Origin of the sequence: Luteimonas rhizosphaerae (assembly GCF_002849595.1) — a bacterium.
Taxonomy (GTDB): domain Bacteria; phylum Pseudomonadota; class Gammaproteobacteria; order Xanthomonadales; family Xanthomonadaceae; genus Luteimonas; species Luteimonas cellulosilyticus.
On the sequence record NZ_NRQR01000025.1, the window covers coordinates 164,886 to 220,691 of the forward strand.

54 protein-coding genes, 1 tRNA gene and 1 pseudogene (2 of these 56 running past the window's edge) are annotated in these 55,806 nt (G+C 69.0%); 29 read left to right on the top strand and 27 right to left on the bottom strand.

Annotated elements, in window-relative coordinates:
- Positions 1-1,240, top strand: partial view of a replicative DNA helicase gene (locus CJ022_RS13145; protein ID WP_101927083.1) — the 3' portion only. Its footprint begins 122 nt before the window's first position; only the last 1,240 of its 1,362 coding nucleotides appear in the window; its start codon lies off the left edge, out of view; the stop codon is at positions 1,238-1,240.
- Positions 1,241-1,296: 56 nt separating this feature from the next.
- Positions 1,297-2,385 carry an alanine racemase gene (gene alr / locus CJ022_RS13150; RefSeq protein ID WP_101927084.1) on the top strand — a complete coding sequence of 363 codons (1,089 nt, stop codon included), beginning with the start codon at positions 1,297-1,299 and terminating at the stop codon, positions 2,383-2,385.
- Between the two features lie 18 nt (positions 2,386-2,403).
- Here the strand turns inward: alr and CJ022_RS13155 are convergent, their stop codons facing one another.
- The 3 genes from CJ022_RS13155 to CJ022_RS13165 form a co-directional block, all read right to left on the bottom strand.
- Positions 2,404-2,859: a YbaY family lipoprotein gene (locus CJ022_RS13155; RefSeq protein ID WP_101927085.1), complete on the bottom strand. Its 456-nt coding sequence runs from the start codon at positions 2,857-2,859 to the stop codon at positions 2,404-2,406.
- 61 nt (positions 2,860-2,920) lie between these two features.
- The gene (locus CJ022_RS13160; protein ID WP_101927086.1) at positions 2,921-3,787 is read right to left on the bottom strand and encodes an endonuclease/exonuclease/phosphatase family protein; all 867 of its coding nucleotides are present in this window, start codon (positions 3,785-3,787) and stop codon (positions 2,921-2,923) included.
- Positions 3,784-5,565, bottom strand: a complete 1,782-nt coding sequence (locus tag CJ022_RS13165; RefSeq protein ID WP_425490819.1) for a M14 family metallopeptidase — start codon at positions 5,563-5,565, stop codon at positions 3,784-3,786. The genes CJ022_RS13160 and CJ022_RS13165 overlap by 4 nt, the downstream gene beginning before the upstream one ends.
- Positions 5,566-5,755: 190 nt before the next feature.
- Here CJ022_RS13165 and CJ022_RS13170 point away from each other — a divergent pair, with 190 nt between their 5' ends.
- The 3 genes from CJ022_RS13170 to CJ022_RS17275 all read left to right on the top strand — a co-directional run bounded on the left by CJ022_RS13170 (position 5,756) and on the right by CJ022_RS17275 (position 9,112).
- The gene (locus CJ022_RS13170; RefSeq protein ID WP_101927088.1) at positions 5,756-7,375 is read left to right on the top strand and encodes a POT-type proton-dependent oligopeptide transporter; all 1,620 of its coding nucleotides are present in this window, start codon (positions 5,756-5,758) and stop codon (positions 7,373-7,375) included.
- A 29-nt stretch (positions 7,376-7,404) separates the two neighbouring features.
- Positions 7,405-8,019 (top strand): rhomboid family intramembrane serine protease, encoded by a 615-nt coding sequence (locus CJ022_RS13175; RefSeq protein ID WP_233198765.1) that lies wholly within the window; start codon positions 7,405-7,407, stop codon positions 8,017-8,019.
- A gap of 91 nt (positions 8,020-8,110) precedes the next feature.
- Positions 8,111-9,112: a hypothetical protein gene (locus CJ022_RS17275; protein ID WP_199171547.1), complete on the top strand. Its 1,002-nt coding sequence runs from the start codon at positions 8,111-8,113 to the stop codon at positions 9,110-9,112.
- Positions 9,113-9,163: 51 nt separating this feature from the next.
- Here CJ022_RS17275 and CJ022_RS17125 read toward each other — a convergent pair whose 3' ends face one another.
- A complete protein-coding gene (locus tag CJ022_RS17125; RefSeq protein WP_158238423.1) occupies positions 9,164-9,331 on the bottom strand; it encodes a hypothetical protein in 168 nt (55 codons plus the stop codon).
- 232 nt (positions 9,332-9,563) lie between these two features.
- Here CJ022_RS17125 and CJ022_RS13185 point away from each other — a divergent pair, with 232 nt between their 5' ends.
- From CJ022_RS13185 to CJ022_RS13195, 3 genes are all read left to right on the top strand, one after another.
- Complete coding sequence (locus CJ022_RS13185; protein WP_101927089.1) at positions 9,564-9,833, top strand: GNAT family N-acetyltransferase; 270 nt, start codon at positions 9,564-9,566, stop codon at positions 9,831-9,833.
- 273 nt (positions 9,834-10,106) lie between these two features.
- Positions 10,107-10,316 carry a cold-shock protein gene (locus CJ022_RS13190; protein ID WP_101927090.1) on the top strand — a complete coding sequence of 70 codons (210 nt, stop codon included), beginning with the start codon at positions 10,107-10,109 and terminating at the stop codon, positions 10,314-10,316.
- A 397-nt stretch (positions 10,317-10,713) separates the two neighbouring features.
- Complete coding sequence (locus CJ022_RS13195) at positions 10,714-11,535, top strand: DUF3298 and DUF4163 domain-containing protein (RefSeq protein WP_101927091.1); 822 nt, start codon at positions 10,714-10,716, stop codon at positions 11,533-11,535.
- Between the two features lie 15 nt (positions 11,536-11,550).
- On the opposite strand, the gene CJ022_RS13200 is transcribed toward CJ022_RS13195, so the two are convergent.
- Entirely contained in the window at positions 11,551-12,417 is an 867-nt protein-coding gene (locus tag CJ022_RS13200) for an NAD-dependent protein deacetylase (RefSeq protein WP_101927092.1), read from the bottom strand.
- Between the two features lie 76 nt (positions 12,418-12,493).
- The gene (locus tag CJ022_RS13205; protein ID WP_101927093.1) at positions 12,494-14,758 is read right to left on the bottom strand and encodes a M3 family metallopeptidase; all 2,265 of its coding nucleotides are present in this window, start codon (positions 14,756-14,758) and stop codon (positions 12,494-12,496) included.
- 133 nt (positions 14,759-14,891) lie between these two features.
- On the opposite strand from CJ022_RS13205, the gene CJ022_RS13210 reads away from it, so the two are divergent.
- Positions 14,892-15,377 (top strand): glutathione peroxidase, encoded by a 486-nt coding sequence (locus CJ022_RS13210; protein WP_101927094.1) that lies wholly within the window; start codon positions 14,892-14,894, stop codon positions 15,375-15,377.
- Positions 15,378-15,408: 31 nt separating this feature from the next.
- Here CJ022_RS13210 and CJ022_RS13215 read toward each other — a convergent pair whose 3' ends face one another.
- The 5 genes and pseudogenes from CJ022_RS13215 to CJ022_RS13235 form a co-directional block, all read right to left on the bottom strand.
- A complete protein-coding gene (locus tag CJ022_RS13215) occupies positions 15,409-15,831 on the bottom strand; it encodes a universal stress protein (RefSeq protein ID WP_158238424.1) in 423 nt (140 codons plus the stop codon).
- Between the two features lie 45 nt (positions 15,832-15,876).
- Positions 15,877-16,671, bottom strand: coding sequence for a ferredoxin--NADP reductase (locus CJ022_RS13220; RefSeq protein WP_101927096.1), 795 nt, complete (start codon positions 16,669-16,671; stop codon positions 15,877-15,879).
- Positions 16,672-16,834: 163 nt separating this feature from the next.
- Positions 16,835-18,435, bottom strand: a pseudogene (locus CJ022_RS13225) (ABC1 kinase family protein).
- Positions 18,436-18,676: 241 nt separating this feature from the next.
- Positions 18,677-20,485 (bottom strand): ABC transporter ATP-binding protein, encoded by a 1,809-nt coding sequence (locus CJ022_RS13230; protein WP_101927097.1) that lies wholly within the window; start codon positions 20,483-20,485, stop codon positions 18,677-18,679.
- Positions 20,486-20,649: 164 nt separating this feature from the next.
- Positions 20,650-22,734, bottom strand: a complete 2,085-nt coding sequence (locus CJ022_RS13235) for an EAL domain-containing protein (RefSeq protein WP_101927098.1) — start codon at positions 22,732-22,734, stop codon at positions 20,650-20,652.
- Positions 22,735-22,869: 135 nt separating this feature from the next.
- On the opposite strand from CJ022_RS13235, the gene CJ022_RS17570 reads away from it, so the two are divergent.
- Both CJ022_RS17570 and CJ022_RS13245 read left to right on the top strand, forming a co-directional pair.
- The gene (locus CJ022_RS17570; protein WP_101927147.1) at positions 22,870-24,390 is read left to right on the top strand and encodes a fumarate hydratase; all 1,521 of its coding nucleotides are present in this window, start codon (positions 22,870-22,872) and stop codon (positions 24,388-24,390) included.
- 55 nt (positions 24,391-24,445) lie between these two features.
- Entirely contained in the window at positions 24,446-25,081 is a 636-nt protein-coding gene (locus CJ022_RS13245) for a glutathione S-transferase family protein (protein WP_101927099.1), read from the top strand.
- A 34-nt stretch (positions 25,082-25,115) separates the two neighbouring features.
- On the opposite strand, the gene CJ022_RS13250 is transcribed toward CJ022_RS13245, so the two are convergent.
- Genes CJ022_RS13250 through CJ022_RS13260 form a run of 3 tightly spaced genes read right to left on the bottom strand, consistent with a single transcriptional unit; the run spans position 25,116 to position 28,020 of the window.
- Positions 25,116-26,264, bottom strand: a complete 1,149-nt coding sequence (locus CJ022_RS13250; protein WP_101927100.1) for a phospholipase A — start codon at positions 26,262-26,264, stop codon at positions 25,116-25,118.
- Positions 26,261-27,523 carry a mechanosensitive ion channel family protein gene (locus CJ022_RS13255; protein ID WP_143703987.1) on the bottom strand — a complete coding sequence of 421 codons (1,263 nt, stop codon included), beginning with the start codon at positions 27,521-27,523 and terminating at the stop codon, positions 26,261-26,263. The genes CJ022_RS13250 and CJ022_RS13255 overlap by 4 nt, the downstream gene beginning before the upstream one ends.
- Complete coding sequence (locus CJ022_RS13260; protein ID WP_101927102.1) at positions 27,520-28,020, bottom strand: DUF456 domain-containing protein; 501 nt, start codon at positions 28,018-28,020, stop codon at positions 27,520-27,522. The genes CJ022_RS13255 and CJ022_RS13260 overlap by 4 nt, the downstream gene beginning before the upstream one ends.
- Before the next feature lie 258 nt (positions 28,021-28,278).
- Between CJ022_RS13260 and CJ022_RS13265 the strand changes: the two genes are divergently transcribed.
- The gene (locus CJ022_RS13265) at positions 28,279-28,488 is read left to right on the top strand and encodes a cold-shock protein (protein WP_101927103.1); all 210 of its coding nucleotides are present in this window, start codon (positions 28,279-28,281) and stop codon (positions 28,486-28,488) included.
- A gap of 94 nt (positions 28,489-28,582) precedes the next feature.
- Here the strand turns inward: CJ022_RS13265 and CJ022_RS13270 are convergent, their stop codons facing one another.
- Positions 28,583-29,065 carry a glycine zipper 2TM domain-containing protein gene (locus tag CJ022_RS13270; RefSeq protein WP_101927104.1) on the bottom strand — a complete coding sequence of 161 codons (483 nt, stop codon included), beginning with the start codon at positions 29,063-29,065 and terminating at the stop codon, positions 28,583-28,585.
- A gap of 172 nt (positions 29,066-29,237) precedes the next feature.
- Positions 29,238-29,702 (bottom strand): hypothetical protein, encoded by a 465-nt coding sequence (locus CJ022_RS13275; protein ID WP_101927105.1) that lies wholly within the window; start codon positions 29,700-29,702, stop codon positions 29,238-29,240.
- A gap of 83 nt (positions 29,703-29,785) precedes the next feature.
- Between CJ022_RS13275 and CJ022_RS13280 the strand changes: the two genes are divergently transcribed.
- On the top strand, positions 29,786-30,649 hold the full coding sequence (locus CJ022_RS13280) for a tRNA threonylcarbamoyladenosine dehydratase (RefSeq protein WP_101927106.1): 864 nt from the start codon (positions 29,786-29,788) through the stop codon (positions 30,647-30,649).
- Here the strand turns inward: CJ022_RS13280 and CJ022_RS13285 are convergent.
- Complete coding sequence (locus tag CJ022_RS13285; RefSeq protein WP_101927107.1) at positions 30,646-31,416, bottom strand: TatD family hydrolase; 771 nt, start codon at positions 31,414-31,416, stop codon at positions 30,646-30,648. The genes CJ022_RS13280 and CJ022_RS13285 overlap by 4 nt on opposite strands.
- Before the next feature lie 14 nt (positions 31,417-31,430).
- A complete protein-coding gene (locus CJ022_RS13290; protein ID WP_101927108.1) occupies positions 31,431-31,670 on the bottom strand; it encodes a DUF6116 family protein in 240 nt (79 codons plus the stop codon).
- Positions 31,671-31,837: 167 nt separating this feature from the next.
- On the opposite strand from CJ022_RS13290, the gene CJ022_RS13295 reads away from it, so the two are divergent.
- From CJ022_RS13295 to CJ022_RS13315, 5 genes are all read left to right on the top strand, one after another.
- A complete protein-coding gene (locus tag CJ022_RS13295; protein WP_101927109.1) occupies positions 31,838-32,623 on the top strand; it encodes a glycine zipper 2TM domain-containing protein in 786 nt (261 codons plus the stop codon).
- Positions 32,624-32,905: 282 nt separating this feature from the next.
- Positions 32,906-34,069 carry an acyl-CoA dehydrogenase family protein gene (locus CJ022_RS13300; protein ID WP_101927110.1) on the top strand — a complete coding sequence of 388 codons (1,164 nt, stop codon included), beginning with the start codon at positions 32,906-32,908 and terminating at the stop codon, positions 34,067-34,069.
- 52 nt (positions 34,070-34,121) lie between these two features.
- Positions 34,122-34,688, top strand: a complete 567-nt coding sequence (locus CJ022_RS13305; protein WP_101927111.1) for a GNAT family N-acetyltransferase — start codon at positions 34,122-34,124, stop codon at positions 34,686-34,688.
- A gap of 145 nt (positions 34,689-34,833) precedes the next feature.
- Entirely contained in the window at positions 34,834-35,481 is a 648-nt protein-coding gene (locus CJ022_RS13310; protein ID WP_199171551.1) for a glutathione S-transferase family protein, read from the top strand.
- 25 nt (positions 35,482-35,506) lie between these two features.
- On the top strand, positions 35,507-37,780 hold the full coding sequence (locus CJ022_RS13315) for a thiamine pyrophosphate-dependent enzyme (RefSeq protein WP_101927113.1): 2,274 nt from the start codon (positions 35,507-35,509) through the stop codon (positions 37,778-37,780).
- Between the two features lie 66 nt (positions 37,781-37,846).
- On the opposite strand, the gene CJ022_RS13320 is transcribed toward CJ022_RS13315, so the two are convergent.
- A complete protein-coding gene (locus tag CJ022_RS13320; protein WP_158238425.1) occupies positions 37,847-38,347 on the bottom strand; it encodes an OmpA family protein in 501 nt (166 codons plus the stop codon).
- A 156-nt stretch (positions 38,348-38,503) separates the two neighbouring features.
- Positions 38,504-39,367: a CAF17-like 4Fe-4S cluster assembly/insertion protein YgfZ gene (ygfZ, locus tag CJ022_RS13325; protein WP_101927115.1), complete on the bottom strand. Its 864-nt coding sequence runs from the start codon at positions 39,365-39,367 to the stop codon at positions 38,504-38,506.
- On the opposite strand from ygfZ, the gene CJ022_RS13330 reads away from it, so the two are divergent.
- The 9 genes from CJ022_RS13330 (at position 39,366) to lolD (ending at position 45,829) form a co-directional block, all read left to right on the top strand.
- Complete coding sequence (locus CJ022_RS13330; RefSeq protein ID WP_233198790.1) at positions 39,366-39,560, top strand: DUF1674 domain-containing protein; 195 nt, start codon at positions 39,366-39,368, stop codon at positions 39,558-39,560. The two genes, ygfZ and CJ022_RS13330, sit on opposite strands and share 2 nt — an antisense overlap.
- 81 nt (positions 39,561-39,641) lie before the next feature.
- Positions 39,642-40,037, top strand: a complete 396-nt coding sequence (gene sdhC / locus CJ022_RS13335; RefSeq protein ID WP_101927117.1) for a succinate dehydrogenase, cytochrome b556 subunit — start codon at positions 39,642-39,644, stop codon at positions 40,035-40,037.
- On the top strand, positions 40,034-40,453 hold the full coding sequence (gene sdhD, locus CJ022_RS13340) for a succinate dehydrogenase, hydrophobic membrane anchor protein (protein ID WP_101927118.1): 420 nt from the start codon (positions 40,034-40,036) through the stop codon (positions 40,451-40,453). Before sdhC ends, sdhD begins: the two co-directional genes overlap by 4 nt.
- Before the next feature lie 7 nt (positions 40,454-40,460).
- A complete protein-coding gene (sdhA, locus tag CJ022_RS13345) occupies positions 40,461-42,251 on the top strand; it encodes a succinate dehydrogenase flavoprotein subunit (protein WP_101927119.1) in 1,791 nt (596 codons plus the stop codon).
- Positions 42,252-42,266: 15 nt separating this feature from the next.
- Positions 42,267-43,052, top strand: coding sequence for a succinate dehydrogenase iron-sulfur subunit (locus tag CJ022_RS13350; protein ID WP_101927120.1), 786 nt, complete (start codon positions 42,267-42,269; stop codon positions 43,050-43,052).
- 15 nt (positions 43,053-43,067) lie between these two features.
- Entirely contained in the window at positions 43,068-43,319 is a 252-nt protein-coding gene (locus CJ022_RS13355; protein ID WP_101927121.1) for an FAD assembly factor SdhE, read from the top strand.
- A 34-nt stretch (positions 43,320-43,353) separates the two neighbouring features.
- A complete protein-coding gene (locus CJ022_RS13360; protein WP_233198766.1) occupies positions 43,354-43,722 on the top strand; it encodes a hypothetical protein in 369 nt (122 codons plus the stop codon).
- A gap of 141 nt (positions 43,723-43,863) precedes the next feature.
- Positions 43,864-45,105 (top strand): lipoprotein-releasing ABC transporter permease subunit, encoded by a 1,242-nt coding sequence (locus CJ022_RS13365; protein ID WP_101927123.1) that lies wholly within the window; start codon positions 43,864-43,866, stop codon positions 45,103-45,105.
- A 4-nt stretch (positions 45,106-45,109) separates the two neighbouring features.
- Positions 45,110-45,829 carry a lipoprotein-releasing ABC transporter ATP-binding protein LolD gene (lolD, locus tag CJ022_RS13370; RefSeq protein ID WP_233198768.1) on the top strand — a complete coding sequence of 240 codons (720 nt, stop codon included), beginning with the start codon at positions 45,110-45,112 and terminating at the stop codon, positions 45,827-45,829.
- A gap of 83 nt (positions 45,830-45,912) precedes the next feature.
- Here lolD and CJ022_RS13375 read toward each other — a convergent pair whose 3' ends face one another.
- The 7 genes from CJ022_RS13375 to parC all read right to left on the bottom strand — a co-directional run bounded on the left by CJ022_RS13375 (position 45,913) and on the right by parC (position 54,279).
- Positions 45,913-46,779: a DMT family transporter gene (locus CJ022_RS13375; RefSeq protein WP_101927148.1), complete on the bottom strand. Its 867-nt coding sequence runs from the start codon at positions 46,777-46,779 to the stop codon at positions 45,913-45,915.
- A 59-nt stretch (positions 46,780-46,838) separates the two neighbouring features.
- On the bottom strand, positions 46,839-47,873 hold the full coding sequence (gene murB, locus CJ022_RS13380; protein WP_101927125.1) for a UDP-N-acetylmuramate dehydrogenase: 1,035 nt from the start codon (positions 47,871-47,873) through the stop codon (positions 46,839-46,841).
- A 10-nt stretch (positions 47,874-47,883) separates the two neighbouring features.
- Entirely contained in the window at positions 47,884-49,188 is a 1,305-nt protein-coding gene (locus CJ022_RS13385; RefSeq protein WP_101927126.1) for a quinone-dependent dihydroorotate dehydrogenase, read from the bottom strand.
- 228 nt (positions 49,189-49,416) lie between these two features.
- Positions 49,417-50,952, bottom strand: a complete 1,536-nt coding sequence (gene amaB / locus CJ022_RS13390) for an L-piperidine-6-carboxylate dehydrogenase (protein WP_101927127.1) — start codon at positions 50,950-50,952, stop codon at positions 49,417-49,419.
- A 100-nt stretch (positions 50,953-51,052) separates the two neighbouring features.
- Positions 51,053-51,129, bottom strand: a tRNA-Arg gene (locus CJ022_RS13395).
- Positions 51,130-51,223: 94 nt separating this feature from the next.
- Positions 51,224-51,895, bottom strand: a complete 672-nt coding sequence (locus CJ022_RS13400; RefSeq protein ID WP_101927128.1) for a thiopurine S-methyltransferase — start codon at positions 51,893-51,895, stop codon at positions 51,224-51,226.
- Between the two features lie 140 nt (positions 51,896-52,035).
- Complete coding sequence (parC, locus tag CJ022_RS13405) at positions 52,036-54,279, bottom strand: DNA topoisomerase IV subunit A (protein WP_101927129.1); 2,244 nt, start codon at positions 54,277-54,279, stop codon at positions 52,036-52,038.
- Between the two features lie 189 nt (positions 54,280-54,468).
- On the opposite strand from parC, the gene CJ022_RS13410 reads away from it, so the two are divergent.
- Positions 54,469-55,239: a Crp/Fnr family transcriptional regulator gene (locus tag CJ022_RS13410; protein WP_101927130.1), complete on the top strand. Its 771-nt coding sequence runs from the start codon at positions 54,469-54,471 to the stop codon at positions 55,237-55,239.
- Between the two features lie 378 nt (positions 55,240-55,617).
- A protein-coding gene (locus tag CJ022_RS13415) for a cytochrome ubiquinol oxidase subunit I (protein ID WP_101927131.1) crosses the window boundary here: on the top strand, positions 55,618-55,806 show its 5' end (the start). It continues 1,437 nt past the right edge of the window; 189 of the gene's 1,626 nt are visible here — the first part of the coding sequence; its start codon is at positions 55,618-55,620; its stop codon lies off the right edge, out of view.

Genomic DNA, 55,806 nt, shown 5'->3' on the forward strand with positions numbered 1-55,806 from the left:
CGATTCCTACGACCGCATCGCCGACATGCTGGTGCCGGACGACTTCTACCGCCGAGACCACCAGAAGATCTACGCCGCGATCCAGGAACTGGCCGAGAAGAACAAGCCCTTCGACGCGGTGACCCTCGGCGAATGGTTCGAATCCAACAACCTGTCGGAACTGGTCGCCGGCGGCGCCTATCTCGGCGAGCTGGCCAGCACCACGCCGTCGGCCGCCAACATCCGTGCCTATGCGGAGATCGTCCGCGACAAGGCGATCCTGCGGCAGCTGATCGAGGTCGGCACCGAGAACGTCAACGACGGCTTCCAGCCCGATGGCCGCGACAGCAGCGAGATCCTCGCCAAGGCCGAGCAGCAGGTCTTCAAGATCGCCGAAGCCGGCTCGGCGGGCCGCACCGACTTCACCGCGATCAACAAGGCGATGGCCGACGCCTTCGACGTGCTGCAGACGCGCTACAACAACGGCGGCGGCGTGACCGGCCTGCCGACCGGCTACACCGAGTTCGACGAGATGACCGCCGGCCTGCAGCCGACCGACCTGCTGATCCTCGCCGCGCGTCCGGCCATGGGCAAGACGACCTTCGCGCTCAACATCGCCGAATACGCCGCGATCAAGACCAAGAAGGCGGTCGGCGTGTTCTCGATGGAAATGTCGGCCAGCCAGCTCGCGCTGCGCCTGATCTCGTCGAACGGCCGCATCAATGCGACCCGCCTGCGCACCGGCCAGCTCGAGGACGAGGACTGGAGCCGGGTCAGCGGCGCGATCCGCATGCTGAAGGAAACCAAGATCTTCATCGACGACACGCCCGGCCTGTCGCCGGACGTGCTGCGCGCCAAGTGCCGCCGCCTCAAGCGCGAGCACGACCTCGGCCTGATCGTCATCGACTACCTGCAGCTGATGGCGGTGCCGGGCAACAGCGAGAACCGCGCGACCGAGATCCTCAACGTGCCGGTGATGGCCCTGTCGCAGCTCAACCGCTCGCTGGAAACGCGCGCCGACAAGCGCCCGGTGATGGCCGACCTGCGCGAATCGGGCGCGATCGAGCAGGACGCCGACGTCATCGTCTTCATCTACCGCGACGACTACTACAACAAGGAAAACTCGCCCGACCAGGGCCTGGCCGAGATCATCATCGGCAAGCAGCGTAGCGGCCCGACGGGCTCGCTGAAGCTGAAGTTCTTCGGCGAGTACACCCGCTTCGACAACCTGTCGCACGATTCGATCGGCAGCTTCGAGTAAGGCGCGCGCCTGCGCTTGCAGGCAAAATGGCGGGCCCTCCTGCGCGTCCCGCCCGCATGTCCCGCCCGATCACCGCGACGATCCACACCGATGCGCTGCGCCACAACCTGCTGGCGATGCGCGCGCGTGCGCCCGGCCGGCGGCTGATGGCGATGGTCAAGGCAGACGGCTACGGCCACGGCCTGGAGACCGCGGCGCTGGCGCTGCGCGGTGCCGACGCGTTCGGCGTCGCGGCGATCGAGGACGCGGCGCGGATCCGCGCGGTCGGGCTCGAACAGCCGATCCTGGTGCTGTCGGGCTTCGACAATGCCGGCGACCTCGACCAGCTGCGCCGCCTGCGCGCCGAGGCGATCGTCCACCACGCCGCGCAGCTCGACATGCTCGAGCAGACCGACGGCGCGCCGATCCGGGTGTGGCTGAAGATCGACACCGGCATGCACCGGCTCGGCTTCGCGCCGGCTGCGGTGGCCGAGGCGCACACGCGGCTGCGCCAGGCGCGCGGCGTGACCGGCGACATCGTGCTGATGACGCATTTCGCCAGCTCAGACGAGTTCGACCCGGGGGCGCCCAACGCGCTGCAGACGCCGGCGCAGCTGCGCGCGTTCGCCGCGGCGACCGCGGGCCTGGCCGGGCCGCGGTCGCTGGCGAATTCGGCGGCGGTGCTCGGCTGGAGCGATGCGCACGGCGACTGGATCCGGCCCGGTGGTGCGCTGTACGGCATGTCGGTCGTGGCGGGCCGTACCGGCGCGGATTTCGGCCTGCGCGCGGCGATGACGTTCGAGACCCGGCTGCTGGCCGTGAACCGCGTGGCGCGGGGCGAACGCATCGGCTATTCCGCCACCTGGGAAGCGCCCGAAGACATGCCGGTCGGCATCGCCGCGGTGGGCTATGGCGACGGGTATCCGCGACTGGCGCCCGCCGGCACGCCGGTGCTGGTCAACGGACGGGCGGCGCGCGTTGTCGGGCGCGTGTCGATGGACCTGATGACGATCGACCTGCGCGGACAGCCCGATGCCCGCGCCGGCGATCCGGTGACGCTGTGGGGCGATGCGCTGCCCGTGGAGCAGGTCGCCGACGCCGCCGGCACGATTTCCTATGCGCTGACCTGCGGCATCACCCGGCGCGTGGCCTTCCGCACCGACTGAGCCGTGCTGCGCCCGCGCTCAGTCGCGCGGCTGCACGTGCACCAGGCGGAACTCGACGATGCCCGACTGGCCGGGCTGCACCGGCACGCGGGTGTCGGTGACGAAGCGCAGGCTGCCGTCGGGCATCGACACCGACGCGTGCAGGCCGTACATCCCGTTCTCGCGCAGCTTCGCGCGTTCGACCGGCAGGGTGAAATCGTAGGGCCCGGCGCCGACTTCGATCTCGCGCGACGCGATCACCGCGTCGGGCGTATCCGCCAGCTGGTCGTCGATCAGCTGCACGCGCAGCGTCGACCCCTCCGGCATCAGGATCTTCTCGAGGTACATCGCGCGTCCGCGCACCATCAACGTGCCGCTGTCGGCGGGCATCAGGGTGTCTCCAGTGGAGGGTGCCGCCGGGCCGGCGACGGGCGACTGGCAGGCGGCCAGCAGGGACGCGGCGCACAGCAGCAGCATCAGGCGGATCGCGGACATCGGAGGCTCCGGTTGCGGACGGGCGGGGCGACCATCCTACGCGCGGGACGGCGCGCGGCCCTCAATCCGGCGGCGTGCGGCGCGGCACCAGCTCGACATGGACGCCGAAATGATCCGACGGCCAGGTGCCGTCGGCGCCGGGCGTGTCCAGCACGAGGCGCGCATCGCGCACGTCGAACCGGCCCGGCTGCACGAACACCAGATCGATGCGCGAGCCGATCTCGAAGTAGTGCGGGTTGAGCGTGGTGACAGCTGTTGCGTCCGCGTCGGGGTGGACGACGCCGTAGGCATCGACATAGCGCCCTGCAAGTGGCGCCAGCTCGGGCGTCGTCACCGCCGCATTGAAATCGCCGAGCAGCACGACCGGCGCGGCGTCAGCGGTGCGGTCGATCACGGCGAGCACGTCCTGCACCTGGCGTGCGCGCGTGTCGCCACCGAACTGGCCGGCGTGCAGGTGGGTGAAGTAGACGTTCAAGGGCTGTCCGCGGATCTCGAGCCGGGCGTGTCCCATGCTGCGCGAGTCGGCGGCCGGCTCCAGGCGCGACTGCGACATCGACTGAGGAGCCTCCCGTGTCAGCAGCGCGTTGCCGTAGCGGTGCGCCTGGCCCTCCGGATCGAGCGAGACGAAGTGCACGTGGTAGCCGAGCGCCGCGCCGATGGTCTCGGCCTGGTTCGGCAGGGTTCCGGTCTGCAGCACTTCCTGCAGGGCGATGACGTCGGGGTCGAGCGCGCGCAGCCCGGCGAGGATCAACGGCAGGCGCTGCGGCCAGCGGTCGCGGTCGTGGTAGAGGTTGAGGGTGACGAACGACACGGGCGTCTCGGTCGTCGCTGCCGCCGTGTCGCGATGCGGCGCGCGTCCCGCGCACGCCGCGAGGACCAGGCCGAGCAGCAACGCGACCAGCGTGCGGGAAGCGGTCAGGCGCGTCATTCGGGCGCGGCCTCGACACGCAGCACGGGATAGAGGTTGTAGCGCGTGTCCCAGGCGCTGTGACGCCGGTAGAAGAAGTCGAGCCGGGCCGCGGGATCGGCCGCGAAGGCCGGGTCGTCGCGCAATCGCGTCTCGAACGCGCTGCGCACCGCGGGATCGCCGGCGAGCATCTCGCGCGCGACGGCTTCGGCCACGTAGTCCTCCATGTACTCCTTGCGCTCGAAGTGGACGTTGAACCGGCCCCAGGCCGCGAGCGAATCGGGCGCCTGCGGTTCCAGCAGGGCGGCGACGAGACGCGCCTTCGGCTGCGCGATCGGCACGTACAGCGCGCCGGCGGCGACGTCCTGCGTGTCCTCGTGCCAGGCGCCGTCGAGCGCCAGGCGCTGGTGGCCTTCCATCGAGCCTGCCCCCAGGCGGGTGCTGTCGGCGCGGAACGCGCGCACGTCCAGTGCCGCATGCGCGGTGGCGAGCGTGCGGACGTCGATGCCGTGCTGGCGCAGCTTCTCGCCGACCCAGGCCGCATGCGCGGCCGGCACCAGATAGCCGCCGCGTGGCAAATCGGTGGTCAGCGACGGCGTGATGGTGTCGCGCAGCGGCACCCGCCAGACCTGCGGTGTGGTTTCGTCGTAGCGCGTCATCGACGCGCCCGACACGTCCGACGGCGTGCGCGTGTAGGCATAGCCGCGGAAATCGATCATGCGCGCGTGATCCGTCGCCTGCCAGGCGAGCGGCACGGTGCTGCCGCCGAGCGCCGCGGCGCGCGTGTCGGCTGCGCGCGCGATGGCCAGCCAGTCGCGGCCGTGCGCGGCGATCTGTTCCAGCACCGACACCACGGTATTGCGGGTGATGCGCACGCGGACCGGATATTCCTTCCACGAGTGGGTTTCGACCAGCATCGCCAGGCGGTTGCGCAGCGGGATGTAACCGGTCGAGAACCGAGGCGGCGAGACCCCGTCCTCGAAACCCGACGCCGGGTTGTCGGATTCGAGGAAGGACGGATAGAACGGCAGCGGCAGCGAGCCCTGCGCGGCGAGATCCTCGATAACCGCGTCGCGGAAGCGGCGACCGACGCTGCGCAAGGCATCGTCGCCGGCGTGCAGGGGCTCGACCTGGATCGCGATGTCGTGCTCGAACTGGGCGCCATTGGTTGCGTGCAGGTCGATGTAGGCCAGCGGGTCCCAGGCCTCGACCAGGGCCAGCATCGCCTGCATCTCGGGCGCATCGGCCTTGGCGTAATCGCGGTTGAGATTGAGGTTCTGCGCGGTCGTGCGCCAGCCCATCTCGCGCGGCCCGCGCTGGTTGGGCCGGTTCCAGGCCGCGAAGCGCTCGTGGCCGTCGACGCTGAAGACCGGCACGAACACCCACACCAGATCGTCGAGCACGCCGGGCGCGGCGGTGCCGTCGAGCACCTCGCGCAGCGCGAGGAAGCCCGCGTCCTTGCCGTCGACTTCGCCGGCGTGGATGCCGCCCTGCACGAGGACGACCGGCAGGCCTCGGCGGCGCGCCTCGCCGGGGTCCATCGCGCCGGTACGGGTCACGATCAACGCCTGCATCGGCCGGCCTTCCGGACTGGTGCCGAAGCGGGTGCAGCGCACGGCATCGGGATGGCGCCGGGCGAAGGTGTCGCACAGCGCGACGACCTCGTCGTAGCGGCCGGTCTCGACGAAGCCACTGCGCTCGGCCACGGTCACGCGCGGATCGTCGTCGGCGCTGGCGGGCAGGGCGGCGGCCAGCGCGCAGGCGGCCAGCAGGGAGGCGAAGCGTCGGGATACGGTCACGGCGTGTCCGGGGGCGGGCAGGGCGGCCATGATGCCTGCCCGGCGGGACGCAACCCAAGCCACAGCGCGTGCGGTGGCGGCGAGCCGCCGGGTCGGCCGGCACTTGCCGCGTCCGACGCGCTGCGCTAGCCGTCGGCGCGCTCGCGCGATCGGGTACGCTTCGCCGCTTCGCACCCTGTCCGGACCGCCGATGACGACTGCGCCGACCCCCGTGGGCAAGATGCCCCGCCAGATCTCCTACATCATCGGCAACGAAGCCTGCGAGCGCTTCAGCTTCTACGGGATGCGCAACATCCTGGTGCCGTTCCTGATCAGCTCGGTATTGCTGGGCTACCTGCCGGCGGGGCCGGACCGCGACGGCGCCGCGAAGGACATCTTCCACACGTTCGTGATCGGCGTGTACTTCTTCCCGCTGCTCGGCGGCTGGCTGGCGGACCGCTACTTCGGCAAGTACCACACCATCCTGTGGTTCTCGCTGATCTATTGCGCCGGCCATGCGTGCCTGGCGGCGTTCGAGAACAACGCGACCGGCTTCTACACCGGCCTGTTCCTGATCGCACTGGGGTCCGGCGGCATCAAGCCGCTGGTGGTCTCGTTCTGCGGCGACCAGTTCGACCAGACCAACAAGAGCAAGGCGAAGGTGGTGTTCGACGCCTTCTACTGGATCATCAATTTCGGTTCGTTCTTCGCGTCGTTGCTGGCGCCGCTGTTCCTGCGCCACTACGGGCCGGCGGTCGCGTTCGGCATTCCCGGCATCCTGATGTTCATCGCGACCTTCGTGTTCTGGCTGGGCCGCAAGCAGTACGTCAACGTGCCGCCGTCGCGACACGATCCCCACGCGTTCTTCGAGGTCGTCAAGACCGCGCTGCGCACCGGCCGACAGGGCGAGGGCAGGCCCGGCCTGGTGATCGCGGTGCTGGGCGTCGTGGTCGCGACGCTGATGCTGGCGCTGTGGGCCCTGTCGGCGACGGTATCGCTGCCGTGGTGGCCGACCGATTTCGGTTTCGTCATCACCGCCTGTCTGGCGCTCGGCGTGATCATCGGCCTCGGCGGCTGGGGCGCGTCGGTGCAGCTCGAGCGCGCGCGCGGCGCGCATCCGGACCTCGCCGTCGACGGCGTGCGCGCGGTGCTGCGGATCCTCATCGTGTTCGCGCTGGTCACGCCGTTCTGGTCGCTGTTCGACCAGAAGGCGTCGACGTGGATCATCCAGGGCCGGGAGATGGTGATCCCGCATGGCGCGGCGTGGTGGCCCAGCTGGCTGATCCAGGACGCGGCGCAGATGCAGGCGCTGAATCCGCTGCTGGTGATGCTGCTGATTCCGTTCAACAACCTGGTGCTGTATCCGGCGCTGCGCCGGCTGGGCTTCGAGCCGACCGCGCTGCGGCGCATGGGCTGGGGCATCGCGACTTCCGGCGTGTCGTGGATCGTCGCCGGTGCGCTGCAACTGTGGATCGACGGCGGCGAGCAGGTCTCGATCGCCTGGCAGTCGTTGCCGTATCTGCTGCTGACCTTCGGCGAGGTGCTGGTGTCGGCGACCGCGCTCGAGTTCGCGTACAGCCAGGCGCCGCACGCGATGAAGGGCGTGATCATGGCGTTCTGGTATCTGACCAGCACCTTCGGCAGCCTCTGGGTGCTGTTGACCAACGCCGGCGTGCGCAACGACACGGTGACCGGCTGGATCGCCGTCAGCGGGCTCAGCGAGAACGCGTTCCTGATGTTCTTCTTCGCTGCATTCGCCTTCGTCGCCGCCGCCGCGTTCGCCGCCTACGCGCGGCGGTACCCGATGCAGGACAATTACCGCGTCGCCTGACCGGCCACGTTCCCGAGGATGCAAGCGCGATGAATTTCGGACCCATGACCCTGCTGCTGATCGCCGTGACCGTGCTGGTCTCGTGGCAGGCGTTCCAGAAGCCCAAGCTGCTCGGCCGGCTGATCCTGTGGCCGCCGGCGATCGACCGGCACCGCCAGTACGACCGCCTGCTGACGCACGGCTTCATCCATGCGGACTGGCAGCACCTGCTGTTCAACATGATCACGCTGTTCTTCTTCGGCGCCGGGATCGAGCGTGCGTTCGCGCCCTACATCGGGCCGGTCGGCTTCGTGCTGTTCTATCTGTCGGCGATCCTCGTCGCGATCCTGCCGACCTACCTGCGGCACCGGCACGATCCCAACTACCGCAGCCTCGGCGCGTCCGGCGCGGTCTCGGCCGTGCTGTTCGCGTCGATCCTGATCAATCCCTGGTCGCTGCTGCTGGTGTTCTTCATCCCGATGCCGGCGATCGTGTTCGGCGTGCTCTACATCGGCTACAGCATCTGGATGGACAAGCGCGGCGGCGACAATGTCAACCACAGCGCGCATCTGTGGGGCGCCGGCTACGGCATCCTCTTCACCGTGATGATGGAGCCGCGCGCACTCGGCGCCTTCCTCGAACGCCTGTCGTCGCCTTCGTTCTGAGGCGTGGCGGTCGAGCGTGCAGCGCCGATCACCGGGCGTGCATGGAATGCGTGATAAGCCTTGGGGCACATCCCACCGATGGAGTGCATCCATGGCCGTGACCCGCGCGAAAGCGACCTCCCTGCTCAACGCCACCGAAATGGGGCTCTACGACGCCAGCCGCGCCAACGCGCTGCGCGGACATTCCGAAGCGCAGCTGGCCCGACTGGTCATCCGTGCACGCACTGCACGCGATCGCGCCCGCGATCTCGAGAAGCGCCAGAAGCTGGCGCTGCGCAAGCAGACCGGCAGCAAGACCGGGCGTAGCGGACAGGCGAACGCACGCTCGGGCGAGAAGGCGGAACTGCTCGGCGACATCCTTCAGCGCCTCGACGCGCAGCACAAGGAAACGGCCAAGGCGGCGCGCACGGAGCGCCGGACAGCGGGCGCTGCGAACGCCTCGAAGGTGAGCGCGAAGAAGCCGGCGGCGAAGAAGGCCCCGGCCAAGAAGGCGACCACGAAAAAGGCCGCTCCGAAGAAGGCGACGAAGAAGACCACGACGACAACGTCAGCGACGCCTGGGTCGACTTCGAAGAAGGCCATCGCGAAGAATGTCCCGGCAAAGAAAGCCGCCGCCAAGAAGGCACCAGCGAAGAACGCCGTCTCGACGTCCGCCACGAAGCGGGGCGCGAGCAGCAAGACCGCGGCGACCAAGAGGCCCGCAAGAAAGGCGACGGCAAGCAAGACGGGCGACGGGACCAGCGCAACACGCCAGGCGACCAAGCCTGCGGCGCCGGTGTCCCGGGTAGCGACAACCGCGAGTGCCCGCAAGGCGGCCACCGGCAAGACGGGCGGCATTTCCCCCAAGAAGGCGCTGGCCAATACCCGCAAGCTGCTCGATCAGCACAATGCCGAAGCGCGCGCGCCCAAGCCGTGGCAACAGATCGATGAGGGCAGCACGAGCATGCCGGCACCTGGCTACCAGTCCACGCAGGCGGCGCAGAAGGCGCAGGAACTCCATGCGGCCGAAAGTCGCCTGGCCTCGATCCAGGGCAGCGTCAGTACGCGAGACCGCAAGAACCAGGGCAAACGCGATCACCGCAACGAGAGCTGAGGCGGGCGGTCGCCCCACCGTCGGAGCGCCGGCACGCGCCGGCGGTCCCACTCAGTGCGGGGCGTCGCCGGAACCCGCGTAGGCCTGCCGCAGGCGCTCGTGGATCAGATGATCGAGCTGGGCACATTCGGTGCTGTCGCTTTCGCCCAGACGCACGAGTTCGCACAGGCGTTCGAGCGCGTCCTGCGAATCGGTGGACCGCCTGTCTCCGTCACCCATGGCACGCTCCCGCGCTGGTTCTGCATCAGGTCGATGCACATGAACGCCGCAGGTTCCGTGCCAGAGCAGGGGCGCCGCCGCGCCGAGCGGGGTGCCGGAGCGCGTCCGCGATCTGCCGCATTCCGGCGCCTCGACGTGACGCGGTGCGTCAAGATTCCCGACCCGGTCGCGGCGTGGCAGCCGCCATCGCGTCCCGGTTTTCTCTCCCGATCCATTTGAAGGAATCCACCCGATGCCAGATCCCGAGATCCGCCACGACGCCTCCCATCACCTCTTCGAACTCGAGGACGACGGCCATCGTGGGCACCTGGAATACCGCGTCGGAGGCGGTGCACTGGACATCCTGCACACGATCGTCGAACCCGCGATCGGCGGCCGCGGCCTGGCCGGCCGGCTGGTCGAAGCCGCTCGTGCGCACGCGACTGCGGCAGGATTGCAGCTCACCTCGAGCTGCACCTACGCCTCCGATTACCTGGACCGGCACCCGGACGCTTCGCCCTGAGGAACTGCACACAACCACGGATCGTGCCAGCCTCGCGTATTCACAATTTTTTCCTGAATTACGGTATTGTTCGCGAACTGTTCAAGGCCGGGATCACGGTACATCGTGGCTCCGATGCGGTAGATCCAACCGCTGTACGGCCGGTTTCCGGTCGGGACGATCCGCTCCATCGCTTTCGCGTTACCCCTTGCTCGACAGTCGCGGCACCACGTCACCCAAAACAGACGGTGGCTGCCGTGTTCCCATGACCAAACTGCTTCAAGGAGTAACACCATGAGTGATCGTCAGAGCGGCACCGTCAAGTGGTTCAACGATGCCAAGGGCTTCGGCTTCATCACCCCGGAAAGCGGCCAGGACCTGTTTGTCCACTTCCGCTCGATCCAGGGCACCGGCTTCAAGTCGCTGCAGGAAGGCCAGAAGGTCACCTTCAAGGTCGTCCAGGGCCAGAAGGGCCTGCAGGCTGACGAAGTGCAGCCCGAGTAAGTCGCCGCACACGTTGCACGGAAGGCCCCGGACGGAAACGTCCGGGGCCTTTTCTATGGCGGGGTGCCGCGCTTGCTCGGGAAATAACAGGCGCGAGTTTGGCCCGGGCGGGGGGCGGGACTGCTGTCCATGCCGCTGCGCACGGGGCCCGAACGTAGACCTGTGGTCGGCACGCGCATGCCATCGATTCCTCGCCGCAATCCGCGTCCGAGCGTGCGGCCCTCCGCTCCGATCGGTCCAGCGGCGCTTGCCGGGTCCGTCCTAGACCGTTGGCTTCGAGCGAACCGGTTTCAACAGCTGCGACAGGCCTGCGCTCGTCACGGAAGCGGCACAGCCGCATCGTTATTTTTTCATTCGAATTCGCGTTGGACGCCGCACCGCGGCAAGGATCCCTGTCATGAAACGGATGTTGTTGTGCCTGCTGTCGCTCGCGCTCGTCGCGTGCCAGCGGGACGTCCCGCCGGCGCCCGCGCAGGCGCCGGTCGCCGATACGTCGCCCGACCCGTCGGACATCGCGCCGCTGCCGGACGCCGTGCCCGAGCTGAAGGACGTCGTGGAGATGGACGCGCGCTACATCATCGGCATCACCTATCCGCCGGAGTCGAACCGCTATCCGGGCCTCGCCGAGGCGCTGCACCGCTACGCCCAGTCGGCGCGCGACGAGTTGATGGAAGCGGTGTCGGGCGCCGAGCTGCAGCCCGGCGCGATGTACGACCTGTCGCTGAGTTTCAGCGTCGTCGCCGACACGCCCGAGGTGCTGGCGATCGCGGCGGACGGCAGCACCTACACCGGCGGCGCGCACGACAATCCGCTGATCGAACGCTTCTTCTGGCTGATCGACGACGAGACCCTGCTGCGGGCCGACGACCTGGTCGGCGACACCGGCGACTGGTCGGCGATTTCGGGCTACGTGCGCGAGCAACTGCACGCGGCGTTGTCGCAGCGGATCGACGCCGACGAGATGGCGCCCGAGGAGCGGAGCCGGCTGATGCGATCCGCCGGCAAGATGATCGACGAGGGCTCGGAGCCCGATGTCGAGAACTTCCAGCAGTTCGAACCGATGCTCGGCGCCGGGGGCAAGCTGGCCGGCCTGCGCTTCGTGTTCCCGCCCTACCAGGTGGGCCCGTATTCGGACGGCATCCAGACCGTCGAGGTCCCGGCGGCGGTGCTGCTGCCGCACATCGCCGAGCGCTATCGCGGCCTGTTCGTCGGCGGCTGAGCGCCCGGGAATGCCTCAGCGTTCCGGGGCAAGCGCGTCGCTCAGTGTGTCGCCGGTGTCCGCATCGAGCTTCAGCGTGGCGATCGCGTCCGCACGGGTGACGCCGCGCGTGAGGATGGCGAGCGGGAGGCCCGCCTCGGCTGCCATCCGGGCGAAGCGGTAGCCCGAATACACCATCAGCGACGAGCCGACGACGAGCACCGCATCGCTGGCCTGCAGCGCCTGCTGCGCCTGCAGGAAGCGCTCGCGCGGCACGTTCTCGCCGAAGAACACGACGTCGGGCTTCAACAGCCCGCCGCAACGCGGGCAGTGCGGCGGGCGGTACTGCGCTTCGGCTGCGGCCGCGATGTCGGCGTCGCCATCCGGCGCGTGGAGCGCGGCGCCCGGCGTCCAGTCGGGATTGGCGTCGCGCATCCGCGGCTGCAGCGCGTCGCGGTGCTCGCGATGCGCGCAGGACAGGCAGCCGACCCGGTCCAGCCGGCCGTGCAGATCGATGACGGCCTGGCTGCCGGCCGCCTGGTGCAGCCCGTCGACGTTCTGGGTCAGCAGGGTGCGGACGATGCCCTGGCGCTCCAGAGCGGCGAGCGCGAGATGCGCGGCATTCGGGCAGGCGGCCGAGAACCGCGGCCAGCCGACATGGCTGCGCGCCCAGTAGCGCCGGTACACCGTGGGATCGGACACGAATGCCTGCCAGGTCACCGGTGCCGGTCGCTTCCATGCACCGGCTGCGTCGCGATAATCGGGAATCCCGGAACCGGTACTGACGCCGGCCCCGGTCAAGGCGAACACGCGACGATGCGCACCGAGCCAATCGCGCAGGTGGGCGGCCGCGCCGCTGCCGGTATCTGCGGTGGAGACGGGTTCGACGGAGGCGGTCAGCATCCGGCCATGCTACGCGCGCCCCAACGAAAACGCCCGGTCGAAACCGGGCGTCGTCTTCGTCACTGCGCGGTGCGGTTTACTGCGTCGCGTCCGCCGGATCCGGCGCGAGACCGCGCTTGATCAGCAGCGGCTCGATCTTCGGCTCGTGGCCGGTGAAATCGACGAACAGCTGCTTGGCATCCTTGCTGCCGCCCTGCGACAGCAGCGTGCTGCGGAAGCGGTCGCCGTTCTCGCGCGTCAGGCCGCCGTTCTGCTCGATCCACTGGACGGTGTTCGCGTCCAGCACTTCCGACCAGATGTAGGCGTAGTAGCCGGCCGCGTAGCCACCGTTGATGTGGCTGAAGTACGGCGTGCGGTAGCGCGGCGGCACCGGCGCGTAGTCGAGGCCGGCGGCCTTGAGCGCGGCGGCTTCGGTGGCCATGACCTCGGATCCCGAGGGCAGCTGGTCGGCCGGCAGCTGGTGCAGGTACTGGTCGAGCATCGCCGAGCCCAGGTATTCCGTGGTCGCGAAGCCCTGGTTGAACTTGGCGGACGCCTGCACCTTCTCCAGCAGCTCGGCCGGCATCGGCGCGCCGGTGCGGTAATCCTTGGCGTAGTTCGCCAGCACTTCCGGCCAGTCGGCCCACATCTCGTTGACCTGCGACGGGAACTCGACGAAGTCACGCGGCACGCTGGTGCCGCTGAAGAACGGGTACTTCACGTCCGAGAACATGCCGTGCAGCGAGTGGCCGAACTCGTGGAACATCGTCGTCACTTCGTCCCAGGTCAGCAGCGTCGGCTGGCCGGCCTGCGGCTTGGGGATGTTCTGGTGGTTGGCCGTGACCGTCAGCGTGCCTTCCAGCTCCGACTGCGACACGTACGAGTTCATCCACGCGCCGCCACGCTTGGAAGCGCGCGCGTAGGGATCGTAGATGAAGATCGCCAGCTGGCTGCCGTCTTCGTTGAAGACGTCGTAGGTCCAGGTGTCGGGGTGGTACTTCGGCAGGTCGGTCCGCTCGGGGAAGGTCAGGCCGTAGAGCTTGGTCGCAGCGAAGAACACGCCATTCTCGAGCACGTTCTTCATCTCGAAGTAGGGCTTGAGCTGCGCGTCGTCGAAGCTGTACTTGTCCTGGCGGACTTTCTCGGTGTAGTAGGCCCAGTCCCACGGCTCGAGCTGGAACGTCGGCTCGCCCTTGGCCGCCTGTTCTCGGTCGATCATGGCCTGCAGTTCGGCGGCTTCGAGCTTGGCATTGGCGACGGCGGCCGGTGCCAGCTGGCCCAGCATGTCGTTGACGGCCTCGACGGTGCCGGCGGTCGAATCCTCGAGGATGAAGGTCGCCTGGTTCGGGTAGCCCATCAGGTTCGCGCGTTCGGCGCGGAGCTTGAGGATCTCGGCGATGACCTCGGTGTTGTCGTACTGGTTGCCACGGCTGCCGCGGGCGACGGAGGCCTTGTGGATGCGCTCGCGCAGCTCGCGGTTGTGGATCTGCGGCAGGGGCGGCTGGCCGGTGGTGTTGAGCAGGGTGATGACGTACTTGCCCTCGAGGCCGCGCGACGTCGCTTCTTCGGCGGCGGCGGCGATCTGGCCTTCGCTCATGCCATCGAGCTCTTCGACGGTGTCGACGACGACGGCCGAATCGTTGACTTCGTTGAGCACGTTCTGGCTGAAGGTCGTGCCGAGCTTCGCCGACTCGGCGTTGATGCGGCGCATCTCGTCCTTCTGCGCTTCGGTCAGGTTGGCACCGGCGCGGACGAACATGGTGTGGTAGCGCTCGACGAGGCGCTGGCCCTCGGCGTCGAGGCCCAGGTCACCGACGTTCTTGTAGAGCGTGTCGACGCGGGCGAACAGCGCCGGGTTGAGCATGATCGCGTCGCGGTGCGCGGCGAACTTGGGCGCGTAGTCGGCGTCGATCTTCTTGCGGGCGTCGTTGGTGTCGGTGCCGTTGAGGGCGCCGAAGATGCGACGGGCACGCGACAGGACTTCACCGGACGTCTCCAGCGCGATGATCGTGTTGTCGAAGGTCGGCGCTTCGGGATTGTTGGCGATCGCCTCGATCTCTCGCAGGTTTTCGGCCATGCCCGCATCGAACGCCGGCGCGAAGTGCGCGTCCTGGATCTGGTCGAAATGGGGATAGCGGAGGTCCAGCGTGCTCTCGACGAACAGCGGATTGTCGGAAGGCTGGCGGTCCGACATCGACGTGCTGGCGGCGGGCGCCGGGGTGCCGGTGGACTGGGCGAAGGCGGGCAGCGCGGAGACGGCGAGGGCGGCGCACAGGGCGGCGGCGAGCGGGTGCTTCAGCAAGAGGACTCTCCAGTGGACTTGACTCCCTAGGCTAGCCGATCGGGCGTGAGCACGACCCATGCCAGAAGGCCCGTACGCAAATCGCGTTCGAGATCATGGATTTGAGCCGATGTATTCAAGTGGATTGTGACGCTGCGATCGCTTCCGGGCCGGGAAGCGGCACAATCGCGGCTCCCCGCTCGAGGCCCGGCCGATGACCACGCTCCACGATTTCAGCATCACCACGCTCGATGGCGCGCCGCTGCCGCTCGCGGGGTACCGGGGCCAGGTCGTGCTGATCGTCAACGTCGCCTCCCGCTGTGGTTTCACGCCCCAGTACGCAGGCCTGCAGCAGCTGTGGCAGGACTACCGGGAGCGTGGTCTGGTCGTGCTGGGCTTCCCCTGCGACCAGTTCGGCCACCAGGAACCCGGCGACGCGGCCGAGATCCGCGCGTTCTGCTCGCTGCGATACGCCGTCGACTTCCCGATGTCCGCCAAGATCGACGTCAACGGCGCCGGCGCCGATCCGCTGTGGGCCTGGCTGAAGGCCGAGAAGGGCGGCTTCCTCGGTCTCGACGCGATCAAATGGAACTTCAGCAAGTTCCTCGTCGGCCGCGATGGCCGGGTGCGCCGGCGCTATGCGCCGACGGTCGCGCCCGACGCCCTGCGGGCCGACATCGAGGCGGCGCTCGCCGACTGACGGGCGGGCGGGCAATGCCGCTGCGCAGCGCTCAGCGGACGATCGTCACCGGGATCGAGGTCTGGGCGATGACCTTGCTCGACACCGAGCCCAGCAGCACGCCCTTGACCGCGCCGCGGCCGTGCGAGCCCATCACCAGGAGGTCGACCTTGCGCTTGGCTGCGACCGCCAGGATGGTCTCGGCGATCTCGCCTTCGGCGCGGACTTCCTCGACCGGCACCTGGGTGCGGCCCAGCGCCTTGCGCGCGATCTTCAACGCGTGCTCGTGGTTGTCGGCGTGGTAGCTCTGCACCGCTTCCTTGCCGATACGGCGCTCCACGCCGGGGAAGATCGGCGGATCCACGTGCAACACGGCGACGCTGGACGCCGTGGCGGATTGCTTGGCGAGCTTCAGGGCGAACTTGAGGGCCCGCGAACTGATGTCGCTGCCGTCGACGGTGACGAGGATCTTCATGGGCCGCTCCGGTGGAAGTCGCATCGAGTGTACGGCCTGCGTCGGCTATTTCTCGACGAACGCCCGCTCGAACACGTAGTGCCCCGGCGTGCCGATGCGGGGCGCGGCCTCGAAGCCGCGGCGATCGAGCAGCTGGCGGAAATCGGCCAGCATCTGCGGGCTGCCGCAGATCATCGCGCGGTCGTGGGCGGGGTCGAGCGGGGGCAGGCCGAGGTCGGCGGCCATGCGGCCGCTGTCGAGCATCTCGGTCAGGCGGCCGCGATGGTCGCGCCCGGCGAACGCGAAGGGCTCGCGGGTGACCGCCGGGTAATACAGCAGCTTCTCGGCGATCTGCTCGCCAAGGAACTCGTGCTGCGGCAGTTCGTTGACGATGTAGTCGCGGTAGGCGAGATCCCGGGCCGTGCGCACGCCGTGGGTCACGACAATGCGTTCGAAACGCTCGTAGGTCTCGGGATCCTTGATCAGCGACAGCCACGGCGCGAAGCCGGTCCCGGTGCCGAGCAGGTACAGGGTCCGGCCCGGCAGCAGGTCGTGCAGCAGCAGCGTGCCGGTCGGCTTGCGGCCGATCAGCACCTCGTCACCGGGACGGATGCGCTGCAGGCGCGAGGTCAGCGGCCCGTTGTCGACCTTAATGCTGAAGAACTCCAGCTGCTCCTCCCAGTTCGCGCTCGCGATCGAATACGCGCGCAGGATCGGCTTGGCCTCGGTCTGCAGGCCGATCATCACGAACTGGCCGTTGTCGAAGCGGAAGCCGTCGTCGCGGGTCGTGGTGAAGCTGAAGTAATCGTCCGTCCAGTGACGGACATCCAGCACCGTTTCGGTGCCAAAGGCAGCGGACATAAGGGGAGGGTGTCGAACAGAAGGCGCCATCATACCAGAGCGATGAGAGCGGTTCTCATCTCGATGGGTTCCGGTGCCCCCGGTCGCGCAGCGCGCTCGTGCGCGATGGGGTAGCGGGACGGATCACGCCGGCGCGCACATGCGCACCGACGCGATCCCGCGATCAATGCGGACCGCGCTCCTCGTCCGGCTTCGCCCGCTTGTCCCCGAGCAGGGCACTGAGCACGATCGCGATGCCGAGCCCGGCGCCCGTCACGAACAGCAGCAGCGCGATCGCCGGGTACCCGAGCAGGCGCGGACCGCCCTCGTTGTCCATCATCAGCGCCGACGCGAGGATCAGCGCGGCGGTGACGATGCCGGCCGCGATGCGGTTGGCGATCTTGTGCATGCTTTCGAACAGGTGCGATTCCTCGAGCCCGGTCAGGCGGACCCGCAGCCGGTTCTCCGACAGCAGCGACAGCACGTTCGACACCTTGCGCGGCGCGTCGCGCACCAGCTCCTGCATGTCCATCATCTCGCTGGCGAGATTGGCCGGCGACAGCGACTTGCGCAGGCGCTGGCGCATCATGTTCTGCAGGTGGTCCTCGACGACCCGCTTCATGTCGAGCTCGGGGTCGAGCACCTCGACCACCGCAGGCTCATCTCCGGCGCCGTGCGCAGGCCGCAGGCCGTCGCCATGCGCACCAGGTCGAGCATCAGCCGGCCTTCCGACTGGCCGGTGACGCCTGAGCGCGCGGCGTAACGGGCGACCATCTGGCCGACATCGCGGTAGTAGCGCTCCTCGTCGAAATCCTCCAGGCGCGTGCCCAGGGCGATGCCCTCGGCGGCGACCTGCTCGCCACGGCCGTCGACGGCGGCGAACAGCAGTTTCAGCAGTCGCTCGCGGGTGCGCGGCGGCACGTGCGCCACCATGCCCAGATCGAGCAGCGCCAGGCGACCGTCGCGGGTGTAGAGCAGGTTGCCCGGGTGCGGGTCGGCGTGGATCTCGCCGTGGACGAACACCTGGTCCAGATAGCCGTGCAGCAGCGCCGTCGCGACCGGCACCATGTCGTGCTCGGTGCGCTGCAGGCCGGTGATGTCGGTGACCTTGGTGCCCTTGACCAGCTCCATCGTCAGCAGACGCGGCCGGGTCAGGTCCCAGATCGGCTTGGGCACGAACAGCATCGGGTAGTCGGCGAAATGGGCGTCGAACCGGTCCAGGTTCTCGGCCTCGATGCGATAGTCCAGCTCGGCCAGCAGGGTGCGGCGGAACTCGTGCACCCAGTCGGCGAAGCGGATGCGCCGGCCGATGTCGGTGACGCGATCGACGCCCCCGGCCAGGCGCGCCAGCGAGTCGAGATCGTCGCGGATCTGATCGATGATGCCCGGCCGCTGCACCTTGACCGCGACCTCGCGTCCGTCGCGCAGCGTCGCCCGGTGCACCTGCGCCAGCGACGCGCTGCCCAGCGGGGTCTCGTCGAAGGTGTCGAAGACCTTGCTGATGCGGACCGCGACGTCGTCCTGCATCCGCTCCAGCGCGGCGAGGTAGGCCGGCGGCACCATGTCGGGCCGGGTCGACAGCGCCTGGCCGATCTTGATGAAGGTGGGGCCCAGCGCTTCGAGATCGTCGACGAAGGCCTCCGGCTTGCCGTCCTCGGTGGTGTCCGCATCGCCTATGGCGGCGGCATCCGCGTCGAAGCCGCTGAGGACGCCCGCCTGGCGGTACTTGATGAGGAAGCGCAGGATCTGGGCATTGCGCGCGATCGCGCGGCTGGTCTCGGTCATCGATGGCACTCCGTTCGTGGCCGCCAGCCTACGCAGGCAGGCGTCAACGGCGACTCACGGGATCGCAGGTGGTGGGCGTCGCAACGGATCGACGTTGCACGAAGGGAGTCGCGCACACTCCTATAGGCGACGATCGCCTTCGTCTTCAGCACCGCGATTGTAAGAGCGCGCTCGCGCGACATGCCTCAGCTCAAACGCGCGTGCGCGTGACGTCATCCGATCGGACACCCGCGCAAGCCCGTCAGCGATATCCTGCCGCCTGCAGCTCGAACAGCTCGGCGTAGCGGCCGCCCTGGGCCATCAGTTCGGCATGCGTGCCGCTGGCCTCGATGCGCCCCTGCTCCAGCACCAGGATGCGGTCGGCCATGCGCACGCTGGAGAAGCGGTGCGAGATCAGGATCGCCGTGCGCTCTTCCGCGGTGGGTTCGTCGAGGATCATCACCTGTGCCTCGCGCATGTAGGCGCGGGCGATGGCGATCTTCTGCCACTGGCCGCCGGACAGGTCGACGCCGGTCTTGAAGCGGCGGCCGATCAGCTGGTGGTAGCCGTCGGGCAGGCCGGCGATGAGGTCGTCGGCCATCGAGCGCCGGGCGGCGTCCTGGATGCGCGACGCATCGCCCATGGCCTCGATGCGGCCGACGCCGATGTTCTCGCCCGCGGTCAGGTGGTAGCGCACGAAGTCCTGGAAGATCACGCCGGTGTTCGCGCGCAGCGCGTCGAGGTCGTACTCGCGCAGGTCGCGGCCGTCGAGCAGGATCCGGCCCTCGTCGGGGTCGTACAGCCGCGCCAGCAGCTTCACCAGCGTGGTCTTGCCGGCGCCGTTCTCGCCGACCAGGGCCAGCACTTCGCCGGCCTGCAGGGTGAAATCGAGATGCCGCACCGCCCAGCGCTCCGCGCCGGGATAACGGAAACCCACGTTCTCGAACACGAAGCCGGTGCGGATCGGTTGCGGGAACGGCACCGAATCGGCGGGTGACGTGATCTCGGGTTCGATCGCAAAGAACGAGAACAGATCATCGAGATACAGCGCCTGGCCGGCGACCTGCGAGAACCCGACCAGCAGACTTTCCAGCAACTGGCGCAGTCGGCGGAAGCTGCCGGCGAGGAAGGTCAGATCGCCGATCGTGAAATCGCCGCGCACCGTGCGCCAGGCGATGTAGGCGTAAGCGACGTAGTAGCCCAGGGTGCCGAGCGCGGCCAGCAGCGTGCCCCAGATCGCGCGCCGTCGTGCCAGCGAGCGGTTGGCCAGGAAAAAGCCGTCGGCGAGCGTGCGGTATCGGTCGATCAGGAACCGGTGCAGGCCGAAGATCTTGACCTCTTTCGCCGTCTCCAGACTGGCGCCGGTCTGGCGCACGTATTCCAGCTGGCGGCGCTCGGGCGTCCACTGGAAGTTGAGCGTGTAGCCGAGCGCGTTGAAATGCGATTCGCCGATGAAGGCCGGGATCAGCGCGATCGCCAGCAGCAGGATCAGCCACGGCGCGTAGACCATCAGGCCGATGGCGAAACTCACCACCGTGATCGCATCCTGCACCTGGCCGAACAGCTGGCCCATCAGGTTCATGCGACCCATCGTCTGCCGGCGCGCGCGGTCGAGCTTGTCCTGCAGCTCGGGATCCTCGAAATCCTCGAGGTCGAGCGTCGCCGCGTGTTCCATCAGACGCACGCTGGTCGCGTTGGTGAACAGCTCCGACAGCAGATTGTCGGCGTAGCTGACCATGCGCCCGAGCAGATCGGAGCCGATCGCCAGGCCGAATTCCAGCGCGAGCAGCCAGGCCAGATGATCGAGCGCGCCGCCGTTCCACGCGGTGGCGAGATCGTCGAAGGCGATGCCCGCGCCGACCAGGCGGATCGCCTCGTCGATGATCAGCTTGCCGATGTAGAGCATCACCACCGGCAGGAACGCGCGGACCAGGCGCAGGCCGAGACTCAACAGGGTGAGGCCACGACTGGTGTGCCAGATCATGCGCAGGAACGGGCGCAGGTTGCGCAACGCGTCCAGTCGTTCGCGGAAGCTCGGCGTGGCGGATGCAGTCCTGTGCGCAGGGGTCATCCGGAGATTGTGCGCGATCCGGGGCCACGGGTGATGTCGACGGTGCCGTGGACCGGAGTCACGGCGGTGCGCCAGCCTGTGCGCGGCGCGCAGGTCTCACAGCTGGCGGCCGATACGCAGTGTCCTTGCGGCCCAGAACTGCCGGGGACGCACCGGCGGCGTGGTCACGCCAACGGCGTGGGTCTCGCCAGCGCGTAGCCCTGCGCGTAATCGACCCCGATCTCGCGCAGCCGGGCCACGATCTGCTCGTCCTCGGCGAACTCGGCGATGGTGCGCAAGCCCATCACGTGGCCGATGTGGTTGATCGCCTCGACCATGGCCTGGTCGATCGGGTCGACCAGGATGTCGCGCACGAAGGCGCCGTCGATCTTGAGGAAGTCGACCGGCAGATGTTTCAGATAGGCGAAGGACGACATGCCGCTGCCGAAATCGTCGAGGGCGAAGGCGCAGCCCATCCCTTTCAGTTCCGCCATCAGGACCGATGCCTGCGCCAGGTTCCCGATGGCGGCGGTTTCGGTAACTTCGAAACAGATCCGGGCCGCGTCCACCCCGCTGCACTCGAACGCGGCGCGGACGTCGTCCGCCATCGCCTCGTCGGCCAGGGAGGCGCCGGACAGGTTGATCGCGAACACGCTGTCCGTGTCGTCGCCGTCCCGGGCCAGGCGCGTGAGAACGGTCCGGATCACCCAGCGGTCGAGCGTGGGCATCAGGCCGTAGCGCTCGGCGGCCGGGATGAAGGCCATCGGCATCACGATGCTGCCATCGGTATCGCGGAGCCGCAGCAGGACCTCCCGATGCAGGATCCGGCCGTCCTGCAGGGAATAGATCGGCTGCGCATGCAGCAGCAGGCGGTCGTCTTCGAGTGCGCGGTTGATGCGGCCGATCCACTCCATCTCGCCGTGCCGGCGCGCGAGTGCCTCGTCCTGCTGCCGGTACGTGTACACCCGGTTGCGTCCACGGTCCTTGGCGACGTAGCAGGCGGCGTCGGCTGCACTGAGAATCTCCATCGGCGTCATGCTGGCGTCGCTGAAATCGACCTGGCCGATGCTGACCGCGACAGGAAAGCGCTTGTCTTGCCAGCTGAAAACGAGGTCGGACGCCGCGCGGCGCAGTGCATCGGCCGTTGCACTCGAGTCGTCGGGCGCGCTGTCTTCGAGCAGCACGCCGAATTCATCGCCGCCCAGCCGCGCCAGCACGTCGGTCCTGCGCAACGAGGCCTTGAGCACCGTCGACACCTGGCGCAACAGCTCGTCCCCGGCCGTGTGGCCGCAGGTGTCGTTCACCACCTTGAACTGGTCCAGGTCCAGATACAGCAGCGAGTGTCGCGAGCCGTGCTGGCACGCGCTCTGCAGTGCCGCACGAAGCCGCTGGTCGAATTCGTTGCGGTTGACGAGTCCGGTCAGCGGATCGTGCAGCGCCTGGTAGCGGATCTCCGCCGCCATGCGTCGTGACGGCGACACGTCCCGGAACGCGATCACTGCGCCGCCCGGCCGCGCGCCGCGATCGGCGAGCGGCGCGACCGATCCTTCGATGGAGAACACCTCGCCGTCGCGCCGGACGAGCAGGGTGCGGTCACCGAGCTGGCGCGCGACATCGCTGCCGACGGCGCTCGCGATCAGCTCGCGCACGTCCGTGGCGGCGTCTTCGTCGACGAACTGCAGCACATCGCTGCAGGGGCGTCCCAGCGCTTCCTCGTGCCGCCAGCCCGACAGCTGCTCGGCCGCCTCGTTGAGAAAGGTGATGGCGCCATCGGCGTCGGTCGTGGCGACGCCATCGGCGATCGATCGCAGGGTGGTCTGCGCCCATTCCCGCTCGTTCGACAACGCGTCTTCGGCGCGCTTGCGCGGACTGATGTCGCGGAAGAAGCCGACGAACAGGCGCCGACCTTCGATCTCGATGTCCGCGAACGAGATATCGACCGGAACGTCCCGGCCATCGGCGCGGATCGCGACGATCTCGGTCGCCCGCCAATCCAGGGTGCGGAGGCCGCTGTCCAGATACCGGCGCACGCCGAGACGATGCGCCTCGCGATGATGCGGATGCTGGAGGATCTCGAGGTTCTGGCCGACCAGCGCGTCCGGCTCGTAACCCAGGACCTCGCGCACGGCTGGATTGGCCGAGACGATGGTGCTGTCGACGTCGAGGATCAGCACGGCATCCGTCGTCGTTTCCCACAACGTGCCGTACAGCTGCTCGACCTGCCGCCTGAGCGGACGGAACGGAGGCGACGCCAGTGGCGTGGTGGTCATCGGATGTCGCTCCTGACAGCCCGGAAGGTCGCGTCGAACGCGTGCTCCCGTGCCGTCGGCCGAAGCCGCCCGGACCGGGAGTGGAGCGGTACCTGAAGTTACACTATCGGCCCCCAGCCAGAGGCCTTGAGCGCCGTGACCCAGATCCGCCAGGAAGACCTGATCCAGTCCGTCGCCGACGCGCTGCAGTACATCAGCTACTACCACCCGGTCGACTACATCAGGAACCTCGCCGCCGCCTACGAGCGCGAGGCCTCGCCGGCCGCGAAGGACGCGATCGCGCAGATCCTGATCAACTCGCGCATGTGCGCCGAAGGCCACCGGCCGATCTGCCAGGACACCGGCATCGTCTCCGTGTTCCTCGAGATCGGCATGTCGGTGCGCTGGGACGACGCGACGATGGGCGTCGAGGACATGGTCAACGAAGGCGTCCGCCGCGCCTACGCGCATCCGGACAACAAGCTGCGCGCCTCGGTGCTGGCCGACCCGGCCGGCAAGCGCATCAACACCAAGGACAACACGCCGGGCGTGGTCAACGTCAGGATCGTGCCGGGCAACACGGTCGATGTGATCGTCGCGGCCAAGGGCGGCGGCTCGGAAGCGAAGTCGAAGTTCGCGATGCTCAACCCGTCCGATTCGATCGTCGACTGGGTGCTCAAGACCGTGCCGACGATGGGCGCCGGCTGGTGCCCGCCGGGCATGCTTGGCATCGGCATCGGCGGCACCGCCGAGAAGGCGATGCTGCTGGCCAAGGAAGCGCTGATGGAGCCGATCGACATCGTCGAGCTGCAGGCCCGCGGCGCGTCGAACCGCGCCGAAGAACTGCGGCTGGAGCTCTACGACAAGGTCAACGCGCTCGGCATCGGCGCGCAGGGCCTGGGCGGGCTGACCACGGTGCTCGACATCAAGGTCAAGGATTTTCCGACCCACGCGGCGAACCTGCCGGTCGCGCTGATCCCGAACTGCGCGGCCACGCGCCACGCGCATTTCACGCTGGATGGCAGCGGCCCGGTGATGCTCGATCCGCCGTCGCTCGCCGACTGGCCGGAGCTGACCTACAACCCGACCGGCGCGCGCCGCGTCGACCTCGACACGATCACCCCGGACGAGGTCACGACCTTCAAGCCGGGTGAGGTGCTGCTGCTGAGCGGCAAGCTGCTGACCGGCCGCGACGCCGCGCACAAGCGCATGGTCGAGATGCTCAACCGCGGCGAGACGCTGCCGGTCGACCTCAAGGGCCGCTTCATCTACTACGTCGGCCCGGTCGATCCGGTGCGCGACGAAGTCGTCGGCCCCGCGGGCCCGACCACCGCGACGCGCATGGACAAGTTCACCGACCAGATCCTTGAACAGACCGGCCTGCTGGGCATGGTCGGCAAGGCCGAGCGTGGCCCGGCCGCGATCGAGGCGATCAGGAAGCACAAGTCGGTCTACCTGATGGCGGTCGGTGGCTCGGCGTATCTGGTGTCGAAGGCGATCAAGGCGGCGAAGGTGCTCGCGTTCGAGGACCTCGGCATGGAAGCGATCTACGAGTTCGAAGTGCAGGACATGCCGGTGACCGTCGCCGTCGATTCGGCCGGCACCTCGGTGCACGAGACCGGTCCACGCGAGTGGAAGGCGCGCATCGGCGGCATTCCGGTGGTCGAGATCGCGTGACCCACACCCACCGCCGGCGACGTGGCCGGCGGTGCATTCCGGACCGGAGACCGTCATGTCCGTCGTGCTTTACGGTGCCCCGGGCACCGCGTCGCTGGTGGTGCACTGGCTGCTGATCGAGCTGGGCATCGAACACGAGCTCCATCCGCTGGATTTCTCGGTGCAGGCGCAGAAGTCGCCGGCGTACCTGGCGCTCAACCCGGCTGGCCGGGTCCCGACGCTGGTCCTCGACGGCCAGGTGCTGACCGAGTCTGCGGCGATCGCGATGCATCTCGCCGATCTGCATCCGCGGGCGGGTCTGGCGCCGCCGCCGGGCTCGCCCGCGCGGGGCGCCTACTACCGCTGGCTGTGCATCTGCGTCTACACGCTGATGCCGGCCTACCGCAGCTGGTTCTATCCGCACGAACCCGCGGGCGAGCCGCATGCCGCGGCGGTCGCCGCGCGTGCCCGCACGCAGATCGAAGCGGTCTGGCAGCAGGTCGCCGACCATCTCGACGCGACCGGCCCCTATCTGCTCGGCGACACCGTGTCGGCAGCGGATTTCGTGTTGACGATGCTGATGCGCTGGTCGCGCGCGATGCCGCGCCCCAGCGACGACTGGCCGGCGCTCGCCGCGCATGCGCGCCGGATGAAGGCGCGCCCGTCGTTCGTGGAGGTCTACCGGCGCGAGGGCCTGACCGACTGGACCTGACGCGCCGCGGCCCGGCCGCGACGCGCCGCCGGGTTCAGAACCATTCGAGCAGCGAGATCCCCAGGCCGACGTACGTCGCCTTGTGGTTGTAGTCGATCAGGCTTTCGCCGTAACCGCTGAACACCTGCAGGTGGCCGCGGAACGCGCGGTGGATCGGAAATCCCCAGTCGAACTGCAGCGCGCCGCGCGAGCGGTCGCCGCCACGCAGCGAGTGCCGCGCCATCAGCGAATATTCGTGGCCGTCGCGGACGTGGGTCAGCGTGACGTCGCCGCGGCCCATGTAGTCCTCGATGTCGGGATTGTTGTCGTCGTCGCCCTCGGAGATCCGTATCCACGGCCGGGCCGTCAGCGCCCAGTTGTCGCGGTCAAGGCCGACGTTGAACATCACCCGGTTCCAGCTGCGCGACAGCGGATCGCTGCGCCCGTTGGACTGGTGATTGATGCCGATGGCCGCCATGCGTCCGTTCCAGCCGGCGATGCTGTAGCCGTTGCGGAACACCAGCAGCACTTCGGGCTCGTAGTTGGTCTCGCGGAACGGCCGCGAATCCTCGCTGTTGTAGGTCTGCCAGCGCGAGCTCTGGGTGTAGCCCATCCAGATGTCGCCGTTGTTGCCGAACAGGTCTTCCCAGGCCTTGGTCTTGAAGCTCAGCTGGAACTTCGTCTCCACGCTGTCGAGCACCTGCGGCGTGGTCACGGTGTTGTCGGGATTCGGCGAGGAGGGCGTGTCGTTGACCTTGCTGGTCCAGAACGCCGGCAACAGGTAGACGGGCTTATAGGCCCGCATGTTGAAGATGCCGAGCTTGGAGTCCTTCGCGAGTTCCCAGCGGCTGTCGAGCAGCGAGCCTTTGCCCGCGTTGGCGATCGCGCTGTCGACCGGATCCATCGCGTCGTAGCCGTAGAGGTTCGGGTTGCGGCCGCTGTCGTCGCGCGTGATCGCGTCGAGCGTCGCCGGATCGGCCTCGCCGTCGCGCACTTCGCGCGCCTGCTCGGCGACCAGGTCGGCGAATTCGGGCAGCGGCGCGGCGCGCCGGGTCACGGCGTCGAAGCAGGCCAGGCGCTGCGCGTCCTGCTCCAGCGGAATGCAGGCGTCGATGCTGGCCGGGGCATCGGGGCCGGTCTGGGCGGCGGCGATCGGCGACGCGCCGGCGATCGCGAGGAATATCAAAGAGTGCCGCAGGGTCATGGAAGCGTGGTCCTTGGGGTCAGCAGGTTCTGGTAATCCCCGGTGTTCTGCGCTTCGGCGACCTGCTTGTCAATGTCGCGGTTGACCGAGGTGTCGACGCCGGCACTGTGCGCGGGCTCCGATCCGGCGTCGGGCGCCGGCGCCGCGGCCGGGTCGTCCTCGCGTGCGAGCACCACGTGGGAGACCGCTTTCGGTCCCTGGATGCCGGCGCGCGCGTAGGCGCCCTTGACCAGGCGGATCGCTTCGCTGCGGATCTTGCCGAGGTCGCTCTGGCGCTGGTCGACCCAGCCGAAGAAGCGCAGCACGATGCCCGACGCGCCGTATTCGACCACCATCCAGGACGGCGCCGGCTCGGCCAGCACACCGTCGATGCCCGCGATCTCGGCCAGGGCGATCGCCTGCGCATCGCTGATCGACTGGCTGCCGTCGATGTGGAACGTGAAGTCGAAACGGCGTTGCGGATTGCTGCTGAAATTGAGGATCACCGCCTTGAACACCAGCGCGTTGGGCAGGCGCAGCTCGTTGCCTTCCAGTGTGACCAGGACCATCGCCCGCGCGCTGAGCGCCGCGACCTTGCCCTCGTAGGTGTCGATGCGGACCAGGTCGCCGGGACCGAACGGGCGTCGCAGGCTCAGCAGGATGCCGGCGATGTAGTTCTCGGCGATGTCCTTGAACGCGAAGCCGAGCGCGATGCCGAGCACGCCGGCCGAGCCCAGCAGCGCCCCCACCAGCGCGGTCGCGTTGAGCAGGTCGAGCGCGACGACGATGCCCAGCAGCAGGATCACCGTGTAGACCACGCGGCGGATCAGGCCGTCGAGATACGGGTTGTGCTTCTTCAGCCGCAGCCAGTGCAGGCGCGTGGAGACGAAGCGGCCCAGCCACGACGCCAGCAGCACGATGACGATCGCGGCCAGCAGCAGGGGCAGGTTCGCCGCCAGCCGCATCAGCTTGGCCTGGGCCTGTGCGTAGACCGCATCGAAACGGCCTCGGACGTCGATGTCCTCGACCGTCGGCGGCGGGGCGGTCGCCGGCGTCGCGGCGGCCGCAGGCGCGTCGACTGCGGTGGGTGCCGTTGCCGGCGTGACGGGCGCCTGCGCGAACGCGGGCGTGGCAACAACGGCCAGCAGCAGCGACAGCAGCCCGCAGTGCCCCCGTCGTCGCGACGCTTGCGCCCGGGCGGGACGGGAAGGGGGCGGAGCGTCGGGACGGTGCGCGTCGGGCGCGAACGGAAACCACGTCATGCGGCGGAACATCCTCATGCGAACCAGGCCAGGGTGAAGATGCCGAGCATCAGCACGGCGAGCGACAGCTTGAGCGCCACGCCGATCGCGATGCCGACCCAGGTGCCGATACCGACGCGCGTCGCCTGACCGAGACCGTCGGCGCGCAGGTTGCGGCGGCTCGCCAGCTCGCCGGCGACGGCGCCGATGAAGGGCCCGGCGAACAGACCCGGGATCCCGAAGAACAGGCCGACGAACGTGCCCACGACCGCGCCGACCAGCGCGAGCCGGCTCGCGCCGACACGCTTGGCGCCGATCGCCGTCGCCCAGAAGTCGACGATGAAGGACACCGCGGTCAGCACGCCGAGCACCCCGAGCGTGATCCAGCCGACCCGTTCGAAGCCGTCGGCCCAGGCCGCGAGCAGCATGCCGGCGAACACCAGCGGCATGCCGGGCAAGGCCGGCAGCACGACGCCCGCGAGTCCGATCAGGACCAGCAGGATCGCAAGAATGGTCCACAACACCTGCAGGTCCATTGACGCTCCGATGGGGGCCGTCGGCGCGCGGAATGCGGGGCCTGGAACGGCGATTGCAATTTGAGAAATGCCGGGGTAGTTTGCAGGCGCTGTGTTTGTCAAGGTCACCGTGAATCGTGGCCTGGATGCAGTTGATTGCGTCGGCATCGTCCCACCGGTCCGCTACATCGTCGCACCTCGTTTCCTCCTTGCAACCAGCCGCCGTCAGGCGTTCCATCGATCAGCTTCAATCGACCAGTTACAGGGAGAGTGGCAACAATGGCAAATCGCGAGACCGGCACCGTGAAGTGGTTCAACGACGCGAAGGGCTTCGGCTTCATCAGCCGCGAGACCGGCGAAGACGTCTTCGTGCATTTCCGCGCCATCCAGGGTCAGGGCTTCAAGAGCCTGCAGGAAGGCCAGAAGGTCAGCTTCGAAGTCGTGCAGGGTCAGAAGGGCCTGCAGGCGGACGCCGTCCAGGCGGAGTGATCGCCAGGCGGTCCGATGCAACGAAAAACCCGGCCGATGGCCGGGTTTTTCGTTTGCGTGATCCACAGCGCCTCAAGCGCTGCGGCGACTGAAGTCAGTAGACGTAGGCCTGTCCGTTCTGCACGCGGACGTAGGAGCCTTCCTGGATCCCGTTGAGATCGCTCTGGCTCAGCACGGTGGTGCGGCCGTCCTGCATGCGCACGTGCACGTTGTACTGGCCACGGCCTTCGGTCCGGTTCTGGATCGCGTTGCCGGCCAGGGCACCGCCGACCGCGCCGGCGCCGATGGCGACGTTGCGACGGCCTTCGCTGTCGGTGTTGCGACGCGCCAGTTCCTTGCCCGCCACGGCGCCGACGATGCCGCCGATGACCGGGCCGGCAATGTTCGGGCTGTTGTTGCCGCCGACGCTTTCGATCCGGGTCACGGTGCCGCAGTCGTAGCAGTTGGCCGGACGGTTGTTGTTGCCGTAGCCGCTTCCATAGCCACTGTTGCCGTAGCCGCCCGACGGCGACGTGGCGCAGCCGGCCAATGCGATCGAGGCGGCGAGTACGGCGGTTCCGATCAGTCGGTTGTTCATGAGGCGATCCTCCCGTGTCACGAGACTGTGGTTGACGCGGGCAGGGATGCCCGACGCGCCCAAGCTAGGCGGCGGCACGTGAATGCGAAGGCAATTCGCCGCCGGGGCACGCGTCGAGATGCCTGGCATGCAGTCCTGATTCAGACGCCCGCCCCGTCACCGGGGGGAATCCTCAGCCGCGGAAATCCTGATGGCAGGCGCTGCAGGTCTCGCCGATCTGCTGGACCGTCGCGCCGAGACTGCCGCAGTCCGACGGCGGCGCCGCGAGCGCGGCGTCCAGCGTGCGGCGCAGGTGCGCGCCATGTGCGACGAAGCCGCGGTGGGCGCGCAGATCGGGAAAGGCGGGATCGAGATCGTTGCCCAGTGCCCGCATGGCCTGCAGGTGCACCAGGTTGTCCGTCGGCGCGCAGCGGTTGGCGTCGACGTTGCCCGACAGCTGCGCCATCTGCGCCTGGTAGAGCTGCATCACCGCGCCGGGATACCGGTCTTCCCAGGTCCTGCGGCTGTCGATGACGCGCAGCAGCATCACGACCGCCACGACGCCAACAACCAGGCCGACGACGAAGACCACGAAGTAGCGGGCGGCCGCGGAGGGCGGCGTCGACGGGGCGCGGGCAGGCGGGGACAGATCGGACATCGCGGGCTCCAGGGCTGGCATGCGGTCGCCGCGGACGGTAGCACGCAGTCCGGCACCGGGCCGGCGGCCGGTAGAATGACGCGATGCACCAGACTCCATTATCCGACAACGCGCGCGCCCGGTTCGCCGGGATCGACCGCCTGTACGGGCAGGGCAGCGTCGCGCACCTGCAGCGTTGCCACGTCGCCGTGATCGGCATGGGGGGCGTCGGCTCCTGGGTGGTCGAGGCGCTGGTGCGCACGGGTGTGGGCCGGCTGACCCTGATCGATGCCGACGACCTCTGCGTGTCGAACACGAATCGCCAGCTGCCCGCACTCGCAGGCCAGTACGGGCGCAACAAGGCCGAGGCGATGGCCGAGCGTTGCCTGGCCATCAACCCCGAGGTCGCGGTGGAGGCGGTGCCCGCGTTCGTCACGCCGGCCAACCTGGGCACGGTGCTCGATCGCGGGTTCGATCTCGTCGTCGATGCCTGCGACAGCTTCCGCAGCAAGGTCGAGCTGATCGCCTGGTGCCGGCGGCGCAAACTGCCGGTGATCACCGTCGGCGCGGCCGGCGGGCGCATCGATCCGACCCTGGTGCGGGTCCGCGACCTGTCGCGCACCGAGCACGACGCGATGCTGGCGCTGATCCGCAAGAAGCTGCGCGCGGAGTTCAACTTTCCCAAGAGCCCCAAGCGCTATTTCGGCGTCTCGGCGATCTATTCGCTGGAGAACGTGCGCTATCCGCAGGCCGACGGCAGCGTCTGTGGCCTGCGGCCGCAGCTCGGCGCCGATGCCGCGCTGGGTCTCGATTGCGGCGGCGGACTCGGCGCCGCCACGCACATCACCGGCGCCTTTGCGTTCGCGGCCGCTGGCCGGGCGATCGAGCTGCTGCTGAAGCCGGTTGCGGTGCAGCCGGGGGAGCTGGCCGCAGACGCGGCAGTGGTCGATGTCGCCGCGGGGGATTAAGTCGCGTCCGCCCAGCCGAACAGACGCGCGGCGTTCCGTGACGTCGTCGCTGCCAGTGATCCGGTGCTGACGCCGCGCAACTCCGCCACGACTTCGAGGATCCGACGCAGGCGCGCGGGTTCGTTGCGCTGCCCTCGGATCGCATCGTCGGGCTGGTCGGGCGCATCGGTTTCCAGCAGCAGCTGGTCGTCGGGCAGCGCGGTGACGGTGCGGCGCAGACGCTGGGCGCGCGCATAGGTCACGGGTCCGCCGATGCCGACCAGAAAGCCGAGCGCGTGCAGTTGCGCCGCCTGCTGCTCGCTGCCGGGAAAACTGTGGACCACGCCGCGGACCCCCGGATACCGCCGGATCGCGCTGATCACTGCATCGACCGCGCGGCGCGCATGCACGATCACCGGCAGGTCGAAGTCGCGCGCCAGGGCGAGCTGCGCGTCGAAATAGTGGGTCTGACGGTCCCGGTCGAGGCCGTCGACGTAGTAATCGAGTCCGCATTCGCCGACCGCCACCGGCGCTTCGCGTGCCAGCCATTCGCGCAATGTCTGCAGATCGCCGGGCGTGTGGTCGTCGAGAAACACCGGGTGCAGGCCATAGGCGGCGTGCAGGCCGGGCGCCGATGCGCAGACCGCCCGCAGCGTCGTCCAGTCTCGAGCCCGGATCGCCGGCACCACCTGATGGGTGACGCCCGCCGCTCGTGCACGTGCCAGCACCTCGGCGCGATCCGCGGCGAACTCGTCGACATCGAGATGGCAGTGGCTGTCGACCAGCATCGCGGTGGCGCCGCTCAGCGGCGGCGCGCGTCGCCGTCGAGCGGCGCCTTCGATTTGGGATCGGTCTCCGACCTGCCGCGTTTCCATTTCGCCAGCGTGATCGTCGCCAGGCCGAGCAGCAGCTCGTCGATGAGGATGATCGGGTCGGGAATGAAGAGATTGATGAAGAACAGGGCGCCGACCACCATGAACATGCGTGGATAGCTGAGCCGGCTGAGCCACGCGATCAGCGGGGCGGTCAAGGGACTGGGCATCGGACTCCTCCGCCGAACGGGACGCCGGCACGCTAGCACGTGGCTGCGGCAGCACGGTTTATCAAGCCGTCAGTCTGGCCGACGACATCGCGGTCCTGTTCAGCTTGCGGGTGGTGCAATGCGACCCGTGCACTGCAACCGGGCCGACGAGGCCGAAGGAGACGTCGATGAAAGGCAATACCCTCGCGATCGCACTGGCATCGCTTCTGGTCGGCGGCGTCGCCGTCGGCGCCTATCACAACAGCCGCGATGCGGTGTCGCCCGATCCCACCGTGGCGACGGCGGTCGACGCGCAGACCGGCGAGCTCCTGACCGATGCCGACGACACCCTCGACTATGCGGACGTCGTCGCCGTGCAGCCGGTCACCGAGAACGAAACCCTCTACGCGACCGTTCTCGGCACGGACCCCGTGCGCGAAACCATGACCAGCACCTCGCCGCGCGAGGTCTGCGAAGACGTCGTCGTGCAGGAGCGTCTGCCCGAGCGTGACGGCAACGTCGGCGGCACGGTCGCGGGTGCGCTGATCGGTGGCCTGGTCGGCAACCAGATCGGCAGCGGCAGCGGCCGCAAGGTCGCGACGGCCGCGGGCGCGGCGACCGGTGGCTTTATCGGCAATCGTGTCGATCGCAATCACGTCGGTGGTCGCGTGACCGAACGCGGCGACCGCCAGTGCCGCACCGTGCAGGATCCGTCCGAGGCGTCGCGCGTGGTCGCCTACAACGTGACCTACCGCAATCCGGATGGCACCACGGGCACGATGCGCACCGACAGCAAGCCGGGAAACCGCATCGAACTGGGCGACGAAGCGCGCACCATCGGCTACGACGTGACCTACCGCTACGACGGCGCCGAGCGCACGATCCGCATGGAAGAAGACCCGGGCGAGCGCCTGCCGGTCCTCAACGGCAAGATCATGACCGCGGCGCTCGAGGTCCCTGCCGAGCGCGGTTGATCTGCGGCGGTGTCCTGAAGAGGGCCGGCAATCGCCGGCTCTTTTTTTTGCGCGCGAGGCGGACGCGCGCTTGCGGATGCGGTGGATCGCGCGACCCTCCGGAATCCAGTGCCGATGCCCGTGACGGCGCGAGTCGCGTTCGAGCGCCGCAGGCGGATGCTCGTCGGTCGGCACCGGCGGCAGCGGGGCGCAGCGTCCCGCCGCGCATCGCATGTTGCAGGACGGCGGGCCAGCGCGAGGGCCCGCTCGCTACAATGCGATCTTTCCGCCGGATCGCGTCCCATGGCCCTGCATCCCTACGATCTCTACGACGTCCGTTCCCTGCTCAGCGACGAAGAGCGTGCGGTGCAGGATGCCGTCGCCCGGTTCACCGACGAGCGCGTGCTGCCGATCATCGGCGACTGCTTCGACCAGGCCCGCTTCCCGGCGGAACTGATCCCGGACATGGCGGGTCTCGGACTGCTCGGCGCGACGCTGCCGGAGGAATACGGCTGCGCGGGTCTGAACTCGGTCAGCTACGGGCTCATCTGCCAGGAACTCGAGCGGGGCGATTCCGGCCTGCGCAGTTTCGCCAGCGTGCAGTCGTCGCTGTGCATGTATCCGATCTACGCCTACGGCAGCGAGGACCAGCGGCGTCGCTGGCTGCCCGACATGGCCGCGGGCACGGTCATCGGCTGCTTCGGCCTGACCGAGGCGCACGGCGGTTCGGACCCGGCGAACATGAAGACGCACGCCAGGCGCGACGGCGACGACTGGGTGCTCAACGGCGCCAAGATGTGGATCACCAACGGCAACCTCGCGCATGTCGCGATCGTCTGGGCGCAGACCGACGACGGGATCCAGGGTTTCCTGGTCGAACGCGGGTTCGCCGGTTTCAGCGCGCAGGAGATCAAGCACAAGATGAGCCTGCGCGCGTCGGTGACCAGCGCCCTGTACTTCGATGACGTGCGCGTGCCCGAGGCCAACCGGTTGCCGAACGTCAAAGGCCTCAAGGGCCCGCTTGGTTGCCTCACGCAGGCGCGTTACGGCATCACCTGGGGGCCGATCGGCGCGGCGGTCGCGTGCCTGGACGAAGCGCTCGGCTATTCGAAGGAACGCATCCTGTTCGACCGGCCGGTGGCCGCGACGCAGAGCGCGCAGCTGAAGATGGCCGACTGGGCGCGTCGCATCACCGGTGCACAGCTGCTGTCGCTGCAACTCGGCCGCCTGAAGGACGCCGGCACCATGCAGCCCACGCAGGTCAGTCTGGCGAAGTGGAACAACTGCCGCATGGCGATCGACATCGCCCGCGAGGCGCGCGACCTGCTCGGCGGCGCCGGCATCACGACCGAGCACTGCCCGATCCGCCACGCGCTCAATCTGGAATCGGTGATCACCTACGAAGGCACGGAAACCGTGCACCAGCTGGTGGTCGGCCGCGAGCTGACGGGCATCAACGCGTTCTGAGTGGACCGGGGCCGGCAACGGCGCCGGCCCGGCGTTTTCCGGAGGATCTGGCATGTCGCAGGACGTGGAAAGGGGACCGGTGCTGCACACCGCGCGGCTGACGTTGCGGGTGCCGCGGATCGAGGATTTCGAACGCTACGCCGAGGTCATCGGCGATCCCGACGCGGCGCGCTACATCGGCGGTCATCTGCCGCGCGGCGCGGCGTGGCGTCGCTTCCTGCAGATGCCCGGCGCGTGGGTCGTGCAGGGCTTCGCGATGTTCTCGGTGATCGAGACCGCGACCGGCCGCTGGCTGGGCCAGACCGGCCCATGGCAGCCCGAGGGCTGGCCGGGCACCGAGGTGGGATTCGTGTTCCACCCGGATGCCTGGGGCAAGGGTTTCGCGCGCGAAGCCGCGACCGCTGCGACGGACTGGGCGGTGGACACGCTGGGCTGGGACGAGATCATCCATTGCATCGATCCCGACAACCATGCCTCGCAACAGCTGGCACGGCGACTGGGCGCGGAGAACAGCGGGCCGGGCGTGCTGCCACCGCCGTCCGAGGAGGCACGCGTCGACGTCTGGCGCCAGAGCGCGGCGCAGTGGCGCGCGCGCCGGGCCGTCGAGACCGCCGCCTGATGCGGGCCGGGCGGTGGGCGAGGGCGCATCGCCTGCCGGGCGACGGCGACATCGGCCCGCCGTGCCGCTCTCGCGTCGTCGGGGTGCGCGACGCGTGCCGCGCGGCCGCGCGCATGACGAAGACGGGCCGGACGCACGCGCCGTGATCACGCTCTACGGCAATTCGTGGTCGGGCAACTGCCACAAGGTCCGCCTGCTGCTCGCGCAGCTGGGGCAGGACTGTCGCTGGATCGAGGTCGACAGTCCCGGCGGCGCGACCCGGACGCCGGCATTCCTCGCGTTGAATCCCAACGGCAGGGTGCCGGTGCTGGTCCGCGAGGATGGCGACGTGCTGGTCGAATCCAACGCGATGCTGGTCTGGCTCGCCGACAACGCGCCATCGTCGGGCCTCATGCCGCAGGCGCCCTGGCCACGCGCGCAGGCCCTGTCCTGGATGTTCTTCGAGCAGTACAGCCACGAGCCCTGCATCGCGGTCGCCCGCTTCATCCGCGGCTGGACGTCGCACGCGTCCCCACGCCGCGCCGAACTGCCGGCGCTGCACGCGCGCGGGCACGAGGCCCTGCGGGTCATGGCGCGGCATCTGCAGTCGCAGGCCTGGTTCACCGGCCCGGCCTACGGAATCGCCGATATCGCCCTCGCCGCCTACACCGCGGTCGCCGCTGACGGCGGTTTCGATCTCACGCCGTATCCCGCGGTGCGCGACTGGCTGGCGCGCGTGGCCGCGACGCCCGGCTATGTGCCGATGCCGGCGCCGCCTTCCGACATCGCCGCGCGCTTCGCGCAGGCCGACTGACATCGATCCCACACCGGACGAGCCGATGACCTTCCAGCGTGTCCCCGATCCGATCCCGGCGCGCATGCGCGGCCTCAATCGCGCCGAGATCTGCGACGTCAACTTCCAGGAATTCGTGCAGGGCTGGGACGGCACGCGGCGTCCTGCGCCTGGCGACGACGCGCCGGTGCTCGAGGGCAGCGCGCTCGATGCACGCGGCTTCCGGGCGTTGTTCGAATCACAGATCGTCAGCCGCCACCTCGACCTGATGGCGCGGGTGCTGCGGGTCCAGAACAAGGTCTTCTACACGATCGGCTCCAGCGGCCACGAAGGCAACGCGATGGTCGCGCGCGCGACCCGCCACACCGATCCCGCATTCCTGCATTACCGCAGCGGCGCCTTCATGGCCGAGCGGTTCCGCAAGCTGCCGGGCCTGGATCCGGTGATGGACTCGGCGCTGTCGTTCGCTGCCAGCCGCGACGATCCCGCCAGCGGCGGCCGCCACAAGGTCTGGGGCAGCAAGCCGCTCTGGGTGCTGCCGCAGACCTCGACGATCGCCTCGCATCTGCCGAAAGCCTTCGGCACGGCGATCGCGATCGAGCAGGGGCGCCGCATCGGCCATGCGCTGCCGGTGCCCGACGACAGCATCGTGATCTGCTCGTTCGGCGATGCGTCGAGCAACCACGCGACCGCGCAGACCGCCTTCAACGCGGCGGGGTTGACGGCCTACCAGAAGCTGCCGGCGCCGGTGCTGTTCGTCTGCGAGGACAATGGCATCGGCATCTCGGTCAAGACGCCAGACGGCTGGATCGCGCGCAATTTCGCGCACCGCCCGGACCTCGACTACATCGCCGCCGACGGCCTCGATCTCGCCGGCGGCTACGCCGACGTGCAGCGTGCGGTGGCGCACTGCCGCAGGACCCGACGTCCGACCTTTCTGCACCTGCGCACGACCCGGCTCATGGGGCATGCCGGTACCGACTTCGAGATCGAATGGCGGCCGCTCGAGGAACTGTGCGCGGTCGAGGCCAGCGATCCGCTGTTGCGTTCGGCGGCCATCGCGCTGGAGTCGGGACTGCTGTCGAAGGACGAGGTGCTGGCGCTCTACGAATCGACGCGTGCCGCCTGTTTCGCCGCGGCCGAGGCCGCCGACCGGCGGCCCAGGCTGACGACGCTGGCGGAGGTGATCGCACCGCTCGCGCCGTATTCGCCGGCGAAGGTGCAGGCCGAGGCGACGCGCGTCGACCATGCGCCCGCGCGCGCGGCCGTGTTCGGCGGGGAGGACCGACTGCCCGAGGCCCAGCCGCCGCGGCATCTGGCGATCCAGCTCAACCAGGCGCTGCACGACCTGTTCGCGAAGTATCCCGAAACGGTGCTGTTCGGCGAGGACGTCGCGCGCAAGGGCGGCGTCTACACGGTGACCAAGGGCCTGCAGAAAGCCTTCGGCGCACGCCGCGTGTTCAATACTCTGCTCGACGAGACGGTGATTCTCGGCCTGGCCCAGGGCTACGCGAACATGGGGATGCTGCCGCTGCCAGAAATCCAGTACCTGGCGTATTTCCACAATGCCGGCGACCAGATCCGCGGCGAAGCGGCGAGCCTGCAGTTCTTCAGCAACGGCCAGTACCGCAATCCGATGGTGCTGCGGATCGCGTCGCTCGGATACCAGCGTGGCTTCGGTGGGCATTTCCACAACGACAATTCGATCACCGCGCTGCGCGACATCCCCGGGCTGGTCGTCGGCTGTCCCAGCCGCGGCGACGACGCGGCGATGATGCTGCGCACCCTGGCCGCACTGGCGAAGATCGACGGCCGCGTCTGCGCGCTGCTCGAACCGATCGCGCTGTACATGACCAAGGATCTCCACGCGCCCGGCGACGGCGGCTGGCTGACCACGTATCCGCCGCCCGACCGCGCGCTCGTATTCGGCGAGGCGCGGGTCTACGCGCCGGAGGCCACGGATTGCGTGGTGTTCACCTTCGGCAACGGCGTGCCGATGAGCCTGCGCGCGGCGCGGGCGATCGAGGCGGCACGCGGCTGGCGGCTGCGGGTCGTCGACCTGCGCTGGCTGCTGCCCTTGAACGAGGCAGCGATCGCCCGGCATGCCGCCGAGTGTGCGCGGATTCTCGTCGTCGACGAGGGGCGTCGCAGCGCCGGGGTCGGGGAGGGCGTCATCACCGCGATCGCCGAGGCCGGACTCGGCGAGAAGCCGATGCGGCGGGTCGTTGGGGCCGACACGTTCACGCCACTGGCGGGCGCGGCGTTCCTGGTGATTCCGTCGGAGGCGGACATCGTTGCCGCGGCGATGGCCTTGGCCTGAGTGCCGTTGCAAAAGACGAAGCGCGGCCGGAACCGCGCTTCGTCGTCACGCACGGCAGCGATGACCTCAGTCCGCGAACCGGACCCGCACCTCGACCCTGCGGTTCGGCGCCAGGCAGGCGACCAGGGCCTCGCCACGTTCACTGGTGCATTCGATGACCGGCTCGACATCGCCGCGACCAACGGCGGTGATCCGGTCCGCCGGCACGCCCTGCTCGACGAGGTAGTCCCGCACCGCGTCGGCGCGCCGGTTGGACAGCCGCAGGTTGGCCTGCGCGGTGCCGATCCGGTCGCTGTGGCCGATGACGTGGACGATCTCCAGCGGGCGGTTGCCCGTCAGGCGCGCGGCCAGCGCATCGAGTTCGGCGCGGCCTTCAGGGCCGATATCGCGCACGCTGGCCTTGCCGAAGGCGAACAGGCCGTCGGCGCCGAGCTTCTCGACGAACGCGCTCGGTGGCGCCGGTGGCGGCGGCTCCGGGGCCGGAGGCGGTGCAGTGGTGGTGCAGGCGGCGAGCAACAGGCCGGAGGCCAATGCCGCGGCGAGCGCGGCAGGTGCGGTCTTCTTCATGATGTCCCTTTCAACGTCGGTTGAACCCCCAGGAACACAGGCATCCTGGTGCCCGCGTCGACATCCCCTGACACGCATGCGCGCGCTGTCGAGCCCCGAGCATAGCAGCGCGAATCGACGCGGAACGGGTCGCCCGAGTGGGCCGGCGCGCTGCGGTCAGCGGGCCAGGCCGTCGCGCATCGGAATGGGCTGCACCGTCCGGCCACCTGTCGTGAGCGGGGAGTGCGACGCGGCATCGGGCGGCATCACGGCCAGGTGCAGATCGCCTGCGCTGGCGATGCGCTTGCCGATCACCGTATCGGCGGCGAGCACGTCATCCAGCTCGGGATCGACGGCGTCCGACGCCTGCAGGACCTGCAGCCCACGTTTGGCCTGCCCGAGAAAATGGGTACGCGCGACGATTTCCTGGCCGGGATAGCACCCCTTGCTGACGCTGTAGGCGCGCAGCCGGTCGAGCGACAGCTGCTGCGGCGTCCATTGGGACTGCTGCTCTTCGGCGAGCCGCGGGAGGCCGAGTGCGAGGTCGGTCCGCCGCCAGCGGGCGAGGGCCTCGGGATCGTCACGCGCGTGGTCTGCGCCGGGGGCGATGCGCAAGGTCCGCGGTATCGAAGCCGTGCCGACATCCAGTTCGATCGCGTCGCCGATTGCCGCCCACCGGCTCCCGACTGCGCTCTCCGGCGCCTGCAGGGCGCCGACGAGCCGCATGCCGGGCCGTGTCAACGTCACCTTGCTGCGGAAGACGTAGCGTTGCAGCTGTGCGACGAATGCGGCGGGTTCGACGTCCAGCAGCACCAGGTCGAGACGGGTCGCGCTGACCCGCAGCAGCGCGAAGATCGCGATCACACGGCCTTTCGGTGTCAGCCATGCGCTCCAGTGCCAGTGGCCGTCGGGCAGCGCGGCGACATCGCTGGTGACCTGCGCCTGCACGAATGCGCTCGCATCCGCGCCCTCGATACGCACGTAATGCAGGTCTGGCAACGCGAAACACGCGTCGCTGCGGAATTCCAGCTTGTCGGACATGGGTGCGGGACTTAAACTTGAACGGATGATCAACCCCGACATCATAGGCGACGACGCCGCGATGCCGAGCCCGGAACCGGCGGAGACGCCGGCGACGACGCCGGCCTCCGACGCCGAGGTCGGTGGCCGCGACGGTCTCGATCCCACGCGTTATGGCGACTGGGAAAAGAACGGTCGTTGTATCGATTTTTGATTTCACGGTCGCGTCGCGCACCGCGATCGGCCCCTTCCAGCCACGCGGCGTGATGCCGCCAGCGAGGAGAGCAGCACAGCGATGGCTAACCGTAACCGCCCGTTGTCACCGTTCATGCTGGGCACGCTGTATCGCCTGCAGATCACATCGGTGATGTCCCTGATGCACCGGGTGACCGGCATCGTCGCCTCCGTCGGCGCCTTCGGGCTCGCATGGTGGCTGCTGGCGGTCGCGGCAGGCGGCGACGCCTACGTCTCCGCGTCCGCGGTGCTGACCTCGCCGCTCGGCATGCTGGTGCTGGCCGCGTTCTCCTATGCGCTGGTCTACCACCTGCTCAACGGCATCCGCCACCTGATGTGGGATGCGGGCATGGGCTTCGAGATCCCGGAGGTCTACCGCTCCGGCTACGTCGTGATCGCGCTGTCGGTCGTGCTGACCGCGGCGATCTGGTTCATTGCATTGCGGGGTGGCGCATGAGCGAGTCCAAGACGCCGGTCGAGCCGGCGCGTCCGCGCGATTTCCGCACGCCCGTCGGCCGCGCCCGCGGTCTGGGTTCGGGCAAGACCGGCACGGGACATTTCTGGTGGCAGCGGGTCACCGCCGTCGCCCTGGTGCCACTGGTGGCCTGGTTCATTGGCACGCTGGTGTCGCTGGCCGGCGCCGATCTGGCGACCGTGCAGCTCGTCCTCGCCCGTCCGTTCAACGCGATCGCGTTCGCGCTGTTCGCGATCGCGATGTTCTGGCACGCCAAGCTGGGCCTGCAGGTGGTGATCGAGGATTACATCCACGAGCGCGGCCTCGAGATCACGCTGCAGCTCCTCGTCACATTCGCCTGTGCGATCGGCGCGCTTGCATCGCTGTATGCGATCGCGCGCATCGCACTGCTGGGCTGAGAACCACATGACCAACGCTTACAAGATCACCGAACACAAGTACGACATGATCGTCGTCGGCGCCGGTGGCGCCGGCTTGCGCGCGACCTTCGGCCTTGCCCACAAGGGCCTCCAGACGGCGTGCCTGACGAAGGTCTTCCCGACGCGCTCGCACACCGTGGCGGCGCAGGGCGGCATCTCCGCCGCGCTCGGCAACATGGGCGAGGACGACTGGCGCTTCCACTTCTACGACACGATCAAGGGCTCGGACTGGCTGGGCGACCAGGACGCCATCCAGTACATGTGCCGCGAGGCGATCCCCGCGATCATCGAGCTCGAGCACCAGGGCGTGCCGTTCTCGCGCACCGAGGAAGGCAAGATCTACCAGCGCCCGTTCGGCGGCATGACGACGCATTACGGCAAGGGCATCGCCCAGCGCACCTGCGCCGCGGCCGACCGCACCGGCCACGCGATCCTGCACACCCTTTACCAGCAGTCGCTGGCGCACGACGCGCGCTTCTTCATCGAGTACTTCGCGCTCGACCTGATCATGGACGAGGACGGCGCCTGCCGCGGCGTGCTCGCACTCGACATGGCCGAGGGCTCGCTGCACCTGTTCCGCGCCCAGGGCGTGGTGCTGGCGACCGGTGGCTACGGACGCGCCTACTTCTCGGCGACGTCGGCGCATACCTGCACCGGCGACGGCGGCGGCATGGCGCTGCGCGCCGGCCTCGGCCTGCAGGACATGGAATTCGTGCAGTTCCATCCGACCGGCATCTACGGCGCCGGCTGCCTGATCACCGAGGGCGTGCGCGGCGAAGGCGGCATCCTGCGCAACGCCGACGGCGAGCGTTTCATGGAGCGCTACGCGCCCAACGCCAAGGACCTCGCCTCGCGTGACGTCGTGTCGCGCTCGATGACGATGGAGATCCGCGAAGGCCGCGGCGTCGGCGAGCACAAGGACCACATCCATCTGGACCTGACCCATCTCGACCCGAAGGAAATCCACGAGAAGCTGCCCGGCATCGCCGAGAGCGCGCGGATCTTCGCCGGTGTCGACGTCGAGAAGCAGCCGATTCCGGTGATTCCGACCGTTCACTACAACATGGGTGGCATTCCGACCAACTACCACGGCGAAGTCGTGCAGTTGAAGGACGGCAATCCGGATGCGGTGGTCCCGGGCCTGTACGCGATCGGCGAGGCCGCCTGCGTGTCGGTGCACGGCGCCAACCGCCTGGGCTCGAACTCGCTGCTGGACCTGGTCGTGTTCGGCCGCGCGGTCGCGAACCGCTGCGCCGAGACGATCACCCCGAATGCGCGCCACAAGCCGCTGCCGGCCGACGCCTGCGACAAGTCGCTGGCCAACCTCGACAAGCTGCGCCACGCGACCGGCGGCACGCCGACCTCGGTGATCCGCGACAACATGCAGCGCACGATGCAGAACGACGCCGCCGTGTTCCGTACCAGCAAGACGCTGGCCGAGGGCGTCGACAAGATCCGCGAGATCCACGCCTCGTTCGCCGACGTCAAGGTCAGCGACCGTTCGATGGTCTGGAACTCCGATCTGATCGAGACGATGGAACTGCAGAACCTCCTGGGCCAGGCGCTCGTGACCATCGTGTCGGCCGAGAACCGCAAGGAATCCCGCGGCGCGCATGCGCACGAGGACTTCCCGGATCGCGACGACGACAACTGGCACAAGCACACGCTGTGCTGGGCCGACGATGCCGGCACGACGAAGATCGACTACCGCCCGGTGCACATGTACACGCTCGACGATGAAGTCGAAGTCGTGCCGCCGAAAGCACGCGTTTACTGAGCCGGGAGACCCCAGATGGCAGAATTTTCGCTCCCGAAGAATTCCAAGGTGCAGCAGGGCCGGCATTTCCCGGCAGTGCAGGGCGCCAAGCGCACCCGCACCTTCAAGGTGTACCGCTGGAATCCCGACGATGGCCGTAACCCGTCGACCGACACCTACGAGCTCGATCTCGACAAGTGCGGCCCGATGGTTCTCGACGCGCTGATCAAGATCAAGAACGAGATCGATCCGACGCTGACCTTCCGCCGGTCGTGCCGCGAGGGCATCTGCGGTTCGTGTGCGATGAACATCGACGGCACCAACACCCTGGCCTGCACCCGCGCGATCGAGGACTGCACCAAGGCCGAAGTGCCGATCTATCCGCTGCCGCACATGGAAGTCGTCAAGGATCTGGTCCCGGACCTGACCCATTTCTACGCGCAGTACGCCTCGATCCAGCCGTGGCTGCGGACGCAGACGCCGGCGCCGCCGGACCGCGAGCGCCTGCAGTCGAAGGAAGACCGCGCCAAGCTCGACGGCCTGTACGAATGCATCCTGTGCGCCTGCTGCACCACCAGCTGCCCGAGCTACTGGTGGAACGGCGATCGTTACCTCGGTCCGGCCGTGCTGCTGCAGGCCTACCGCTGGATCATCGACAGCCGTGACGAGGACACCGGCAAGCGCCTGGACGATCTCGAAGACCCGTTCAAGCTCTACCGTTGCCACACGATCATGAACTGCGCGCGGACCTGCCCCAAGGGCCTCAATCCGGCGAAGGCGATCGGCGAGATCAAGCAGCTGATGCTGGCCCGCCAGGGCTGACGGACGCCCGCGCGCATGAGCGGGGACGACGCCGAGTACCGGCGGCTGCGCTGGCGCAGCCGTCGCGGCATGCGCGAACTCGACCAGTTGTTCGAGCGCTGGCTGGACCGGCGCTGGGCGACGGCGCCCGAAGACGAGCGCGGCACTTTCCGACGGCTGCTCGATTGCGAGGACGATAAGTTGTGGCTCTGGTTCCTCGGCCACGAACGTCCCGCAGATGACGACCTCGACGCGCTCGTCCAGTACATCCGCTCGCTGCCGCCTTGAGTGGCGACCGTCGCGCCTGCTCGGCGCGGCCCTGTTGTTCCTGACCTTCGCTGCGGCGTTGTCGCTGCTCGCCTCCGAACTGCCGCGTGTGCTCGCGTGGCCGGTCGTGGCGCTGGTCGTCATCGGTGGACTGAGACAACGGGCTTGCGAGGCGGGACGCCCGTGTCGCGACGTGGTGGTCGATGCCGAAGCGCCGTGCATCCTGCTCGACGGCGACACGCTCGACGATCCGCGTGTGCGCTGGCGCGGTCCGATCGCCTCGCTGAACTGGCGTGCGACCGACGGGCGCCGGAAGCGCTTGCTGTGGTGGCCGGACACCCTGCCACCTGCAAAACGACGTGAACTGCGACTGGCCGCGTCCGGATTCGCAAACCCACCGCGATTGGGAACGATGGCACCATAGCGGTCCCTCAGCTTCCGCCCTCCGGGGCTTTCGTGGCGCGGTATCACGACCGCCGGCGCGCCCGGTCCGGCAGGCCCGGACCGCAGCACCGGGGGCCGACGGCAGGCGTGTTCCGACGCGCCGCCAGCGCACACCCATCCCATGCTCAGACCCATTCCCGCGGCCATCGGCCTGCGTTACCTGCGCGCCAAGCGGCGCAACGGCTTCATCTCCTTCATCTCGCTGGCGTCGATCCTCGGCATCGCGATCGGCGTGACCGTGCTGATCACCACGCTGGCGGTGATGAGCGGGTTCCAGAAGGAAATCCGCGACCGCATGCTGGGCATGGTCGCGCACGCGACGATCAGCGGCGACGGCGACACGATGCAGAACTGGGCGCGCGCGGTCGACATCGCGCGCGAGGATCCCCGCATCGCCGGCGCCGCGCCGTACATCGACACCCAGGCGCTGCTGCGCGGTGCGCGCAACGAACCCGCGGCCATCCGCGCGGTATCGCCGGACGACGAAGGCAGCGTGTCCGACCTCGGCACGTCGATGGTGCAGGGCGAGCTGTCGGACCTGCAGCCCGGGCGCTTCAACATCGTGCTCGGCAAGGAACTGGCGCTGTGGCTGGGCGTGCGGGTCGGCGACAGCGTCATCGTCACGACCGATTTCCAGGTCACGCCGATGGGCGCGGTGCCGCAGCTCAAGCGCTTCACCGTCAGCGGCATCTTCGAGGCCGGTTACCAGGATTTCGACCGGCGGCTGGCGGTCGTCAACCTCAGCGACGCGCAACGCCTGTTGCGGGTCGGCGAGGGCGTCACCGGCGTGCGCCTGAAGCTGCACGACATGGATCGGGCCTGGGACGTCGCACGCGATCTCGCGGTGTCGCTGGGCGGCAGTTACCTGGTCAGCGACTGGAGCCGCGAGAACGCCAACATGTTCCGCGCGCTGAAGCTCGAGAAGACGATGATCGGCATCCTGCTGTCGCTGATCATCGTCATGGGCTCGTTCAACCTCGTCGCCTCGCAGGTCAGCCTGGTGACCGACAAGCAGGCCGATATCGCGATCCTGCGCACGCTGGGGCTGACGCCCGGCGGGGTCATGCAGGTGTTCATGGTGCAGGGCACGATGATCGGCGTCATCGGCACGCTTCTCGGCATCACCGGCGGCCTGCTGCTGACCTTCAACCTGGCCCACATTCTCGGCGCGATCGAGCGCCTGTTCGGCGTCGTGCTGATGCCCGAAGACGTCTACTACGTGACCGGCCTGCCGATCGACCTGCAGGTCAGCGACGTGGTGATGATCGCCAGCGTCGCGCTGGTGATGGCCTTCCTCGCGACGATCTATCCCGCGTGGCGCGCCGCGCGCACCGCACCGGCGGAGGCCCTGCGCTATGAATGACGCCATGACGGCAACGGCGCTGCCCGATGCCGATTCGATCGTGCTGGCCGCCGAAGGCCTGGGCAAGACCTACGCCGAAGGCACGCTGCACACGCCGGTGTTCGACGGGCTGGACTTCGCCGTCCGCGCCGGCGAGACCGTCGCGATCCTCGGTGCGTCCGGCGCCGGCAAGAGCACGCTGCTGCACCTGCTCGGTGGGCTGGACACGCCGACCTCGGGCGAAGTCTTCGTCTCGGGCCAGAAGATGAGCGCGCTGTCGAACGCGGCGCGCGGCACGCTGCGCAACCGCTCGCTGGGCTTCGTCTACCAGTTCCATCATCTGCTGCCCGAGTTCACCGCGCTGGAGAACGTCATGCTGCCGGCCGCGCTCAACGGCGCGTCCGATGCGGATGCGACGGCGCGCGCGCGGGCGCTGCTGGAAGCGGTCGGCCTGGGCCATCGCCTCGGCCACAAGCCGGGCGAGCTGTCGGGCGGCGAGCGGCAGCGCGCCGCGGTCGCGCGGGCGCTGGTCAACAAGCCGGCCTGCGTGCTCGGCGACGAGCCGACCGGCAATCTCGACGAACGCACGGCGGCGACCGTGTTCGACCTGATGCTCGACCTCAACCACGCCCAGCGCACGAGCCTGGTGCTGGTGACCCACGACCGCCGGCTGGCGCGCAAGCTCGACCGGGTCATGGAGCTGCACCAGGGCAAGCTGCGCGAGGTCGCGAAGGACGACGTCTGAGGCACGACCCGTAGGCGCGTGCGGGCGGGTGAAGAGGCGTCGCCGGTCAAGCCCGTCGCGCCAGCCCGACCCTGCAGGCGCGGCTATTCGCTCGGCTTCGCCGCTTCGGCCGGCCGTTGCGTCGCGGCCCGGCGCGACAGCACCGCTTCGCGGTGCGCGATGTAACCGTTGGCGCCGAACACGATCGCGGCGCCGATCGCGGTCCACATGTCGATGACCTCGCCGAACAGCAGCCAGCCGAACAGCACGACGATCGGCAGCTGCACGAAGCTGATCGGCTGCAGCGCCGACACTTCGCCCAGGCGCAGCGCCCGCGTCCACAGCCACTGGCCCAGCGTGCCGAGCACGCCGGTCGCGATCAGCCACAGCCACACGACCGGGTCTGGCCAGACCCACTGGAACAGCGCCGGCACCAGCGACAGCGGCACCCACAACAGATACGTGTAGAACACGATCGTGTCGGGTGGATCCAGCCGGGAGAGCTGCTTCATCTGGATCGCGACCAGGGCGGCGAGCAGCGCACCGAACACGGGCACCAGCATCGCCGCCGTGAACGCCACGCCCGGCCGCAGGATCACCACCACGCCGAGGAAGCCCGCGGACACCGCCATCCAGCGCCGGAGGCGCACGATCTCGCCGAGCCAGATCACCGCCGCGATCGTCGCGAACAGCGGCGCCGCATACGACAGCGAGATCGCCTGCGACAGCGGCAGATGGCCGATCGCCCAGAACGCGCACAGCATCGAGCCGAGGCCGATCACGGTCCGGGTCGCGTACCGGCCGAGATTGCGCGTACGCGGCAGGCCGGTCCCGTGCCGCAGCAGGATCGGCAGCAGCGCGAGCAGGCCGAAGAAGTTGCGGAAGAACGCGACCTCGGTGGTCGGGATGGTCGCCGAGGCGTAGCGGATAGCGATGGCCATCAGCGCGAACGCCGACGTGCTGCCGAGCATCAGCAGCGCGGCCTGTCCCTGCACGGTCGCGGGTCGCCAGCGGAGCAGGGCGCGCGCGTTCACCACGCCGCCCCGACGATCCTCGGTTCGGGCTCCAGCATCACGCCGAAGCGCGCCTGCACCGATGCCGCGATGCGACGGGCCAGCGCCAGCAGGTCGGCGCCGCTGGCCCGTCCGTGGTTGACCAGCACCAGCGCATGGCCGGCCGACACGCCGGCGTCGCCGTCGCGATGGCCCTTCCAGCCGCACTGGTCGATCAGCCATGCGGCCGACAGTTTGCGCAGGCCGGGGCCGGCGTCGAACACGGGCAGGGTGGGGGAAGCCGCGTGCAGGGCGTCGGCGACGGCCTGCGGCACGATCGGATTCTTGAAGAAGCTGCCGGCGTTGCCGATGACCGCGGGGTCGGGCAGCTTGCTGCGCCGGATGGCGATGACCGCATCGGCGACGTCGCGCGGTGTCGGTTCGGTGCGGCCACGCGCGAGCAGCGCATCGCGCAGCCCGGCGTAGTCGAGCACCGGCGCGGCGTCGCGCGACAGGGCGAATTCCACGGCCGTCACCAGATACCGGTCGGGCGTCTGCTTGAAGACGCTGTCGCGATAGCCGAAGCGGCAGGCGGCGGCATCGAGGCGCACGGAGACGCCATGCGCGCGATCGATCGCGTCGACGGCGGCGATGCGTTCGCCGACCTCGACGCCATAGGCGCCGATGTTCTGGATCGGCGCGGCGCCGGTCGTGCCCGGAATCAGCGCGAGATTCTCGAGTCCGCCGAGGCCGTGGCCGAGCGTGTACAGCACCACGTCGTGCCAGCCGGCACCGGCCGCGGCGCGGACATGGGTGCTCGCGCCGTGGTCGCCGAGCAGGTCGATCGTCGTGTCGACGAGGGCCAGCACGTCGCCTGGCGGATCGTCGGCGAACAGCAGGTTGCTGCCGCCGCCGAGCACGAGCGGTGTCGCATCGGCAGGCAGGGCATCGAGCACGGCCGGCAGCGACGCGACCGAATCGACCTCGAGCAGGCGACGCGCGGTGGCGTGGACGCCGAAGGTGTTGCGGGCGCGCAGATCGGCCCGGTCGGTGACGCGGCAGGGAAACGGCATCGTCGTCGGATCAGGTCGCCGGCACGTTGCCGCGGCTGGGGGCTTCCTTGCGCCGGCGGATCGCCTCGACGCATTCGCCGATCAGCGGGGGGCCGCGGTAGACCAGGCCGGAATACAGCTGCACCAGACTCGCGCCCGCGGCGACCTTCTTGACCGCATCGGCGCCCGACAGCACGCCGCCGACGCCGATCAGCGGGATGTCGTCGTCGAGCCGGGTGCGCATCATCCGCAGCACCGTCGTCGCCTTGTTCATCAGCGGCTCGCCGGACAGGCCGCCGGCTTCGTCCGCGCGGCGGTCGCCCTGCACGCTGATGCGCGAGACCGTCGTGTTCGTCGCGATGACGCCGTCGACCCGCAGGTCCGACAGCACGCGCGCGGCGGCCTCGATGTCGTCGTCGCTGAGATCGGGCGCCACCTTGACCAGCACCGGCACGCGCTTGCCGTGTTGGGCGGCCAACCGCTCCTGGGCCTCGCGCAGCGTGCCGATCAGGCGCCGCAGCGACTGTTCTTCCTGCAGCTCGCGCAGGCCGGCCGTGTTCGGCGAGGAAATGTTGACGGTGATGTAGTCGGCCAGCGGATACACCCGCTCCAGGCAGAACAGGTAGTCGTCCGCCGCGTCCTCGTTCGGCGTGTCCTTGTTCTTGCCGATGTTGATGCCGAGCACGCCGTCGCGCCGGGCGCGACCGACGTTGGCGACCAGCGCATCGACGCCCGCGTTGTTGAAGCCCAGCCGGTTGATCAGCGCGCGGTGGCGCGGCAGCCGGAACATCCGCGGTTTCGGATTGCCGGCCTGCGGCTTCGGCGTGACCGTGCCGATCTCGACGAAGCCGAAGCCGAGCGCGAACAGCGCATCGATGTGCGCGCCGTTCTTGTCGAGCCCGGCGGCGAGCCCCACCGGATTGGGAAAGCGCAGGCCGAAGGCCTCGGTCGGCAGCGGCGTGGGCCGGTGCGCGAGCGTCGACATCAGGCCGGCGCGATGCAGCAGGTCCAGCGTCGCCAGCGTGACGCCGTGCGCACGCTCGGGATCGAGCCGGAAGACCAACGCGATCATGGCGAACAGGCCGCCGAAGAACAGGAACGCGATGGCGACGGTGACGACCGCGAGCGCGACGGCGACATAGCCCAGCACCAGGCCGGCGATCGCGAGACCGTCGCCCTCCAGGCGATCCGGTGCGCGCTGGATCTCGCTGCGGGCCAGGTGCCCGGTGACGATCGCCACGATGCTGCCCAGCACGGGCAGCAGGCTCCAGCCGAGCAGCCCGGCGATCAGACTGACGACCGCGAGCACGCTGGTCTGGCGTGGAGGCGTACTCATGGGCAGACGGGATTCGACGGAAGCGGAGGAGACGGCGCGGCGGAACGGATGCGGTCCCCGATGCGGCCCGTCCACCGGTCGGCGGCGGACAGCGCACACGGGCAGGGCGACAGGGCCATGCGGGACGACCTGCGGTCGACGAGGGGAGCGTCGATTATTCCAGAAGATGCGGCCTGCTGCTGGCCGAGGGCGACGCGCGGCGATTGCCACGCGTCGCCGGTGCCGGGTTTAAAGGTCGAACTTGATGCCCTGCGCCAGCGGCATGGCATCGGAGTAGTTGATCGTATTGGTCTGGCGGCGCATGTAGGCGCGCCACGCATCCGAACCCGATTCACGGCCACCGCCGGTTTCCTTCTCGCCGCCGAACGCACCGCCGATTTCCGCGCCGCTGGTGCCGATGTTGACGTTGGCGATGCCGCAATCCGAACCCCAGGCCGAGAGGAACTGCTCGGACGCGCGCAGATCGGTCGTGAACAGCGACGACGACAGGCCCTGCGGCACGTCGTTCTGCAGGTCGATCGCTTCTTCCAGATCGCGGTACTTCATGACGTAGAGGATCGGGGCGAAGGTCTCGGTCTGCACGACCTCGGCATCGTTGGTCAGGCCACTGACAAGGGCGGGCAGCACGAAGTTACCCTTGCGATCATCCAGTGCGCGACCGCCGCTCTCGATCGTGCCGCCGCTGGCCTTGGCCTTTTCGATCGCGGCGAGGTATGCCTGCACGCCGTCGCGGCTGTTGAGCGGGCCCATCAGGTTGGCGGCGTCGGTCGGATCGCCGATCTTCTTCTCGACCTGGCCGTAGGCGGTCTTCAGCTTGCCCAGCACGTCATCAAAGATCGACTCGTGCACGAACAGGCGGCGCGTCGTCGTGCAGCGCTGGCCGGCGGTGCCGACAGCGCCGAACACGATCGCCGGAATCGCCATCTTCAGGTCGGCGGTCGGGTCGACGATGATCGCGTTGTTGCCGCCCAGTTCCAGCAGCGAGCGGCCCATGCGCTTGGCAACGCGCTCACCGACGTGGCGGCCGACCTTGGTCGAACCGGTGAAGCTGACCAGCGCGATGCGCTTGTCGTCGACGAAGGCCTGCGCGAGATCGCTGCCGGCATCGTTGAACAGGAAGAAGATGTCCGGGAAGCCGGCCTTGTTCAGCGCTTCGTTGCAGATCTTCATCGACGCGATCGCCGACAGCGGTGTCTTCGGCGACGGCTTCCAGATCGAGATGTTGCCGCAGACCGCCGCGACCAGCGCATTCCACGCCCACACCGCGACCGGGAAATTGAACGCGCTGATGATGCCGACCACGCCCATCGGGTGCCACTGCTCGTACATGCGGTGGCCCGGGCGCTCGGAGTGCATCGTCAGGCCGTAGAGCTGGCGCGACAGGCCGACGGCGAACTCGCCGATGTCGATCATTTCCTGCACTTCGCCGTCGCCTTCCGGCTTCGACTTGCCCATCTCCAGCGCGACCAGCGAACCCAGCGCGTCCTTGTGCGTGCGCAGCGCGTCGGCGCACAGGCGCACGGCTTCGCCGCGGCGCGGGGCGGGGGTCTTGCGCCAGACCTTGAACGCCGCCTGGGCGCGCTCGACGATCAGGTCGTAGTCGGCCTGCGAGCTGGCCTGCACGCGGGCGAGCACTTCGCCATCGGTCGGGTTGACGGGCTCGATGACGCCGGCGTCGCGGGTCTTCGACCACTCGCCGTTGCCCAGGTAGGTGCCCGATTCGGTGGCCGACAGGCCGAGCGCGGTGAGGACGGAATGGGTCATGCGGAAAACTCCTTGTGAACGGACGCCGCCGGTCCGGGACCGGCGACATGCGGAAAAGCGGGCGCGACGCGGCGCAGGGCCGGCAGGGGAAGTCGCGGACTGGTGACCCCGGCCCGATTCGAACGGGCGACCTGTCCCTTAGGAGGGGACCGCTCTATCCAGCTGAGCTACGGGGCCATGCGGTGCGCGATTTTCGCATGCCGCGGCGGTTTACCCAACCGCGGACCCGGCCGATGCCCGCGCCCGCCGGTCGACTGGACGGTCAGGACGCTCAGCGTGCCGGTTCGCCGCGCCGCGCCACGCGCCAGGCGCGGGTCGACAGGGCGGTGACGCCGTCGGCGACGAAGCCGGGTTCGCGGTCGAGGATGTCGCGGGTCTCCAGCAGCGCGAGCTGCCAGTCGGCATCGAACAGGGCGTGGACCTCGTCCGGGCCCACGGCGAACGGCGGCCCCTGCTTCTCGCGCTGGGGATAGTCCAGCGTGATCAGCAGGCCGCGGGCCTCGGCCGGCATGCGCCGCCAGCTGGTGTCGGCGTAGACCCGGCGCAGCGCAGGCGGCAGTGCGATCAGGGCGGCGCGATCGAAGAGGCCGGCGCAGTCGGCCAGCACGTCGGCCTCGAGCGCGAAGGCATCGCCGCAGATCAGTTCGTACGGGCCCGCGCTGAAATGCACGCCCGCCGCGGTCGTGCGGCGCGACGGCGTCAGCCCAAGTTCGTCGAAGAACTGGCGGATGGCGATCTCGGCGAGTTCGACGCCGAGGATCCGGTGGCCGCGCTCGGCCAGCCACACCATGTCCAGCGACTTGCCGCACAGCGGGACGAAGACCCGGGCATCGGCGGCGAGGGCGAGCGCGGCCCAGTGCTCGACCAGCAGCGGCGACGGCCGGTCCTGGTGGAAGCCGATGCGATCGCTCGACCAGCGCTGGTGCCAGAAGTCGGGTTGCATGGGGATGGCTCCGGTCGGTTGTGGCGGTGTCTGGCAGGTACGCGCTGGCGCGCGACCTGGACGGACGACGTCGGGCCGCGCGCCAGTGCGCGCCGACAGCAGCATCCTCGGCGCAGCTGAGGCGCTGTCGCCGCGCCGCATCACGCGATCGCGAGGTCGTCCACCTTCTGCCAGCCACGCGGCAGCAGACCGCCGCGCGAGCCGCGTGCGCCGAGATACGGGTCGAGCTCCTTGAACGACAGCGTCATCGTCCGTGCGCCCGACAGCACCAGCAGCGCGCTGCCCGGCGGCACGGCCGCGACCGCGATGACGTGCTCGGTGCCGCGCTTGGCCTTCGGGATCTCGATGATCTTGTTGCCCTTGCCCTTGTCGAGTTCCGGCAGGTCGGCGACCGGGAACACCAGCAGGTGGCCGGCGCTGGTGACGATGACCAGGCGGTCGAGCGCCGCATCGCGCACCGGTGCGGGTTGCAGCACCGTGGCGCCCGGCGACAGCGACAGCATCGCCTTGCCGGCCTTCTGACGGCCGGTCAGGTTCTCGAACCGGGTCACGAAGCCGTAGCCGTGCGAGGAGGCGAGCACGAAGCGGGTGTCGTTGTCGCCACTGGCGACCGCCTGGAACGCGGCGCCGGCGGCTGGCGAGAAGCGCCCGGTCAGCGGCTCGCCGTTGCCGCGCGCCGACGGCAGCGAATGCGCGATCGTCGAGTAGCTGCGGCCGTTGGCGTCGAGGAACGCGACCTGCTGCGTGGTGCGTCCGCGCGCGAACGCCAGCAGGCGGTCGCCGTCGCGATACGACATCGCCGTCGGGTCCATGTCGTGGCCTTTCGCCGCGCGCACCCAGCCCTTTTCGCTGACGACGATCGTCACCGGCTCGCTCGGCACCAGGTCGGTCTCGGCCAGCGCCTGCGCGCTGCCACGGACCACCAGCGGCGAACGCCGCGGGTCGCCGAACTTCTTCGCATCGGCCAGCAGTTCGTCCTTGATCAGCTTCTTCAGCTTGGCGCCGCTGCCGAGCGTCGCGGTCAGGCGGTCGCGTTCGCTTTCCAGCTCCGCCTGCTCGCCGCGGATCTTCATCTCTTCCAGGCGCGCGAGCTGGCGCAGACGCGTCTCGAGGATGTAGTCGACCTGTTCGTCGCTGAGTCCGAAGCGCGCCTGCAGCACGCCGCGCGGCTCGTCCTCGGTGCGGATGATGCGGATCACCTCGTCGAGGTTGAGGAACGCGACCAGCAGGCCGTCGAGCAGGTGCAGGCGACGCTCGACCTTCTCCAGGCGGTGGGTCAGGCGACGGGTCACGGTGGTGGTGCGGAACTGCAGCCACTCCGACAGCAGCATCTTCAGGTTCTTGACCTGCGGCCGGCCGTCGAGCCCGATGATGTTGAGGTTGACCCGGTAGCTCTTCTCCAGGTCCGTCGTCGCGAACAGATGCCCCATCAGCTGCTCGGCATCGACACGGTTCGAGCGCGGGATCAGCACCACGCGCACCGGATTGGCATGGTCGGATTCGTCGCGGATGTCTTCCAGCCACGGCAGCTTCTTGGCGCGCATCTGGGCTGCGATCTGCTCGATCACCTTGCTCGGGCTGACCTGGTAGGGCAGCGCGGTGATGACGATGTTGGCGTTTTCCTTCTGGAACGTGGCGCGCGCGCGCACGCTGCCGTGGCCGGTCTCGTACATCGCCAGCAGGTCGGAGGCGGGCGTGATGATCTCGGCGGTGGTCGGATAGTCCGGGCCGCGCACGTGCTCGCAGAGGTCGCGCACGCTGGCGTCGGGCGCGTCGAGCAGGCGCACGCAGGCACTGACGATCTCGCCGACGTTGTGTGGCGGCACGTCGGTCGCCATGCCGACCGCGATGCCGGTGGTGCCGTTGAGCAGCAGGTGCGGCAACCGCGCCGGCAGCCACGACGGCTCTTCCATCGTGCCGTCGAAGTTGTCGGTCCAGTCGACGGTGCCGTGGCCGAGCTCGGCCAGCAGCATTTCGGCGATCGGCGTCATCTTCGATTCGGTGTAGCGCATCGCCGCGAAGGACTTGGGATCGTCGCTGGACCCGAAATTGCCCTGGCCGTCGATCAGCGGATAGCGGTACGAGAACGGCTGCGCCATCAGCACCAAGGCCTCGTAGCAGGCGCTGTCGCCGTGCGGGTGGTACTTGCCGATCACGTCGCCGACGGTGCGCGCGGATTTCTTCGGTTTCGCCGCGGCGCTGAGGCCGAGCTCGCTCATCGCGTAGATGATGCGGCGCTGCACCGGCTTGAGGCCATCGCCGATGAAGGGCAGGGCGCGGTCGAGCACGACGTACATCGAATAGTCGAGGTAGGCACGCTCGGCGAACTCGCGCAGCGGCAGCTGCTCGAAACCATGGAAGGCGGGACGGACGGACTCGGTCATCGGGACAGCATCTGCGGTGGATCGCCGATTTTAGCGGGTGCGCGTCCCGGGCGTGACGTCGTCTCGGGCGATCGACGCGGCGGGCGGCGCCAACGGGCGGCGCGGCGCGGTGGGCACCGGCCTCACGCGCAGGGATCGCGCCACCCCGCGTCCGGCCTGCGGCACGGCGCGCGCTATCATCGCGGCGTCATGGCCCCCAAACCGCACCCGCGTCCGCCTGCCGAGTCCGTTTCCGGCGCGCGGCACGCCGTGTCGGGCAGCGCGCGCCGCGCGCCGCATCCGGGCTGCGCGGACTGCCTGACCCGGCATCTGGCGGTCTGCGCGGCATTGCCGGCGTCGGAGACGCAGGCGCTTGAGGCTGCGGCCGGTGAGCTGCTGCTGCCGCCGGGCGCCACGCTGGCCCACGAGGGCGATCCACGGCGCGAGGTCTACACCGTGACCCGCGGCATGCTGCGTCGGGTGCGGCTGTTGCCGGACGGTCGCCGCCTGGTCGCCGGGTTCCTGCTGCCGGGCGACTTCATCGGTTTCAGCGGCGCGCCGCGCTACCGGCACACGATCGAAGCGATCACCGACAGCGTGCTGTGCACGTTTCCGTTCGGCGAGAGGCGGCAGTTGCGCACGCGGTACCCGGCACTCGAATCGGGTCTGCTCACCCAGGCGTGCAGCGAACTCGATGCCACCCGCGGCAGCCTGATGCTGCTGGCCCGGCTGGGGCCAAGCGAGCGCCTGGCGGGTTTTCTCGTCGAACTGGCCGGACGCCAGCAACAGCGCGGCGGCAGCATCGATCATGTCGAGCTGCCGATGACCCGCACCGACATCGCCGACCACCTGGGACTGACCATCGAGACCGTCAGCCGCAGCTTCACGAAGCTGCGCCAGAGCGGGGCGATCGCGTTCGAGGATCCGCACCGGATCGACCTGGTCGACCTGCGGACGCTGCGGAGCGCCGCCGGCCTCTGAGTCCGCCGCGGGCTCGCTGCCCGCGTGCCGTGATCGCGTGATCGCCCGCAGGTCCACGGCGTGCAGCCAGCCGGGCCGCTGGGACATACGCCCGCATGTTCTTGGCGGCCGGCGATGCCGCCACGCCTGCCGATCGGCACATGGAATACCGCGCGCGACGCCGGTCCGCGGTCCTGCGGCCTGTCCAGGGACGCCCTCGTCGCCAGCCCGGTGGCCCGTTCCGGCGGATCGCCGCGCCGGCAACCTCCCTGGTCCCGACGCCGCGCACGGCACCGCGCCCTTGTCGCATCTGCGCGCGTGGACTGCATTGATCAGGATCAATGCGCGATCCGGGGCCGGAGCCGAGCATGCCGGCATGCCCCGTTCCGGTTGAAACCCATGATCGACATGACCGTCGTCGAGCTGTCCCGGCTCCAGTTCGCGCTCACCGCGATGTACCACTTCCTGTTCGTGCCGCTGACCCTGGGGCTGTCTTTCATGATGGCGATCATGGAGAGCGTCTATGTCATGACCGGACGCGATGTCTGGAGGCGGATGACGCTCTTCTGGGGCGTGCTGTTCGGCATC

Coding starts and splice junctions, on each gene's coding strand:
- CJ022_RS13285 (WP_101927107.1), bottom strand. CDS start 31,416: ATGCTGGTCGACAGCCACTGCCATCTCGATGTCGACGAGTTCGCCGCG.
- CJ022_RS13160 (WP_101927086.1), bottom strand. CDS start 3,787: ATGACGCGCCTGACCGCTTCCCGCACGCTGGTCGCGTTGCTGCTCGGC.
- CJ022_RS13155 (WP_101927085.1), bottom strand. CDS start 2,859: ATGTCCGCGATCCGCCTGATGCTGCTGCTGTGCGCCGCGTCCCTGCTG.
- CJ022_RS13190 (WP_101927090.1), top strand. CDS start 10,107: ATGAGTGATCGTCAGAGCGGCACCGTCAAGTGGTTCAACGATGCCAAG.
- CJ022_RS13200 (WP_101927092.1), bottom strand. CDS start 12,417: ATGCTGACCGCCTCCGTCGAACCCGTCTCCACCGCAGATACCGGCAGC.
- CJ022_RS13185 (WP_101927089.1), top strand. CDS start 9,564: ATGCCAGATCCCGAGATCCGCCACGACGCCTCCCATCACCTCTTCGAA.
- sdhC (WP_101927117.1), top strand. CDS start 39,642: ATGGCTAACCGTAACCGCCCGTTGTCACCGTTCATGCTGGGCACGCTG.
- CJ022_RS13205 (WP_101927093.1), bottom strand. CDS start 14,758: ATGGGTCGTGCTCACGCCCGATCGGCTAGCCTAGGGAGTCAAGTCCAC.
- CJ022_RS13275 (WP_101927105.1), bottom strand. CDS start 29,702: ATGTCCGATCTGTCCCCGCCTGCCCGCGCCCCGTCGACGCCGCCCTCC.
- CJ022_RS13305 (WP_101927111.1), top strand. CDS start 34,122: ATGTCGCAGGACGTGGAAAGGGGACCGGTGCTGCACACCGCGCGGCTG.
- CJ022_RS13250 (WP_101927100.1), bottom strand. CDS start 26,264: ATGACCCTGCGGCACTCTTTGATATTCCTCGCGATCGCCGGCGCGTCG.
- CJ022_RS13330 (WP_233198790.1), top strand. CDS start 39,366: ATGGGTGCGGGACTTAAACTTGAACGGATGATCAACCCCGACATCATA.
- CJ022_RS13220 (WP_101927096.1), bottom strand. CDS start 16,671: ATGTCCGCTGCCTTTGGCACCGAAACGGTGCTGGATGTCCGTCACTGG.
- CJ022_RS13355 (WP_101927121.1), top strand. CDS start 43,068: ATGAGCGGGGACGACGCCGAGTACCGGCGGCTGCGCTGGCGCAGCCGT.
- CJ022_RS13270 (WP_101927104.1), bottom strand. CDS start 29,065: ATGAACAACCGACTGATCGGAACCGCCGTACTCGCCGCCTCGATCGCA.
- parC (WP_101927129.1), bottom strand. CDS start 54,279: ATGACCGAGTCCGTCCGTCCCGCCTTCCATGGTTTCGAGCAGCTGCCG.
- CJ022_RS13235 (WP_101927098.1), bottom strand. CDS start 22,734: ATGACCACCACGCCACTGGCGTCGCCTCCGTTCCGTCCGCTCAGGCGG.
- amaB (WP_101927127.1), bottom strand. CDS start 50,952: ATGACCCATTCCGTCCTCACCGCGCTCGGCCTGTCGGCCACCGAATCG.
- CJ022_RS13385 (WP_101927126.1), bottom strand. CDS start 49,188: ATGAGTACGCCTCCACGCCAGACCAGCGTGCTCGCGGTCGTCAGTCTG.
- CJ022_RS13215 (WP_158238424.1), bottom strand. CDS start 15,831: ATGAAGATCCTCGTCACCGTCGACGGCAGCGACATCAGTTCGCGGGCC.
- CJ022_RS13410 (WP_101927130.1), top strand. CDS start 54,469: ATGGCCCCCAAACCGCACCCGCGTCCGCCTGCCGAGTCCGTTTCCGGC.
- CJ022_RS13350 (WP_101927120.1), top strand. CDS start 42,267: ATGGCAGAATTTTCGCTCCCGAAGAATTCCAAGGTGCAGCAGGGCCGG.
- CJ022_RS17275 (WP_199171547.1), top strand. CDS start 8,111: ATGGCCGTGACCCGCGCGAAAGCGACCTCCCTGCTCAACGCCACCGAA.
- CJ022_RS13175 (WP_233198765.1), top strand. CDS start 7,405: ATGAATTTCGGACCCATGACCCTGCTGCTGATCGCCGTGACCGTGCTG.
- ygfZ (WP_101927115.1), bottom strand. CDS start 39,367: ATGTCCGACAAGCTGGAATTCCGCAGCGACGCGTGTTTCGCGTTGCCA.
- sdhD (WP_101927118.1), top strand. CDS start 40,034: ATGAGCGAGTCCAAGACGCCGGTCGAGCCGGCGCGTCCGCGCGATTTC.
- CJ022_RS17125 (WP_158238423.1), bottom strand. CDS start 9,331: ATGGGTGACGGAGACAGGCGGTCCACCGATTCGCAGGACGCGCTCGAA.
- CJ022_RS13400 (WP_101927128.1), bottom strand. CDS start 51,895: ATGCAACCCGACTTCTGGCACCAGCGCTGGTCGAGCGATCGCATCGGC.
- CJ022_RS13290 (WP_101927108.1), bottom strand. CDS start 31,670: ATGCCCAGTCCCTTGACCGCCCCGCTGATCGCGTGGCTCAGCCGGCTC.
- CJ022_RS13170 (WP_101927088.1), top strand. CDS start 5,756: ATGACGACTGCGCCGACCCCCGTGGGCAAGATGCCCCGCCAGATCTCC.
- CJ022_RS13210 (WP_101927094.1), top strand. CDS start 14,892: ATGACCACGCTCCACGATTTCAGCATCACCACGCTCGATGGCGCGCCG.
- CJ022_RS13295 (WP_101927109.1), top strand. CDS start 31,838: ATGAAAGGCAATACCCTCGCGATCGCACTGGCATCGCTTCTGGTCGGC.
- CJ022_RS13195 (WP_101927091.1), top strand. CDS start 10,714: ATGAAACGGATGTTGTTGTGCCTGCTGTCGCTCGCGCTCGTCGCGTGC.
- CJ022_RS13255 (WP_143703987.1), bottom strand. CDS start 27,523: ATGAGGATGTTCCGCCGCATGACGTGGTTTCCGTTCGCGCCCGACGCG.
- CJ022_RS13245 (WP_101927099.1), top strand. CDS start 24,446: ATGTCCGTCGTGCTTTACGGTGCCCCGGGCACCGCGTCGCTGGTGGTG.
- alr (WP_101927084.1), top strand. CDS start 1,297: ATGTCCCGCCCGATCACCGCGACGATCCACACCGATGCGCTGCGCCAC.
- murB (WP_101927125.1), bottom strand. CDS start 47,873: ATGCCGTTTCCCTGCCGCGTCACCGACCGGGCCGATCTGCGCGCCCGC.
- CJ022_RS13230 (WP_101927097.1), bottom strand. CDS start 20,485: ATGACCCCTGCGCACAGGACTGCATCCGCCACGCCGAGCTTCCGCGAA.
- CJ022_RS13315 (WP_101927113.1), top strand. CDS start 35,507: ATGACCTTCCAGCGTGTCCCCGATCCGATCCCGGCGCGCATGCGCGGC.
- sdhA (WP_101927119.1), top strand. CDS start 40,461: ATGACCAACGCTTACAAGATCACCGAACACAAGTACGACATGATCGTC.
- CJ022_RS13320 (WP_158238425.1), bottom strand. CDS start 38,347: ATGAAGAAGACCGCACCTGCCGCGCTCGCCGCGGCATTGGCCTCCGGC.
- CJ022_RS13365 (WP_101927123.1), top strand. CDS start 43,864: ATGCTCAGACCCATTCCCGCGGCCATCGGCCTGCGTTACCTGCGCGCC.
- CJ022_RS13265 (WP_101927103.1), top strand. CDS start 28,279: ATGGCAAATCGCGAGACCGGCACCGTGAAGTGGTTCAACGACGCGAAG.
- lolD (WP_233198768.1), top strand. CDS start 45,110: ATGACGGCAACGGCGCTGCCCGATGCCGATTCGATCGTGCTGGCCGCC.
- CJ022_RS13375 (WP_101927148.1), bottom strand. CDS start 46,779: ATGCTCGGCAGCACGTCGGCGTTCGCGCTGATGGCCATCGCTATCCGC.
- CJ022_RS13260 (WP_101927102.1), bottom strand. CDS start 28,020: ATGGACCTGCAGGTGTTGTGGACCATTCTTGCGATCCTGCTGGTCCTG.
- CJ022_RS13300 (WP_101927110.1), top strand. CDS start 32,906: ATGGCCCTGCATCCCTACGATCTCTACGACGTCCGTTCCCTGCTCAGC.
- CJ022_RS13280 (WP_101927106.1), top strand. CDS start 29,786: ATGCACCAGACTCCATTATCCGACAACGCGCGCGCCCGGTTCGCCGGG.